The organism is Actinacidiphila sp. bgisy144 (assembly GCF_057708105.1).
The window spans coordinates 114,737-172,099 of record NZ_JBYIRM010000010.1; the positions used below are offsets into that span (position 1 = coordinate 114,737).

The window sequence follows — 57,363 nt, forward strand, 5'->3', positions numbered from 1 at the left end:
AAGGACGCCGTCAGCGAAGGCGCGGGGGTCGCCGCGGCCCTGGTCGTGCTCCTGCTCGCCTTCGGAAGCGTCGCCGCCGCTGTGATGCCGCTGGTCACGGCACTGGTCAGTGTGGGCGTCGGGATGGGCGTGGTCGGCATCGTCGCGGGCAGCGTCACCTTCGCCACGTCCGCACCCACACTGGCCGTCATGATGGGCCTGGGCGTCGGAATCGACTACGCGCTCTTCCTGACCACGCGCTTCCGCCAGGACCTCATGGACGGGCATGCCCCGGAACAGGCCGCGGGACGAACAGCCGCGACCAGCGGGCACGCTGTCCTGGTCGCCGCCGTCACCGTCGCGATCGCCCTGCTCAGCCTGTACGCCTGCGGGCTCAGCCTGATCGGCAAGCTCGGCCTGGCGGCCACCGTCGCGGTCCTCGTCACCGCGACCGCGGCGCTCACTCTCGTGCCGGCCGCCCTCGGTCTCGTCGGCCGCCGCATCGACCGGCTCCACGTGCGCCGCCCCACCGCGGAGACCGGCGGCGACCACGACGGCTGGCACCGCTACGCCGCCCTCGTCTCCCGCCACCCCTGGCGTTTCCTGACCGCCGGTGTGGTCCTGCTCGCCGTCTGCGCCGTCCCACTGTTCTCCATGCGCCTCGGTCACGTGGACGACGGCGCCGACCCGGCCGGCAGCACCACCCGCGACGCCTACCACTGGATCGCCGACGCCCCAGGGCCCGGCTTCGGCCCTGGCGCCAACGGGCCCATGGTCGTCGTGGTCGACGTCCAGCACGCGAGCGGGTCCAGCGCCGAGGTCGCGACGGACGTCTCCGACGCGTTGCGGAAGACCAGTGGCGTGGCCCACGTCACCCCGCTGCGGCCGAGCCGGGACAGCCGCGTGCTCGTCGGCACGCTCACACCGTCCAGCGGGCCGCAGGACGCCCTGACCAGCGGCCTCTACACCGAACTCACCGGCCGCACCCTGCCCATGGCGGTCAGAGGCACCGGCGCCAAGGCGTACCTGACCGGCAGCACCGCCGGCCAGCTCGACTTCCGCGACCTGGTCACCGCGCGGCTGCCGATCATCATCGGCATCGTCCTGGCCGCCGCCTTCCTGCTGCTCATGACCGTCTTCCGCAGCCTGCTCATCCCCCTCAAGGCCGTCCTGCTCAACCTCCTGACCACCGGCGCGTCCTACGGCGTCCTGGTCGCGGCCTTCCAGTGGGGATGGGGCGACAAGATCCTCGGGCTCACCGAACCAGTGCCCATCGAGTCCTACGTGCCGATGATGATGTTCGCCATCGTCTTCGGGCTCTCCATGGACTACGAGATCTTCCTGCTCTCCCGCGTCGCGGAAACGTGGCAGGAAAGCAAGGACAACGCCCGGGCCGTCGCGGTCGGCCTCTCGCTCACCGGGCGGGTCATCTCCAGCGCGGCTCTCATCATGACCGTGGTGTTCCTCTCCTTCACCGCCTCGCCCACCGTCGTGATCAAGATGCTCGCCCTCGGACTGGCCGTCAGCGTCATCCTCGACGCCACAGTGGTCCGGCTCGTCCTGGTCCCGTCAGCGATGCTCCTGGTGGGCAAGGCCAACTGGTGGCTGCCCCGCCGCCTGGACCGGGTCCTGCCCCACCTGCACGCCTGAAGCCCGCGCCGCGGCCCTGCGCCCGCGCTCCCTCCGCATGGAAGAATTCCGGCCATGGCCGAACCCTCACGCCGAGGCCGCAAGCGCGCGGCGACCCAGGAGGCGCTGCACAGGGCCGCGATGCGGCTCTTCGCGGAGCGAGGCTTCGCGGAGACCACGGTCGTGGACATCACCGAGGCCGTCGACGTCTCCGCACGCACGTTCTTCCGCTACTTCGCCAGCAAGGAGGACGTGTTGTCGCACGAGCTGCGGCAGCTGGGTCCCGCTCTGGCCGCAGAAGTCGTCGACCGGCCGGCGGACGAGGCTCCGCTCGAGGCCGTGCTGAACGCCTTGCTGTCGTTCGGAGCCGGTGGACGCGATGTGCTGGTCAGCCTCACGGCCCTGCTCCCCCACTCGACCGTGGACACCGGAGGGCCGGTGCCACCCACCCTTCCCTCGGCACGCGTACTGGCGGTGTTCGCGGAGTGGGAGGCCGACCTGGTCAAGGCGCTGCTCAAGCGCAACGGCGTCGAGGACCCCGACGATCGGCAACTGCTGCGCGCCGAAGTCACCGCACGAGCGGCGCTCGCCGGAATGCGCACGGCCTTCAGCCGCTTCCGCGATGTCACAGCGCGGGGAGAGGCTGCCGAAGGAACGTTCAAGGACCTCGTCACCGAGGCGTTCGCCATCCTGCGTGACGGATGCGGCTTCCCGCCGGCCTGACCTTCGCACGGCGCCCGGCCGGCCCTGAAGGTGACCAGGAGGACCTCCGCGCCCGCGCTCGGGCTCACCGCGGACCGGACCGCTCCCCCAGTCCGGCCGCTACCGGTCGGACGGACCCAGCCAGAGGTGGGCGTTTTCGTAGAGCCGGGCGACCTCGTCGGGGCGGTCGTCGCCGAAGAGGTCGTCGCCGATCGTGTAGCCCCGGTGCCCCAGCACATAGGCGAGGAAACGGTAGGGGACCCGGTAGTGCCGGAGAACCTCCATGTCGACGCTGAGGCCGGTTCCGGGGATCGCCGGCGTGAGGGTGTCCCTCTCGTAGACCGGGTCGAGAGACCTGATTCTCCACCGCCCCTCGGCCCGCGCCGCGCGGTACAGGAGCCGGGCGTGGGAAACGAGGACCGCCTCGACGCCGTCCACCTCCGTGGTCACCTCGATCGCGGCGGGCAGTTCCACCAGGGCCCGCTCACCTCGTACGTCGACGACCGGCGGACCGAGCCGGTGGATCGCCCGGTCCCCCCGCCCCGCCATGTGCCGAGACTGCTCCACGAACTCGGCACCGCTGCCACGGAACCAGCTGAGCCGCACCACCGAGTCGGTCGCGTAGCCCTCCTGCATCGTGTCCCACCACCCGCGGTCTCGGGCCTGCCGTTCGTGCAGGACGAGCTGGGCGACAGCCGTGACGTCGTGTGGCATCGGGAACTCCTCCGTTGTCGGTCGACTGCCCCGGCGCTGCGGCTCCTCGCCGGCAGCGCCCGGCCCCGGCATCTGGTCGATGCGCGTGCGTGCCCTTGTAGCCGGGGACAACGTACAGGCCGTGCGCGCACGCGCCTCGGTTCGCGCTCGTGCCCGAACGGCGGTCCGCCCCCAGCCGACCCGGTCGTGCCCCGGCCCGTCCGGCGGTAGGCGCCTGATCCGGGTGGTCGCACGTGCCGTCCCCGCTGGATGGCACGTCGATCCGCACGGTGGAGGAGGGGGCCGCGCGCGCGACTTGCCCGGGCGGGGTTACAGACGGCCACCGGTGGCGCGGGTGAGAGGACCCATGCCGCGGGCGGCCGCGTGCCGGCCGGCCGCGTAGCAGGCCCCCGCCACCGCTGCCGAGACGCCGGCGCCCGCCACGACGGCACCGCGTGCGCGGATCAGCCGCCATGTGGTCTGCGCGGTCGCCACGGTGCCGCGGGAGACGGTGCCCACCGTGCGCCGGCCGGTCTCGAGGGGCTGAGCGGCCAGCCGGCCGGCCCGTTCCGCCACGGCGGACAGCCCTCCGGACGTCGCCGTGTCGGCCGTGGCCCGCACCGCACCGGCCGTGCTGCCGGCGGCCTTCGAGACGGACTTGGCGGTCCCGGCTGCCTGGTCGGCCTGGCCAGTCCTGGTGCCGCCGTCGGTGCCGGATGCGGCGCCCGCGTCCTGCCGCTGCCGGGCGGGGCGGCGTTCGGAGGGTGCCTTGCCGCGGGAGGACGCCGCCGTCTTCGAGGCCGTCCGCCGGGACTTCGGTGCCGCGGTCTTCCTGCTGTCGGTCGCTTTCGGCGACTTCGCCTGCCTGTTCGTGTCAGTCATGGAGGTCGTCTCACCGCTCGGCCGGGACCGAAACACCGCACGGGCCCGCCGGGCCCCGCCCGCGGCCTCACTCCAGGCGCTCCCGCTCCTCCTCGCTCCACTCCTCGGTGTCCCGCGGGGTCACGTACGGCTCGCGGTCGGGCGGGAGACCGCCGGCGACGGCCCGGGCACGCGCCAGTTCCGCGTCGAACTCCAGGCCCAGGAGGACGGCGAGGTTGGTGATCCACAGCCACACCAGGAAGACGATGACGCCTCCGAGGGCGCCGTACGTCTTGTTGTAGGAGCCGAAGTTGGAGACGTAGGCGGCGAACCCGCCGGCGGCGGCCATCCACAGCAGCAGGGCAAGCACCCCGCCGGAGGTGATCCACAGGACGCCGCTGCGCTTGGCGTTGGGCGCCGCCCAGTACAGCACGGCGATCGTCAGGACCGCCAGCAGCGCGAGGACGGGCCACTTGGCGTAGGACCACACCGTCAGCGCCGAGTCGCCGATGCCGAAGGCGGCGCCCGTCTGGCGGGCAAGGGCACCGGAGAACACCACGGTGACGGCGCTGGCGTAGGCGAGGACCATGAGCAGCACCGTGAGCCCGAGGCGCAGCGGTAGGACCTTCCACAGCGGGCGGCCCTCGGGCACGTCGTAGACCGCGTTGGCCGCGCGGATGAAGGCGCCCATGTAGCCCGAGGCGGTCCACAGCGCGGCCAGGAGGCCCACGACGGCGAGCGCGGAGCCGGTGCCCGCGCTGTCCTGGAGCTGCTGGACGGCCTGGGTGAGGAGTTCACGGGTCGAGCCGGGCGCCAGGCGGGTCAGGTCGGCCAGCACCTTCTCGGTCGCCGACCTGCCGGAGACCCCCAGCACCGAGACCATGACGAGCAGCGCGGGGAACAGCGACAGCACGCTGTAGTACGTCAAGGCGGCGGCACGGTCCTGGAGTTCGTCGACCTGGAACTCCTTGAAGGTCCGTTTCAGCACGACCCACCACGAGGCCCTCGGCAACTCCGTCGGCTGGTCCGGTGCCTGGTGCCCGACCGCCGCTCCCGGGCCGGCGTCCGCAGGTCTTTGGGCTTTCTGTTCCTTTTGGATGTTCTCTCCCATGTCTCCTCCGTTGCCACGCGACGGAGCCCCGGGACTGAATGCCCGGAAAGGCGCCCGCGCACGCCGCGTCCATGCCATCTGTCCTGGATTCCCCTGGGGAAACGCGGAGCCGGCCGGCCGTGGAGCGGCCGGGACGGGCAGCGGCAATCGGCATCTTTCGCGCGTACGTTCCCCCGGGCAGGGGCAGGCGACCCGCAACCGCGGAACAGCCGCGGCCGACCGCTCAACCCCTAGGCGACTGGACCGGAGCATGACGACGAAGGACGGCAGGAACCGTGCGGACGGCGGGGACGACAGCGACAGCAGGAACGGCAGCAACGCCGGCGGCGCCGGCGGCGCGGACGAACGGCCTGCGATGGCCGAGGTCATGCGTGCGGTGACGAGCGAGCTGTCCGAACTGCTCCAGAGCGAGCCCGCCGGCGTCTCCGCGCTCAAGGGCACGGACCAGGGATGGACCGCGCAGGTGGAGGTCGTGGAGATCCCGCGGATTCCCGACACCACCAGCGTGATGGCCTCCTACCGCGTCGATCTCGACCGCAGGGGCCGCATCGTCGGCTACGAGCGCACCGGACGGTACGCCCGAGGCCGGGTTGAGCGCTGACCACCGGGTCCCCGGGAGGGCTCAGCGGCGCACCACGGCCCGGCCCCCGCCCCGCGACCCGCACTCGGCGGCCTGTGCGAACAGGCCGGAACGGAAAGGATGATCCAGCGTGACTGTTGCCACGCAGAGCAGCGCCACCGTCTCCGGTGGCGGCAACTCCGGCACCCTCTACGACGTCCTGGAACTGATCCTGGACCGCGGCCTCGTCATCGACGCCTTCGTCCGGGTGTCCCTGGTGGGCATCGAGATCCTCAAGATCGACGCACGGGTGGTCGTCGCCAGCGTCGACACGTACCTGCGCTTCGCCGAAGCGTGCAACCGCCTCGACCTCGAGTCCGGCCGCAAGGCGCCCTCCCAGCTCACCGATCTGGTCGGGGAGGCGACCGAGTCCGGCGCCAAGGGCAAGTCCAAGGGCGCGCTCGCCGGCGCGGTCGAGGCCATCGGCGAGGGGCTGCGCGGCGGCGACTCCGGGTCCGACGCGGACTCCGAGGACGACAAGAGCACGCGCAAGTCCGCGTCCGGCAGCAGCCGCCGTCCCGCGGCCCGCCGCAGCAGGGAGGACTGACCGGTGGCCACGTACATCTACGCGATCGTCGGCGCCGAGCACCCGCTGCGCCTGGACGGCACCGCCGGGGTCGGCGAACCCGCGCAGGAGATACGGGTGCTGCGCGCCGACCGGCTGGCGGCCGTCGCCAGTGACGTGCCCGAGGGCCTGCGGGCCAAGCGGCGCGACGTGCTGGCCCACCAGCGGGTGCTCGACCGGCTGCTCCAGGACGGCGCCGTCCTGCCGATGCGCTTCGGCCTGGTCGCCCCGGACGACGAGCAGGCCGTCGCCGCGATCGCCGCGGACACCGACCGGTACACCGAGCGGCTGGCCGAACTCGACGGCTGCCGGGAGTACAACCTGAAGGTCACCAGGGACGAGGACGACCTGCTGCGGCAGATCGTCGCCGAGGTGCCCGAGGCGCGCCGGCTCAACGAGCTCACGCGCGCCGAACCCGGCGACCCCGGGCGGAAGGTGGCCCTCGGCGAACTCCTCGCCGTCGAGACCCGCAACCGGCAGGAGCACGACGCGGTGGGCATCATCGCGGGGCTGGAGCCCCGCGCGGCCGGCCGCAGCGACGCGAAGCCGACCGCCGCGTGCTTTCTCAACACGTCCTTCCTGGTGAGCGAGGACCGGGCCGAGGAGTTCGTCCGCGCGGTGGAGGACGAGGCCGACCGGCGGGGCACCGGCTACGCGTTCACGTTGAACGGCCCGCTGCCGCCCTACAGCTTCGTCTGACCAGCCGTCAATTTCGCCTGACCGCACGCCAGTTGCGTCCGACCAAGCCGTCCGATCCCCGCCGGCCCGGCCCGAGCGGCCGGTTCCGGCACCGTGCGAAGGAGTTCCGCCATGGGGCTGATCACCGGTCTGCTCACGTTTCCGCTCGCGCCGCTGCGCGGGAGCAGGTGGGTCCTCGACCAGGTGATCGCCCAGGCGGAGCGCGAGACCTATGACCCCGCGCCCGTACGCGCGGAGCTGGCCGCACTGGAGAGGGCGCTGCTGGAGGGCCGGATCGACGAGGCGGAGTTCGACGCGCGGGAGGACGAACTGCTCGACCGGCTGGAGTGGCTGGAGGCCCGGCGGCGGGAGCTGCCCGACCCCGGCTGATCGCGCGGGTCCCGCTGATCGCACAGATCACACAGATCGCAAGGAACCGAGGTACGCAGACGATGATGACGAACGCGAAGATCGGCACGGCCCTGGTGGGGGGATACCTCCTGGGGCGCACCAAGAAGGCCAGACTGGCCATCGGCCTGGGCACGTTCCTGGTCGGCCGGAAGTTCCGGCTGGACCCGGACGCGCTCCGGCAGACGCTGATGAAGTCGCCGGTGCTCGGCGAACTCGGCGGCCAGGCGCGTGAGCAGGTCGTCCAGGCCACCGCCACGGCCGCGAAGGACGCCCTGGCCAAGCGGGTCACCGGCCTCGCCGACTCCTTGCACGAGCGCACCGCCGGTCTGCGGAGCGGCGCGAGCGGGGAGGACGACTCCGAGGACCGGGCCGAGGACCGCGACGAGGAGGAGTCGCGGGAGGACGGCGGTTCGGCCCGCCGTACCGTCCGCCGTACGGGGTCCGCGGCCGGCAAGGCCGGTAAGAAGGGCGCCGCTCCGGCCCGCAAGGCGGCAACTCGGGGCAAGCCGGCGGCCCGGGCCGCGGGCAAGGCGCCGGGGACCGCCCGCAGGACGGCCGCCAAGGCGAAATCCGCCAAGTCCTCAGGAGCTTCGGGGTCTTCGGGGTCTTCGGGATCTTCGGGGTCCGCCGGGTCCGCCCGCCGGGGCAGCCGGGAAGGGGGCGACGATGCCTGAGTCCGCGACGCGCACGCTGCGCGAGTCCGTCACCGGCAACCCCGAGGTCGAACGGCTGCGCACGGAGGTGCGGGACTACCTTCAGGCCCGTGCGGTCAAGGCGGTGGAGGGTCTGGGCGCCAGACTCGGTGAAGGCGTCGGCCGGCTCGGCGAGGGCGGCGGCGGCCTGGCCGGCCCGCTGGCCAAGGGCGGCAAGGCCATCAGCGAGGGCAAGTCCCCCGCCCAGGCGCTGACCGCCGCTGGCACCGCCCACCTGAAGGACACCGTGAAGGAGAAGGTCAAGGGCCTGTTCAGCGGGTCGGGGAAGGGCCGGGGCGGCGGCGGGAAGTCCAAGAGCGTCACCATCGTGGAGGACATCGACATCGGGGTGCCGGTCCGCCAGGCGTACGACCAGTGGACGCGGTTCCAGGAGTTCAGCACGTTCGCCAAGGGCGTGGTCAGCGTCGAGAAGGCCGACGACACCACCACCAACTGGAAGGTGAAGGTCGCGAAGTCCACCCGAAGCTGGCGGGCGAACGTCACCGAGCAGATCCCGGACGAGCGGATCGCGTGGACCACGGAAGGCGCCAAGGGCACCGTCAAGGGTGTGGTGACCTTCCACCCGATCACCGACGACCTGACCCGGGTGCTGCTGGTCCTGGAGTACTTCCCCAAGGGGTTTGTCGAGAAGACGGGCAACATATGGCGGGCCCAGGGCCGTCGGGCCCGCCTGGACCTCAAGCTCTACCGCAAGTTCGTCATGATGCGCGGTGAGGACGCCGACGGCTGGCGCGGGGAGATCCACGACGGCAAGGTGACCGTCGGCCACGAGCAGGCGGTCGAGGACGAGGACGGCGGGCAGGACGCCCGGGACCGCGACGACGAGCGCGACCCGGACGCGGACGAAGCGGAGTTCACCGACGGCGCCGACGACGCCGACGAACTTCCCGACGACGAACTGCCGGAGGAGGACCTCGCCGACGACGAGATCGGGGAGGACGCGGACCTGCCCGAGGAGGAGGACGCGGACCTGCCCGAGGACGACGCCGAGGATTACGGGCCAGAGGACGCCGAGGACGCCGAGGACGCCGAACCGGAGGAACTGGAGGAACCGGAGGAAGAGCCGGCGCGGCGACCGCGCCGCCGTCCCGCCACGGCCCGCCGCTGACGGGTCCCGACCGAGACAGGGTTGAGGCATATGTCCGATTCACTGGCCGGCCGTCTGGGGTCGCCCGCCACGGCCTCCCCGTACGGCCAGAGCCCCTCGACCGCGAACCTGGCCGACATCCTGGAGAGGGTGCTGGACAAGGGCGTGGTCATCGCGGGGGACATCCAGATCAATCTGCTCGACATCGAACTGCTGACCATCAAGCTCCGGCTGCTCGTCGCCTCGGTCGACAAGGCGAAGGAGATGGGCATCGACTGGTGGGAGCACGACCCGTCGCTCTCCTCCGGGGCAGGCCGAAGGGACGCGGGCGCCGACGCGGACCGGGGCGTTTCCCCGTCCTCCCGGGCTTCCCACCACGACCCGCTCGCCGCGGAGAACGACCGCCTGCGCGCGGAGATCGCCCGCCTGAGGGAGACCTCCGCCAGCGCCGCCGACGGCGCCCCGCGGCCGGCCGACCGTGAGGAGGGTGAGCGGTGAACGGACAGCGGACCGACGTCTCCTACGTCTACGCGGTCGGCCGGGACACCCCCGCGCTCGGCGAAGCCGTCGGACGGATCGGCACCGCCGGGGTGGCGGGCGCCCCCGTCCACGTCGTGCGGGAGGCGGGTCTCGGGGCGCTGGTCGCCGATGTCCCGGCGGACCGGTACGGCGAGGAGGGCTTCCGCGCCCAACTGGAGGACCTGGCAGCCCTGGAGGACACCGCCCGGGCCCACCATGACGTGGTGGCAGCGGCGTTCGCCACCGCGGTCGTCCTGCCGATGCGCCTGGCCACGGTCCACCGCGACGACGAGAGCGTGGCGCGCATGCTGGCGGAGCGAGCCGCCTGGTTCGAGGACCGGTTGGCCCGCGTGGACGGCACGCTGGAGTGGGGTGTCAAGGTCTTCACGGATGCCGGGCGGGCCCGGCGCTCGGCCTCGGCAGAGGCCGCCGCTCCCCCGGCCCCCGCGGCGGCGGCCGAGAGCCCCGGGCGGGCCTACCTGCGCCGCCGCCGGGCGCAGCGCGACGACCGGGACACCGCGCACCGGTGCGCCCAGGCGCTGACCGAGAGGGTGCTGGGGACGGCGGGCGAGTTCGCGGTGGCCGGCGTCAGCCACCGTCCGCACCAGGGGCATTTCGCTCCCGACTCCGGGGAGAACGTGGCGAACCTGGCCTTCCTCGTCCCCTCCGCCCGGGGGGACGCCTTCTGCGCCGCGGTCCGCCGGCTCGACGCCATGGCGCGTGAGGGTGAGGCGCCGGGCGCGCGGGTGGAGGTCACCGGGCCGTGGGCGCCGTACTCGTTCGCGGCGGCCGAACCCGCCGGTCCCGGGCCGAAGGACGCGCATGGCCGGTGACGCGGCGGGCTCCGCCCGCGCCGGAGCGCCGCCCGCCCCGGCCGCGGACCGGCAGGTCGCGCTGATCGACCTGCTGGACCGCCTGCTGACCGGTGGCGCGGTGGTCACCGGCGACCTGGTCCTGTCGATCGCCGACGTGGACCTTGTGCACATCAACCTGCGCGCGGTGATCCGTTCCCTCGGACCGGACGCGCCGCCGCCCTGGACGCCGACCGTGCGGTGACGGCGGTCCGGGGCGGGACCCCGACGGGAGGAGGAACGATGAGCGAAGACACCCGGTGGAACGAGGTGGCGCAGGCGGCGGCGAGAGCCTTCGACCTCGCGCCCGCCGGGCCCGGGGACGCCGCCGTGTCCGACGTGGGCGACCGGCTCGCCACGCGGCTCGCGACGGACCCCGACACGGTGGAACGCGACCTGGTCAAGCTGGTGCTGACCATCGTGGAGTTGCTCCGGCAGCTGATGGAACGCACCGCCCTGCACCGGGTCGACCAGGGCGGCCTCAGCGAGGACCAGGAGGAGCGGATCGGCCTGACGCTGATGGTTCTCCAGGACCGCATGGCGGAGCTCTGCGAGCGCTACGGGCTGTCCATGAGCGATCTGAACCTCGACCTGGGTCCGCTGGGGTCCCTGCTGCCCCGCGAGGAACCGTGAGGGTTCGGCGGCGGCGGCGATGGCCCGGTGAGCCGTCGTACAGCGGCCGTTGCGTGACGGCGGTGTGACGTTCGTCCGACTGCGAGCAGACAGTCCCGTGCGGAAGCGATCAGTCCGGTAAAAATGTGATAATCATTCGCTCATCATCCGGCTACCGTGCCGGCGTTGTCGTCGCGCGGCCGTGGGCCTCGCCGCCAGGAAGAGGACCCTGCCCTGCTCACGGTCGATCCAGCGCCGCGGCGCCACCGCATCCGCTGGCGCGCTGACATGCCCCTGCTCGGCGGTATACGACCGCCGATCGCCATCCTGCTGTGCCTGCTCCTCGCGGTGGCCGGCACCACCGTACTCAGCATCGCGCTGACCGGCCGGCACGACGTCCCGCAGGCCGCACGCGACGCCGAGGGCGCGATCGCCGCCGACACCGCCGAGTCGCTGCGCACCTCGGTGCAGACCGAGGCCGACGCACTGCGGCACACGGTCCGCACCTACAAGACAGCCGACGGCGGCAGCACGACGGCGGCGGTCAAGGCGATGCTGGCCGCCCGGCCGGACGCGCGGGGCGCGGCCCTGTTCGACCCGGTCACCGGCCGTGAGGCGGCCGCCGGCGGCGAGACGCTGCCGCTGGCCGGGGTCGACGTGGTGGCGCAGGACCGCGACCACCGCGGCGGCGGCATCCCGGCGCGGCTGACCCGCGCCACCGGCACCACGCCCCGGCTGCTGTTCTTCAGCCGGATCAGCCTGCCCGACACCAGGAAGAGCGCGACCGCCTCCTCGCGCCGGACCTGGCTGCTGGTGCTCTCCGAGCCGCTGACGCTGCCGACGGTGCACGGCGACGGGCGCACCGCCCGACTGGTCGACGTCGACGGCAACATCCTCAACACCGGTGCCGCGGGCACCGCGACGCCCACCGCGGCCGACCGCGCGCTCGCCGAGAGCGCCGCCGACACCGCGCACCACGCGCCGCACACCGGCGACGCCGACGACGGCACCTCCGGAAACCTGCTCGGCGCCGTGTCCGGCGGCCACCGCACCCTGGCCGGCTGGGCCGCCGTCGCCCCCGCCGGGACCTCCGACGACACCAGTGACCTCGGTCTGACCGTGCTCACCTCCCGCCAGGTCACCTCCTCCAGCGCCGGCGCGGACCATGTGCGGTTCGCCGCCGAGGCCGCCGCCGCGCTCGCGGCGATCGCCCTGCTGATCACCCTGGTGCTGACGGTCACCCTGCAACGCCCGCTGCTGCGGCTGCACCTGTCGGCCGTCCGGCTGGTCCGCGGCGCGCAGAACCTGCCGGGCACCGGCGTCGAGGAGGACGACCTGACCCGGCCGGTCCCCGTGCCGCGGTTCGGCGAACCCGCCCGCGTCGGGCGCGCGCTGGAGGCGATCCGCCGCCAACTCGCCGACGGCACGGGCCCGATGCGGCCGCCCCGGCGCCGCCGCCCCGGGGCCCGCAGCGTGCTGGCGCTGTGCGCGGTGCTGGTCGCCGCCTGGTCGCTGCCGATGCTGTTCCTGGTCAACCGGGCGCACGCCAGCACCACCATCCCCTCGATCGTGGTCGCCGACCAGCAGGCCCGTACCCAGGCCGCCGCCGACCGGGTCCGGCAGTCGCTCGGCCAGCGCTACACCGACCTGACCGCGCTGGCCGGCACCCTCGCGGGCCGCAGCGCCGCGGGCGACCGCACCCCGATGCGGCAGGTGCTGGACGCGCACCCGCAGTACCGGGCGCTGTACGTGCTCGACCGCAGCGGGGCGATCCTGGAGCGGGTCGGCGCGAAGCCGCTGCGCACCATCACCCACACCCCGACCGGCAGCGGCATCACCACCGTCAACACCTCCGGCCGTATCCCCTCGATCGCCGCCTACGTGCAGATCCCGCCGGCCGCGGCGGGCGCCGTGGTGACCGCGCACGAACCGGTGGTGCTCTTCGGCGAGATCGACGTGCACGCGCTGGACCGCACCCTGTCCCGGCCCAGCCTCGGCCATGTCTGGCTCACCGACCAGCGGCACCGGGTACTCGCCGCGAACGTCGGGTTCCGCGCGTTCCAGTCGCTGCCCGACGACCGGCTGACCAAGCTAGCCGCCCGCACCGAGGGCGCGGCCGGCACCGCGGGCAGTCCCCGGTCGCAGGTGCTCGACTCCGGCGCCGCGCCGATCGGCAAGCCGTCGGTGGCCGCCGCGACACCGCTGGCGCAGTCGGGGCCGGCCGCCGGGCTGGACTGGCGGGTGGTCTCCTCGCGGCCGGCCGCCTCGCTGCGGCTGACCGCCTACCAGGTGCAGTGGCGCACCATGCTCGCCGGGCTGCTCGCGCTGAGCGTCGGCGTCGCCTGCCTGGGCTGGCTGCACATCGTCACGGTCCGGCCGCTGCGGTCGCTGGCCACGCTCGCCGAGCTGCTGGCCGGCGGCGACCGGCGCACCGTCCTCTACCCTGTCAACCACGACGAGACCGGCTCGGTGACCCGCAGCCTCGAACTGCTCCGGCAGGCGCTGGCGGCGAGCGACCGCCCGTCCGGCCCGGGTGCCCGCGTCCCCGTACCGTCGGCCGCCCGCGACACCGCGCCACGGTCTTAGCAGAAACGAAACGACGTGCTGTTCCTCTATCTCGTGCTGCTGACGTGCTGCACCGTGCTGCTGGTCGCCGGTGTGGTCGAACAGCGCCGCCACAATGCCTCGCTGGACCAGATACCCACCCGGGTGCTGGTCAACGGCATCCGCGGCAAGAGCTCGATCACCCGGCTGTGCGCGGGCGCGCTGCGCGGCGGCGGCCTGGTCACCGTGGCCAAGACCACCGGTACCGCGGCCCGGTTCATCCACCCGGACGCCACCGAGGAGCCGGTGTACCGCAAGTTCGGCCTGGCCAACGTGGTCGAGCAGATCGGCATCGTCCGGCGGGCGGCGACCTACCAGCCGGACGCGCTGGTGATCGAGTGCATGGCGGTGATGCCGGCGCTCCAGGAGATCAACCAGGAGAAGCTGATCCGCTCCACCATCGGCGTGCTGTGCAACGTCCGCGAGGACCACCTCGCCGAGATGGGGCCGACCCTGGACGACGTCGCCCGCTCGCTGTCGCGGTCCATGCCGGTCGGCGGCATCTGCGTCACCGCCGAACGCGACCGGCTGCACATCCTCAAGGAGGAGGCCGCCAAGCGCGACTGCCGGCTGATCGCGGTCGATCCGGAGACGGTGACCGACGCGGAGTTGCGCGGCTTCAGCTGGTTCACCTTCAAGGAGAACGTCGCGATCGCGCTGGCCGTCGCCGACCTGCTGGGCGTGGACCGGCAGACCGCGCTGCGCGGCATGTGGGACGCGCCGCCGGACCCGGGAGTGCTCTCCGTCGAGCGGTATGTCACCGCCGAGGGCAAGCGGGTGCGGTTCGCCAACGTCTTCGCCGCCAACGACCCCGAGTCCACGCTGATGAACGTCCGCCAGCTCGAGGACCTCGGCGCGATCCGCCGCCCGCTGAACGTGGTGATCAACTGCCGCCCGGACCGGGTGGAGCGCAACGCCCAGATGGGCGCGATCATCCCCGACCTCGCCCCGGACGCGGTCTTCCTCATCGGCAACCCGGTCAAGAGCGCCCGCGACGGCATCCCCGCCGAGTGGACCGGCCGCGTCGTCGACCTGGGCGGCGACCGCCGCGACCCGCACCTGCTGACCCGGGACATGCTCGCCGAACTCGCCCCGAACTCCTCCCTGGTGGCGATCGGCAACATCCACGGGCAGGGCGAGCTGTTCCTGGAGTGCCTGGCGGAACTGCCGCTGGACGACACCGACGAGCCGGTGATGTACGTCCCCGAGGGCAACCCCGAGGACACCCTCCAGATCGCGGTGGCCCGCCCGCCGGAGCCGGAGCCGTTCCAGTGGGTGGCCGCGCTGGACAACCACACGCCGCACAGCCCCTACCCCGCCCTGCCCGCACCCGTGCCGCAGGCGCGTCCGGACCAGGCGTACCCCTACGACTCCGACGACCGCGCCCCCATGATGAGGAAGCCGCTGTGATCCCCGCCGACGTCACCCCGCAGATCGCCGCCCTGGGCATCGGTCTCGGCCTGGTCTTCTCACTGGTCTGCTACCTCACCACCAACCTGTCGCCGGGCGGGATGATCACCCCGGGCTGGCTGGCGCTGACGCTGATCACCGACGCCGGCCGGGCCGGGCTGATGGTCGGCGTGACGGTCCTGACCTTCGGCGTGACCAAGCTGCTCCAGCGCAACGTGATCCTCTACGGCAAGCGGCTGTTCGCGGCCGTGGTGCTGGTGGCGGTGCTGCTCCAGGCCACGGTGATGCTCAGCCTCCAGCACGAGTACCCGCTGCTGTACACCACGCAGACGCTCGGCTTCATCGTGCCGGGGCTGATCGCCTACCAGATGGTGCGCCAGCCGATGGCGGCCACCGCGATCTCCACCACCGCGGTGACACTGGCCGCGTACGTCGTGCTGGCCGCCGGGCTGCTGCTCGGTGTGCTGCCCACCACTTGATCCCACCTCCCACCCGACCGCAACCGCCGCCGAAACCCCGAGGAGACCGTGTCATGAGTCCCGATCCGTCGCAGCACGGCGCCCCGGCGCGGAAGTTCGGCCGCCGGGGTGTCCTGGGTGCCATCGCGGGGGTGGCCGCGGCCGGAGCGGTCGGCGGGTACGCCGCCTCCCGCGGCGGCAGCGGTGGCGGCGACGGCGCACAGGCCGCCGCCCCGGCGAAGGACGGCGCGTCGCCGACGGCCGTGCCCACCGGCGGGTACCGGTACGAGCGGCTGTCCAAGCCCGCCCGCACCGTGGTGCGCGCCGCCGACGGCGGGGTGCTGGCCACCTTCACCGACGGCGCCCGCACCGCGGTGCTCACCGGCCCCACCCGCACCTGGAGCGAGCCGCGCACCACCACCGCGGTGGTGCGCAGCGACGCCTGGGTGCGGCTGATGGACAAGGAGTGGAGCCACGGCCGGGAGAAGACCGCCTGGTTCCGGAAGTGGTTCCCGAAGACCCTCGCCGACCGCGGCGCCGACGTCATCGCCACCGCCTTCGAGTACGGCGACGGAGCGCCGGTCCGCCACAACGCGGACGGCCTGCGCTACGCCGGGGACGCGGCCTTCGGCCCCAAGGTGCCCGGCGAGTCGCAGACGTCCTTCCACTACCGCGACGAGAAGTCCGACTTCTACGACTACCTCGGCATCCCGTGGACCTTCCCCGACGGCACCCGGATGACCCCGGAGAAGGCGCGCTACGGCGACGTGGACTGCTCCGGCTTCATGCGCCTGGTGTGGGGCTACCGCAGCGGCTACCCGCTGCACACCACCAACACCCCGGGCATCGGCCTGCCCCGCCGCGCCTACGCGATCGCCGCCTACGCGCCGGGGGTGCTGCTCATCCCGGACACCAAGCAGCAGCCCACCGACCTGAGCATGCTGCAACCCGGCGACCTGGTGTTCTTCGCGATCAACATCGGCAAGCCGCTGGCCATCGACCACTGCGGGCTCTACCTGGGCCTGGACGACCAGGGCCACCCGCGGTTCTACTCCAGCCGCTCCCAGGCCAACGGCCCCACGATGGGCGATCTGGCCGGCGTCGCCCGGCTGGACGGCAGCGGCTTCTACGCCGAGGGGCTGCGGGTCGCCCGCCGGCTGTGACCGCCCGGGGCCGCCGGGCCGCCGGGCCGCCGGCAGCCTGCACCCGGCGGCGGCCCGGCCTCAGTCGGACAGCCGCCGGGTGCCGTCGGCGGTGAAGACGTGCCGGCGGGCGCCGGTGATGTCCACGCCGACCTCCTGGCCGGGCCGGACGTCGAGGAAGCCCGGGGCGCGGGCGAGCAGTTCGACGCCGGCGACGGTCACCGCCACGTCGGTGGCGTGCCCGAGCGGCTGGATGAGCTTGACGCTCGCGCGCACGTCGCCGTCCGCCGGCTGCTGGTGCACGACCAGCTCGTCCGGCCGCAGCCCCAGCCGTACCGACGGCTCGGTGATGCCGTCGCCGGGGACGGTGATCCCGGTGCCGGGTACGGCCAGCCGGCCGCCGTCGAGCACGGCGTCGAACAGGTTGATGGACGGCTTGCCGACGAAGACGGCCACGAACTCCGTCGCGGGGCTGTGGTAGATCTCCTCGGGGGTGCCGTACTGCTCCAGCCGGCCGCGGCTCATCACGGCGATCTTGTCGGACAGGGTGAGGGCTTCCTCCTGGTCGTGGGTGACGTAGACGCTGGTGGCGCCCAGTTCCTGGTGCAGCTGTTTGAGTTCGGTGCGGGTGCGGTCGCGCAGCAGCGCGTCGAGGTTGGACAGCGGCTCGTCGAAGAGGAACACCGCGGGGCGGCGGGCGATGGCCCGGCCCAGCGCGACGCGCTGGCGCTGGCCGCCGGACAGGTCCTTGGGCTTGCGGTCCAGGAACGGTTCGAGGGACAGCCGCTCGGCCGCGTCCCGGACCCGCTGGTCGATGTCCGCCTTCGGGGTCTTGCGCATGCGCAGGCCGAACGCCATGTTCTCGTAGACGGTCATGTGCGGGTACAGCGCGTAGTCCTGGAAGACGAACGCCAGGTCCCGCTTGTCCGGCGGGAGTTCGTCGACCCGGCTGCCGTCGATGGTGATGGTGCCGCCGGAGATGTCCTCCAGGCCGGCGATCATGTTGAGCGTGGTGGACTTGCCGCAGCCCGACGGTCCCAGCAGCGTCACGAAGTGGCCGCGCTCGACGGTGTAGGAGATCTCCTCCACCGCGGAGGTCTTTCCGTCGTAGGACTTGTGGACCCGGTCCAGAACGATTTCTCCCATCAGCCCTTCACAGCTCCTTCGGTAAGGCCGCGCACGATCCAGCGTTGTGCGGCGAGCGCCAGCAACATGACCGGCAGTGTGGTGATCACGCCGGCGGTGGCCGCCGAGGTGTAGTCGTTGGCGAACAGCCCCTGGAACGACGCCGTCTTGACCGGGAGCGTCGTGGCGTTGCTCGCGGTGAGGATCTTCGCGAGGAAGAAGTCGCTCCAGGCGGTGATGAAGGCGAAGACGCCGGTGGCCGCCAGGCCCGGGGCGGCCAGCGGCGCCGCGATCCGCCACAGGATCTGCCACCGGTTGCAGCCGTCGATCCGCGCGGCCTTCTCCAGGCTGAGCGGGATGTCCTCGAAGAAGCCCACCATCATCCAGATCACCAGCGGCAGGATGAACGCGGTGTAGGTGATGACCAGGGCGGCCGGGGTGTCGAACAGCCCGAGCATCCGGACGACGATGAACAGCGGCACCGCGAGCACGATCACCGGGATCGCCTGGGTCGACATCATCGCCAGCAGCAGGACCTGCTTGCCGCGGAAGCGCAGCCGGGCCAGTCCGTAGGCGGCCACCGAGCCCAGCGCCAGGCAGATCAGGGTGGTGAGCAGGCCCACCACCGCCGAGTTGAGCATCGGCTGGAGGAAGCTGCTCTGGCTGAGCAGGCGGGAGTAGGAGGAGAAGGTGAGGTCGCCAGGGCGCAGCCTCGGGTTCTCCCGTTGCAGGTCGGCCGCCGGGAAGACGCTGTACACCAGCATCCACAGGAAGGGCGCGACGAAGTACAGCAGGGCGACGACGAGCAGGAAGCGGTGCAGCACCGTGACGGCCCGCTTCTTCGCCCGCCGGGACAGGCCGCGGCGGGTACGGGGCGCGGGTGCGGGCGCCGACGGGGCCGGGGCGGTGCCGGGCGCGGCACCGGGTGCGGGGGCGGTGCGGGAGGTGTTCACGCGGTCTTCCTCCTCATGCCCCGGGCGACGAACCACGACGGCGCGCGGAAGAGCAGCATCCAGAAGACGGCGATCAGCAGCACCAGCGCCATGATGCTGATGGCGATGGCCGCGCCGTAGCCGCGGTCGAGGTTGCTGAAGGTCGTCAGGTAGGCGAAGAAGTTGATGGTGGTGGTGCCGCCGGCCGGTCCGCCGGAGCCGCCGGTCAGCACGTAGATCGTGTCGAACACCTTCAGCGACCACATGCTCTGCACGATCAGCGCGAACAGGATCGTGGTGCGGATGCTGGGCAGGGTGATGAAGGCGAACCGGCGGATCGCGCCGGCGCCGTCGATGCTGGCCGCGCGGTAGAGGTTGGCCGGCACGCCCTGCAGCGCCGCGATGAACAGCAGGGTCAGGAACGGCAGGAGCTTCCACATCTCGGCGAAGATCAGCACGTTCATCGCCGAGGTCGGCGAGGAGAGCCACTGCTTGTTGGTGTCGATGACGCCCAGGTGCCGCAGGACCGTGTTGGCGATGCCGGTGTCCCCGTCGAAGATGAGGTGCCACATGATCCCGTTGACCACGGGCGGCACCGCCCAGGGGACGAGGAGCAGCACCCGTGCCAGGGCCCGGAAGCGGAACTGCTGGGTGAGCAGCACCGCCAGGCCGATCGCGAGCGCGACGCCGGCCAGCACGGTGATCACCGAGAAGTACACGGTGCGGTTCAGCGCCTCGTGGTAGGCGGGGTCGGAGAACAGCTGGTGGTAGTTGTCCACCCCGACGTACGGGTGCACGGGGCTGATCTTGTCGTTCCACTGGTGCAGCGACAGCCAGCCGGCGTAGCCGATCGGGTAGGCGAAGAGCGCGAGGACGACCAGCACGGCGGGCGCCATCAGCAGGAGGTTGAACCGCCGGTTGCCGCGTTCGGCGCGGCCCGCGCCGGGGCGGGGCGCGGCGTGCGGTCGGCTGGGCGGGGTCAGCGTGGTTGCCGGCATGGGTGACCTACTTGTACTTGGCGATGATCGTCGACGCCTGGTCGGCCGCCGTGTCGAGGGCCTTCTTGGGGGTGGTCTGGCCGAGCATCGCCTTGGTGATGCTGGTGGAGAGCTGCTGGACCACGTCGCTGTACCAGGGCGCCCCGAAGCGCTTGATCTGGTAGCGCGACTCCTTCAGGTAGGTGCTGACGATCGGCAGTTCGGCGGTGACCGCCTTCTCCTGGAGCAGCGAGGAGGTGACCGGGAACCAGCCCTCCTTCTGCACCATCTCCCGCTGCACCGCCGGGGTCGTGACGTACTGGAGCCACTTCAGCGCGGCGGCCTTGTTCTTGGAGTAGTTGTTGATCGCGAAGCCCTCGGAGCCGTCGATCGAGGCGGATCTGACCGAGATGCCGGGGAGTATCCCGCTGCCGACGGCGGCGGCGCCGAGTGCGGTCTTCGCGGCGGCGACCGGGTACTGCGAGGGCCAGTTGAAGACGATCGCGGCCTTGCCGTTGGCGAACAGGGTGTTCAGGTCGCTGGAGTTGGTGATCTGGAGGCTGGAGGGGCTCATCACCTTGTCGGTGCGCAGCAGCCGGACCAGCCGGTCGAGGGCGTCGACGCCCTTGTCGCTGTTGAAGGCCGGCTTGTCGTCCGTGCCGTACATCGTGCCGCCGTTCAGCAGCAGCACCCGCAGGAAGTTCTGGTAGGCGCCGTCGGTGTTGCCCATGTCGGCCGCGTAGCCGTAGACGCCGCCGCCGGTCAGCTCCTTGGCGGCCGAGACGAAGTCGGCCCAGTTCGCGGGGGCGGTGTCCGGTGCGAGGCCGGCCTTGTCGAAGAGGTCCTTGTTCCAGAACATCGTCTGGGCGCTGGCGAACTTCGGCAGGCCGTAGACGGTGCCGCCGTAGGAGACGGCGTCCAGCGCGGCCGGCAGCACGCCCGAGGGGACGGCGGACTTCGCCAGCGGCTGGAGCCAGCCGGCCCGGCCGAACTCGGCCGACCAGGCGGCCCAGGTCATCACCACGTCGTAAGAGGAGTCCTGCGCGGAGAAGAGGGTGGCGAGCCGGTCGTGCAGGTCGTTGAAGTTGGCCTGCTCGTACTTCTCGACCTTGATCCCGGTGTCCTTCTCGAACTGCGCGACGACGCCCGAGCCGAAGATCTTGTTGGTGTTGTCGTCGAGAATGCGGATGCTGCCGCCGGCGGTGGAGCCGGGGGCCAGCGGGCTCGCGGAGGCGCTGCTCACGGTGCTGCCGCTCCCCGAGCAGGCCGTGAGTCCGGCGGCGGCGATCAGGCCGCCGCCGAGGGCGAGCGCCGAGCGGCGGCTCGGCAGCGAGTGCGAGGACTGCGGGTGCTGCGAGGGGTGGGCCATGGTGGCTGCTCCATAGGGGTGGCGCTCAGGACGGCGCTGGGGGCTGGGAGGTACCCGACGGATTGGGGTTGAGTCTCCACCGATCGGACGGATACGGGCGACAAATGGTGATGTGAGCCATCTCTCCATCGGACCGGGTCCGAGGGGCGTCAGTCGGTGGACGGCGCGGCGAGGGGCACGGCCTCGCCGGTCCGCAGGGACGCGAGGACGGCCAGGACGACGTCGGTGACCAGACTTCCCTGGTCGAGGCCGGGGCCGACCGGCCGGCCCGCGGCGAGGTTGGCGACGAAGGACTGCACCATCCATGTGGGCGGGCCCTGGAGGCGCCCGTCGATCTCGCCACCGAGCATGCCCGGCCAGGTGTAGGCGCTGCTCGCGTGGCGGAAGCTCTGGTCCTGGAGGTCGACGTCGACCGCGGACCTGCTGCCGACGACCTTGTACTGGAAGTCCACGATCGAGGGCGTGGAGTCCGGCAGCACCCAGGTGGAGGTCAGGTTGGCGGTGGTGCCGTCGGCGAAGGTCAGCAGGGCGTGCACGACGTCCCAGGTGTCCACGCCGAGCTCGGCGAGCCGGCCGCGCGAGCCGCGGGCGAAGACCGAGGTCACCGGCTGGTCCGCGACCCACAGGGCGGCGTCGACGGTGTGGCTCATCAGGAACCACGCCGGCGAGGACTTCGCCGCCCACGGCAGCATCCGGGTCGGCACGTAGTAGGTGTTGCTGAGCAGGATGTTCTGGGTCAGCACCTGCCCCAGCTCGCCGGCGGCCGACAGGTCGTGGATGCGGCGGACGGCCGGGTTCCAGCGGTTCTCGAACCCGACCATGCACTGCACCCCCGCCTCGCGCACCGCGTCGCCGATCGCGCGGCAGTCCTCGGCGGTCATGGCCAGCGGCTTCTCCAGCAGCAGGTGGGCGCCGCTGCGGGCGGCGTCGACGGCGACCTCGCGGTGGGCGAAGTCGGGCGTCGCGACGATCACCGCGTCGAGGCCGCCGGCCGCCAGCATGGCCCGGTGGTCGGTGAAGGCCGCGAGGGAGAACTCGTCCGCCACCTTTCCGGCCGCTTTCGGGTCCAGGTCGCAGACCGCCTTCACCCGGGCGTCCGGGAAGCCGTCGAGCGACTGCGCGTACATCCGCCCGCGGATTCCGGCGCCGACTATGCCGACGTTCACCATCAAGACTCCTGACACGACTGTTCGGGGAGCGGAGGCTCCGTGGGTGCGCCCGCCCCGCACGAGGGGGCGGCTTCGTCTCGTCACCGCCGAGGCGAGGGTTTGTAAGTTATCCATGCGAACATAGGAGGTCAAGGGTTTGCGTTCACCCGTGATCTGCACTCTCCACCGCAGGTGACGTGCCTCATTTCGGGCAAGTCTCCCCCGTGTAACCGTCGCTCGATGTATGACTCACGCAGTTGATCACCTGGGTTTGTATGATGCGTAGCCCATTGCTGTACTGGAACGGCTACTCACACCAACCGATGGAGCCGCCTTGAGGTCCGACCACGACCGCCGGGACGCCCGCACCCCGGCAGGGCCGCCGCCCGGCCGCCCCCAGGTGGGGCCGCAGCCCGCCCGCGCCGCCACCCCGCTGATCTCCCCGAGCCTGGCCAACCAGGTCAACCGCGCCCGGGTGCTCCAGTCGCTCTACGACATCGGTCCGCTCTCCCGCTCGGACCTGGCCCGGCTCACCGGCACCACCCGGGCCGCGATCGGCACGATCGTCCAGCCGATGATCGACAGCGGCATCCTCGCCGAGGGCGACCCGCGCTCCAGCGGCGCGGCCGGCGGCAAGCCGGCCCGGCCGCTGTGGTTCTCCCCCGCCGGGCCGTCCATCGCCGCGGTGCACCTGCTGCCCGGACTGGTCGACGTCGCGCTGGTCAGCGCCGCCGGCGAGATCCTGGCCACCGCGAACGGCCGCTTCCGCCCGGACGGCCCCGACCCGGACGAGGTGATCGAGACCCTGCTGGGCTGCCTCGCGCGGGTGCTGCCCACCGGCGGCACGCCCCCGATGGGGGTGGGCATCGCGGTCGGCGGCATCGTGGACACCGACACCGGCACGGTGATGAAGGTCAACCTCGCACCCGTGCTGGACGGGCTGCCGCTGGGCCGGCTGCTCTCACGCCGCCTCGACCTGCCCGTCTACCTCGACCACCACCCGCGCGTCCAAGCGCTGGGCGACCGGTGGTTCGGCCAGGCGCGCGGCGTCCAGTCGTTCGCCTCGCTCTACCTCGCCGACGCGCTGGGCGTCGGCCTCGTCATCGACGGCGCGGTGCAGCGCGGCCAGGCCGGGGCGGGCGGCGAGATCGGCCACACCGTCGTGGAGTTGGACGGCCGGGTGTGCGAGTGCGGCCAGCGCGGCTGCTGGGAGACGATCGCCACCGACCGGTGGCTGCGCGACGAGGCCGTGCGCCTGGGACTGCCCGCCGCCCCGAGCATGACGACCGGTTCGCTCGCGCGGCTGGCCGCCCGCAACCACCCCGGGGCCGCCGACCTGCTCGACCGGTTCGCCCGCAACATCTCGGTGGGCATCATCAACCTCCAGCAGATCCTGGCGCCCGGCCTGTTCATCCTGCACGGCAACGCCATCGCCGGCGGCGACACCTTCCGGCGCCGGATCGAGGCCCATGTGCAGTCCCGCATCCTCCAGCCCGCGGCGGGCCCGCCGCAGATCGTCTTCGCCGAGGCCGGCGACCACGTCACGGAACTCGGCGCCGCCGGGCTCGTGCTCTCCCACACCCTGCGGCTGATCGCCTGACGGGCGTACGGGCGTACGGGCGTACGGGCGTACGGGCGTACGACGCCGGCGGCGTACGGGGGCGGGCGGCGTACGGGGGGCCGGCGTATGGCGGGCGCGGGTCCTACAGGCCCGTCACGGCGCTGGACGCGGTGAGTTCGTGGACGAGGGTGATCTCGCGGTGCTCGCCGGGGCCGAGGGCGAGGGTGTAGCGGACGATGCCCTCGGCGTCGACCTCGTCGGGCGCCGGGGACGAGGCGTCGGTGCGGACCCTCACCTCGACCGCGGAGACCTCCGAGACCGGGACCCGCTCGCGGATCACCAACTCCTGTGCGGGAGCGCCCGCTTGGGCGTCGAGCCGGGAGACGAACAGCCGCACCCGGCGGGTAATGACGGTGCGCTGGTTGATGGCGGTCAGGCCCGCGGTGTCGCGGCTCTCCTCGACCTGGCGGACCACGCGGAAGGTGTCCTCGCTGCCGAACGCGAGCCGGACCTGCGCCCCCACGCCGGTGAAGGCCAGCTCGCCGCGCCCGACGAAGCCGCTGCCCCGCATCAGGTCCACCGGCCCGGCCAGCAGGACGTGCCCGGCGGTGTTGGCGAAGTGCGCGGTGGTCACCGGCAGCGGCGACAGTTCGGGGGCGCAACTGCGCTCCGCGCGGCAGGGGGCGGTGAAAGCGGACAGGTGCACGCGGTGCGGGCGCCCGTCGGAGGGGATGTCGACCGGGTGCGGGGCGGCCAGGGTGCGCACCGCGCCGCCGTCGTCGAGCCCCGGCACACGGGCGGTGCCGCCGGCCGCTCCCCCGCCGTCCGTGCCGTCCGCGGTGTCGGCGCCGACGCTGCGGATCTCCTCCTCCCGCAGGTTCACCTCCACGGTGCGCCGCTCCTCGGCCGACCGCTCGCGCAGGGTGAGGACGTCCTCGGTGAGCGGGGGCGGATTCGCGGCCAGGGTGGGGCGGGCGGTGGAGAGCGACAGCGCGACGCCGTGCCAGTCCTCGCCGGTGGCCTGCCAGACGAACGCGTCGGTCTCCAGCCGGACCGTGCCGCGGTCCGAAGTCCCCTCGCCGGAGCCCAGGGTGGCGCGGTAGGCGGGCCGCCACAGCGCGCAGGGCACCAGGTGGGCGACCTTCAGCCCGGCCGGTCCGGCCTCCTCGGCCTCCACGACGAGTTCGAGATGCGCGGTCAGCACCTGCGGTTCGTACTCGGTGGCCGCCAGTGCCTTGCGGGCCTCGCGCAGTTCCTCGTCGATGTCGTGCAACCGGCGCCGCAGCCGGTGCAGTTCGCCGATCCGGGTCTCGGCCTCCTGGTCGACGCGGTCCAGCCGGTCGGCCCAGCGCTCCGGGTCGGCGGCACCCGCGCCCGCGCCCTGCACGATGTCGCGGTGCAGGTCGGTCCTGGCCTGGTCGACCACCGCGAGGGCGTTCTCCTGCCGCTGCTGCACCTGCCGCGCGTCGTACAGCTCCCGCTCCAGGTCGTGGACGTCGCGGCGCAACTGCGAGGCGTCGCGGCCCGGTTCGCCGGGCGGGGCGGGGGTGTAGGAGCGGATCACGCGGGCGTCGAGGACGCGGGCGGCGGGGCCGGCGAGCTCCCCGGTCCCGGCGGGGTCCCCGGTCCCGGCGGGCGGGTGGGTGCCGTCGGACTGGAGCGCGGAGACCTCGGCGCGCAGCGAGCGGTCGACGGCCAGCGGGGTGACCGGGCCGATCCGCAGCCGCTGCGTGCCCGCGGCGAGGGTGACGGTGCCGGTGCGTTCGACCTGGGCGCGGTCCTCCAGGCAGGTCACCGCGGTGATCGGCAGCCGGGTGGCGGCCTGCTGCGGGTCGGGGGCGGGGGTCCGCGGATCGGGGGTGATCGTTCGCGGGTCGGGGGCGGCAGTCATGGGTCAGTTCCTCCGGTTTCCGCCGACGACCGACTTGCCCACCGGCAGCCGGATCTCGAACCCGCCGGTCAGCGTCGCGGTCCGGCCCGGTTCCAGCGTGACGCGCCACACCCGCGCCCCGGGCACGTAGGTCTCCTCCTGGCCGTCCAGCGGCGCGCCGGGGTCGCTCCAGCGGGGCTCTGCGCGGTGCTCCTCGATCCGTACGTCCTTGTCGGCCGAGGTCGGTATCCGCTCGCGCACCTCCACCAGCGCCGGGTACGGCAGCCGGTTGGCGACCTCCACCTCCACGGTGTGGTCGAGCACCGTGGTGCCGCCGCGCAGCCCCGCGGTGGACTCGCGCATGTGGGCGCGGCGGGCGACCTGGACGCTCTCGGCCACTCCGAGGCCGACCGCCTGCCGCTGCCCGGGGGCGAGGGTGGGCAGCGCGGCGGTGCGCACGAAGTCGCCGTCGACCATGACGTCGGCGGGGCCGGCGAGCAGCGGGTGCGCGGAGGTGTTGGTGACCAGGACCGTGCCGAACACGGCGGTGTCCTGCGCGGGCACGCAGACGTACTCGAACGCGGTGCGGACTGGGATGTCGCCGACCGGCACGGTGTGCCGGCGGCCGTCCGCCGCCACGTCCACGGGCGCCGCGGTGTCGAAGCGGTAGTCGAACGAGCCGGCCGAGCGGCGGACGTCCACCGCGTGGGCGGGCAGCGGGAGTTCGGCGGCGGCCTCGGCGCGGCCGCGGTACTCCGCGACGACCGCGTCCGTGTCCTCGTCGGCGGCGCGCAGGGTGCCGCGGCCGTCGTGCTCCTGCGGGCCCGCAAGCACCAGGCGGGCGTAGTCGAGGAGTTCGGGGGCGGGCGCGGGGCGGGCCGCTTCGGCGCCGGCGGTATCGGCCATGGCGGCGGTCACCGAGCGGCGGGCGGCGTGCCGGGGCGCGGCAGGCGCGGGCAGCGCGGCCGCGGGTGCCGGCAAGGGCGGGGCGCCGGGCGCGGGGGGCGGCAGAGGAGGGGCGCCGGGCGCGGGGGGCGCGCCGAACCCGGCGGTGTGCTCGGCGAGTTCGGGCGCGGCGCCGTAGCCGACGGCGGCGGTCGCCTCAGCCGCGGCGCCGTAACCCCCGGCGAGCGGGCCGAACGGCGGCGGCCCGGCCGGGCCGCCGCCCGGTATCGCGCCACCGGGCGCCGGTTCGGGCTCGGTGAGCCGCGCGGAGTCGTACCCGGTGAACAACTCGTCGAGCCCAGGCGGGGATTCGCGCCAGCCCGGGCCCGCGGGCGCCGGCTGGCTGCGGCCGATCCGCAGGCTGCGCAGTTCGGGCAGGCTCGTGCGGCGCAGCAGGTCGGCGGTGGACAGGCCGAGCCGTACGCCGGTCCAGTCCTCGCCGGTGCGCTGGACGACGCCGGCGCGCAGCACCAGGGTGGCGGCGCCGCTGCGGCCGTCGAGGCGCAGCTGGTAGGAGGGGGTCCAGGTCGCGCCGGGTACGTGGTACTCCAGCTCCAGTTCGGCTTCCGCCGGGCCTTGTTCGGGCCAGGCCGGCTCCTGGCCTCCGGGGGCGTTCGGGACTTCGGCGCCGGGTGCGGCGCCGTCGGCGACCAGCGTCACCACCGCGTGCGCCGACGGCTCCACCCGGTCGGTGGGCAGCGCGCCGGACGCCTCGTCGATACGGTGCCGCAGCACGTCGGCGTCGTGTTCGGCCTGCGCCAACTCGTCCTCGGTGGTGCGCAGCCGGGTGTGCAGCGCGGCCAGCCGGGTGTCCACGAACCCGGCGAGCGCGAGGATGGACTCCACCGGGGCCCAGCGGGGCGGGTCACCGCGCCGCTGGGGGGGCGGTTCGGCGCGGAAGCCGGCCACCTCGCCGATCTCGGCCGCGAGCCGGTCGCGGCGGTCCCGCAGCCGGGCGAGGCGGTCCTCCGCGTCCTCCAGGTCCAGCCGCAGGCCGGGGGCCTGTTCGCCGCGCCGCAGGGTGGCGGTGACGTCGACACGGACGTCCGCGACCCGCAGCCCGGGCGGGCCGGAACGGACGCTGCCGCGCAGTGAACCGGCGTTCAGCGTCGGCGGGAGCCCGCCGACACGGACCTGGACCGTACCGCCGGCGGACGGGTTTCCGGAGGCGTTGCCGGAAGGGTCGCCGGGTGCTCCGCCGGGTACGGGCAGGGCGACCGTGGCGCGGCGGGTGCACACCGCGCCCCGCGCGTACACCACGACCGCCGTCAGTTCCGAACGCACCGGGTCCGGCGCGCGCTCCGCCGCGCCGGTGGTCGGCGCGCTCTCGCCGTTCGCCATGCCTTCCCGCCTCCCCCTGCCGGCCGGCCCGCTTCCGGCCGCGGCGCGACCGGAACTCGTCCGTACCCTAGCCGAGTTCGCCCGCTCGCCCGCAGGCCGGAGCCGGTCCGGCCGGGGGCGGTTCGGCCGGGGCCGGGTCGACCGGGGGTGGGCCGAGGGGTTCAGCCGAGGGTGGAGACGAGGATCGCCTTGATGGTGTGCATCCGGTTCTCGGCCTGGTCGAAGACGACGGACTGCGCGGACTCGAAGACCTCGTCGGAGACCTCGAGGTGATCCAGGCCGTACCGGGCGTGGATCTCGCGGCCGACGGCGGTGCCCAGGTCGTGGAAGGCGGGCAGGCAGTGCAGGAAGGTGGCCGCCGGGTTGCCGGTGGCGCGCATCACCTCGGCGGTGACGGCGTACGGGGAGAGCAGGTGGATGCGCTCGTCCCAGACCTCCTTGGGCTCGCCCATCGACACCCACACGTCGGTGTGCACGTGGTCGACACCGCGCACGCCCTCCTCGACGCTCTCGGTGAGGGTGATCCGCGCCCCGGTCCGGTCGGCCAGCGCGCGGGCCTGCGCGACGATCTCGGTGTGCGGCCACATCGACACCGGCGCCGCGATCCGCACGTCCATGCCGAGCAGCGCGCCGGTGACCAGCAGCGAGTTGCCCATGTTGTAGCGGGCGTCGCCGAGGTAGGCGTAGGAGATCTCCGGCAGCGGCTTGGGGTTGTGCTCGGTCATGGTGAGCACGTCGGCGAGCATCTGGGTGGGGTGCCACTCGTCGGTGAGGCCGTTCCACACCGGCACCCCGGCGTACGCGGCCAGTTCCTCGACGGCGGCCTGGCCGTGCCCGCGGTACTGGATGCCGTCGAACATCCGGCCCAGCACCCGGGCGGTGTCCTTGATCGACTCCTTGTGGCCGATCTGCGAGCCGGTCGGGTCGAGGTAGGTGGTGGAGGCGCCCTGATCGGCGGCCGCCACCTCGAAGGCGCTGCGGGTGCGGGTGGAGGTCTTCTCGAAGACGAGCGCGATGTTCCGGCCGCGCAGCCGCTGCTGCTCGGCGCCCGCCTTCTTGGCGGCCTTCAGCTCCGCGGCCAGAGCGACGAGGTGGCGGAACTCCTCAGGAGTGAAGTCCAGTTCCTTGAGGAAGTGCCGGCCCTTGAGGTCGACGGGCATGCGGAACTCCTAGCGTGCGGTGTCATCGAGCAATGGAACCCTATACGATGATCGGCATTCTTATACAGTCCTGGGGAGTGGGCCGCTCGTCACACCGCGTCGCGCTCGATCGGGCAGCTCATGCAGCGCGGCCCGCCCCGGCCCCGGCCCAGCTCGCTGCCGGGGATCTCGATCACCTCGATGCCGCGCTTGCGCAGGAACGTGTTGGTGGTCGCGTTCCGCTCGTACGCCACCACGACGCGCGGCTCCACCGCGAGCACGTTGCAGCCGTCGTCCCACTGCTCGCGCTCGGCCGCGTGCACGTCCTGGGTGGCGGTGAGCACGGTGATCGCGTCGAGGCCGAGCGCGGCGGCGATCGCACGGTGCATGTGCTCCGGCGCGTGGTCGGTGACCTTCAGCTCGCCCTCCTCCCCGCCCGGCTCGATGGTGTACGAGCGCAGCATCCCCAGGCCCGCGTACTGCGTGAAGGTGTCGCCGTCGACCATGGTCATCACGGTGTCCAGGTGCATGAACGCGCGGCCCTTGGGCATGTCGAGCGCCACGATGGTGCGGGCCGAGCCGGCCGCGAACAGTCCGCGCGCCAGCATCTCGACGGCCTGCGGGGTGGTGCGCTCGCTCATCCCGATCAGCACCGCGCCGCGGCCGATCACCAGCACGTCGCCGCCCTCGATCGTCGACGGGTAGGCGTGCTGGCCCTCGGACCAGACGTGGAAACCGCCCTGGGCGAAGAGCGGGTGGTGGCGGTAGATCGCCTCGAAGTGCACGGTCTCGCGCTGCCGGGCCGGCCAGCGCATCGCGTTGATGCTCACCCCGTCGTAGACCCAGGCGGAGGTGTCGCGGGTGAAGAGGTGGTTGGGGAGCGGGCTGAGCAGGAAGTCGTCCAGGTCCATGGCGTGGAACCGGACCGAGACCGGCTCGGCGAAGCGCTCCAGGAACTCGCGTTTGGTCATGCCCCCGACCAGCGCCTCGGTCAGGTCCGGGGTGGGCAGCTCGTCGAACGCCGCCCGCAGGTGCCCGGTGGCCAGCGGGCCGTACTCCTTCTCGTCGAAGACCCGGTCCAGCACGAGCCGCTTGGCCGCGGGCACCTCCAGCGACTCCTGGAGCAGGTCGCCGAAGAGGTGCACCTCGACGCCGCGGTCCCGCAGCACGTCGGCGAACCCGTCGTGCTCGGCGCGGGCCCGGCGCACCCACAGCAGGTCGTCGAAGAGCAGCGCGTCCTTGTTGGTCGGGGTCAGCCGCTTCAGTTCGAGGTCGGGGCGGTGCAGGATGACGCGGCGCAGCCGGCCGGTCTCGGAGTCGACGTGGAAGCCGTTGTCCGCCATGGAAGCCATGGAAGAAGAGCTTCCCATGTGCGGGACGGCTCAACACGGCACCGCGCCCATGGGTGGGGCGCGGTGCCGTGTTGGTCCTGCCGTACGGGGGTGGGCCGTGCCGTACGGGGGCCGTGCCGTACGGGGCCGGCGGGGCGGGCCTCGCCGTGCGGGGCCAGGTCAGAGCCGGGGGTCGACCGGCTCGGACTCCAGCGCGAGCACCGCGAAGACCGCCTCGTGCACCCGCCACAGCGGCTCACCGGCGGCGAGCCGGTCCAGGGCCTCCAGGCCGAGGGCGTACTCGCGCAGCGCGAGGGACCGCTTGTGGCCGAGGGCGCGGCCGCGCAGCCGGGCGAGGTGCTCGGGGCGGGTGTACTCCGGACCGTAGATGATCCGCAGATACTCCCGGCCGCGGCACTTCACGCCGGGCTGGACCAGCCGCCCGGACTCGGTGCGCACCAGCGCGGCCAGCGGCTTGACCACCATGCCCTCGCCGCCCGCCCCGGTCAGCTCCAGCCACCAGCGCACCCCGGCGGCCACCGACTCCTCGTCGCCGGTGTCGACGTACAGCCGGCGGGTGGCCTGGAGCAGGCCGCCGGTGTCGGCTTCGACGAGGCGGTCGATGAGGGCGAGCTGCCGGTCGTGCGGCAGGTCGGCGAGGCTGCGGCCCCGCACGGCCAGCAGCTGGAACGGTGCCAGCCGCACCCCCTGGAGCCCGTCGGTGCTCCAGCAGTAGCGGCGGTACGCCTCGGTGAACGCGGCCGCGTCCGCCGCCCGTTCCTCCTGCCGGGCCAGCAATGCGGCGACGTCGGTGCCGCGGGCGACGGCGGCTCCGAGCGCGGTCAGGGCGGCGGGGAACGCGGCACCGGACGCGGCGCCCACCGCCGCGTACTGCTTGCGCAGCAGGCCGGACGCCTTCAGCGACCAGGGCAGCAACTCGGCGTCGAGCAGCAGCCAGTCGGTGTCCAGCTCCTCCCACAGTCCGGCGGCGGTGACGGCCGCGCGCAGCCGGGCGAGCACCTCCTCGGTGACGGCGGGGTCGTCGAAGAACGGCCGCCCGGTGCGAGTGTGCACGGCGCCGGTGACGCCGGGCGCGGTCGTGCCGAAGCGCTCGCGGGCGACCGCCTCGTCGCGGCAGACCAGGGCGACCGCGCGCGAGCCCATGTGCTTCTCCTCGCACACCACCCGGGCGACGCCGTCCTGCCGGTAGGCGTCGAACGCCTCGGCCGGGTGCTCCAGGTAGCCGTCCTGGGTGGAGGTGGCGCACGGCGCCATGGTCGGCGGCAGGTAGCCGAGCAGGCGCGGGTCGACCGCGAAGCGGCTCATCACCTCCAGGGCGGCGGCCGCGTTCTCCTCGCGCACGGCGAGCCGGCCCATCCGGGAGGTCTCCACGGTGCGGCGGCCCACGACGTCGGCGAGGTCCAGGGGCCGGCCGTCCTTCGCGCCGGGCGCGGGCGCGGCGAGCGGCTTGGCCGGCTCGTACCAGACCCGCTCGGCCGGCACGTCGACGATCTCCCGTTCCGGCCAGCGCAGCGCGGTCATCCGGCCGCCGAAGACGGCGCCGGTGTCGAGGCAGAGCGTGTTGTTGACCCAGGACGTGGCCGGCACGGGGGTGTGGCCGTAGACCACGGCGGCGCGGCCGCGGTAGTCCTCGGCCCACGGGTAGCGCACGGGCAGGCCGAACTCGTCCGTCTCGCCGGTGGTGTCGCCGTACAGGGCGTGCGAGCGGACCCGGCCGGAGGTGCGGCCGTGGTACTTCTCGGGCAGCCCGGCGTGGCAGACCACGAGCTTGCCGCCGTCCAGGACGTAGTGGCTGACCAGGCCCTCGACGAAGGTCCGGACCCGGGCGCGGAAGTCCGGGTCGCGGGCGTCCTCCCGCTCGAACTGCTCGATGGTCTCGGCGAGGCCGTGGGTGTGCTGGACCTTGCGGCCCTTGAGGTAGCGGCCGAGCTTGTTCTCGTGGTTGCCCGGCACGCACAGGGCGGTGCCCGCCTCGACCATGCCCATCACGCGGCGCAGTACACCCGGGCTGTCGGGGCCGCGGTCGACCAGGTCGCCGACGAACACGGCGGTGCGGCCCTCGGGGTGGGCGCCGTCCCGGTAGCCGAGCCGGGCCAGCAGCGTCTCCAGCTCCGAGCTGCATCCGTGCACGTCGCCGATGATGTCGAACGGCCCGGTGAGGTGGGTCAGGTCGTTGTACCGGCGCTCGGTGACGACCCGCGCGCCCTCCACCTCCTCGGTCCCGCGCAGCACGTGCACCTTGCGGAAGCCCTCGCGCTCCAGGCCGCGCAGCGAGCGGCGCAGCTCGCGCTGGTGGCGCTGGATGACGTGGCGGGGCATGCCGGCCCGGTCCGGGCGGGCGGCGTTGCGGTCGGCGCACACCCGCTCCGGCACGTCCAGCACGATCGCGATCGGCAGGACGTCGTGCTCGCGGGCGAGCCGGATCAGCGGCTGGCGTGCCTCGCGCTGCACGTTCGTGGCGTCGATGACGGTGCGGCGCCCGGCGGCGAGCCGCTTGCCGGCGATGTAGTGCAGGACGTCGAACGCGTCGCGCGTCACGCTCTGGTCGTTCTCGTCGTCGCCGACCAGGCCGCGGCAGAAGTCCGAGGAGATCACCTCGGTCGGCTTGAAGTGGCGTGCGGCGAAGGTGGACTTGCCCGCGCCGGTCGCCCCGATCAGCACGACCAGCGACAGGTCGGTGACGGCCAGCGCGCCCGGGCCGGGCGCGGTCTCGGGGGCCGCCGCCTCGGGGTGCTCCTGGACTTCCGGGGCCTTCGGGGTGCCCGCGTCCATGCTGCTGCGGTGCTCGGTCATGCGACTGCCTCCTTCGCGCTCTTCTCGCCGCTCTCGTCCATCTCGCCCTGCTCGCTCTTCCCGTCCTGCTGGTCCTGCTCGGCCTGCTGGTCCTGCTCGTCCGCTGCGTGGCCGAAGACGGCCATCTGCGTGGGCGGCCCCACCTCGGGGTCGTCCGGCCCCACGCCGGCGAACCGCACCCGGTAGCCGTACTGCTCGGCCACTCCGGCCGCCCACCGGCCGAACTCCGCCCGGCTCCACTCGAACCGGTGGTCCGCGTGCCGCACATGCCCGGCGGGCAGCGACTCCCACCGCACGTTGTACTCGGCGTTCGGCGTCGTCACGACCACCGTCCGCGGGCGGGCGGCCCCGAACACGGCGTACTCCAGCGCCGGGAGCCTGGGCAGGTCCAGGTGCTCGACCACCTCGCTGAGCACCGCCGCGTCGTACCCCGCCAGCCGCTTGTCGGTGTACGCCAGCGAACCCTGGAGCAGCGCGACCCGTCCCGCCTGCCGCTCCCCCATCCGATCCAGCCGCAGCCGCCGCGCGGCGATGTCCAGGGCCCGCGCCGACACGTCGACCCCGACGACCTCGGTGAACCGGGCCTCCTTCAGCATCGCCGCCACCAACTGGCCCTGGCCGCAGCCCAGGTCCAGCACCCGCGCCGCACCCGCCGCGCGCAGCTCGCCGAGGATCGACTCCCTGCGCTGCACCGCCAGCGGCGCCGGCCGCTCCGCCACCTCCTCGGGCACCTCCGGCTCCACCGCGTTGTCGATCGCCTCGACCTCGATGTCGTCCGCGTCGGCCAGCCGGACCAGCTCCAGCCGCTCCAGCGCCTGCCGCGTCAGCGACCAGCGCCGGGACAGGTAGCGGCTAGTGATCAGCTTCTGCTCCGGGTGCCGCGGCAGCCACCCCTCGCCGAACCTCAGCAGCTTGTCCACCTCGTCGGCCGACACCCAGTAGTGCTTGGCATCGTCCAGCACCGGCAACAGCACGTACAGGTGCCGCAATGCCTCCGCCAGTCGCATCTCCCCTTCCAACGTCAGTGCCACATACCGCGACTCGCCCCACTCCGGGAACCGCGGGTCCAACGCGATCGGCTCCGCCGCCACCCGCCACCCCAGCGGCTCGAACAGCTTCGCCACCAGCTCCGGGCCGCCCCGCGCGGGCAGCACCGGCACCTCCACCCGCAACGGCATCGGCGCCGCCGCCCGCTCCGGAAGCGTCCGGCACTCCCCGCGCAGCGCGGTGGCGAACACCGTCCGCAGCGCCACCGCCAGCAGCGACGACGCAGCGTACGGCCGGTCGTTCACGTACTGCGCCAGCGCGGCATCGGGCGCGCCCCCGCGACCCCGACCCTTCCCGCGTCGCACCAGCGCGGGCGCATCCACCTCCAGCAGCAGCGCGACCGTGGTCGACTCGGCGGTCGCCTCGGGGTAGAACACATGCGCCTGGCCGTAGGCCGTCGAGAACGCCTGCGCCCGATCCGGGTGCTTGTGGAGCAGGAACCCCAGGTCGGTGGCCGGAACTTCGGTGCTGCCGGTGGCAGTGATCGTCATGAACACGTACGCGAGTATTCGGCAACGCAGCCCCGGCCGACACCGGATTTACGCCGCCCCCGAAGCCGGACCCGGGACCGAATCCGGAGCCCGACCCGAACCCGGACCCGGGACCGGACCCGAACCCAGACCCGGACCCGGGACCGGAACTCAGCCCCGCAGCCCACCAGCCGACCACCCGAGCCACTCAGCCGCACAAGCAACTCAGCCACTCAGCCGCTCAAGCCGCCCGACCGCCGCCCCGCAGCGCCGCCGCGATCCCGGCGATCCCCGGCGGCCCCACCCGGCAGCAACCACCCACCAGCCGCGCGCCCTCCTGGCACCACCCGGTGACCAGCGCCGGGTCGAACTCCGTCTCGCCCGCCCAGCGCCGCCCCTCGGCGTCCCAGTGCTCACCGCTGTTGGGATAGGCCACCACCGGCTTCCCCGAGACCTCCGCGGCCAGCCGCACCGCGTCGGCCACCTCGCCCGGAGCGCAGCAGTTCACGCCCACCGCGACCACCTCGTCCCGGCCCGCCACCAGCGAGAACGCCTCCGCCAGCCGCTGCCCGGCCCGCGTCCGGCCGCCCTCGACCGTGTATGACAGCCACACCGGCACCCCGCTGCCCTCAACCGCCTTCAGCATCGCCTCCGCTTCGTCCACATCCGGCACCGTCTCCAACGCGAGGACATCCGGCCCCGCCGCTGCCAGTACCTCGATCCGCGGTCGGTGGAACTTCGCCAACTCCCGCACACTCAGCCCGTACCGTCCCCGGTACTCGCTGCCGTCCGCCAGCATCGCCCCGTACGGCCCGACCGACGCCGCCACCCGCACCCTGGTCCGGCCCGCCGCCGCCCGCCGGGCCAACTCGACACTGCGCTCCAGCAGCCGCGCAGCTTCCGCACGGCCGACCCCGCGCCGCGCGAACCCCTCGAACGTCGCCTGATAACTGGCCGTGGTGACCACCTGCGCACCCGCCTCCAGGTACGCGGTGTGCGCCGCGAAGACCTGCTCGGGCTCCTCCGCCAGCAACCGCGCCGTCCACAGCGGGTCCGTCAAGTCGCAGCCCTGGTCGACGAGTTGGTTGGACAGCCCGCCGTCGAGCACCAGCGCCCCTTCGTCCGGCAGTATCCGCCCGGCCGGTGTGCCGGGCGTACCGGGCGCGGCCCGCCTGACCGGCTTCGTTCCGTTCGCCTCACCTCCCTTCTCTTCCTCTCGCGTCTTCTCGTGCGTCTCGCGAGACTTGTGCGTCTCGCGCATGGCCGGTCCTGCGGGCTCTTCCGCGGCGGGCGGTCCGCCCGGCCCGCGGGCGGGGCCGGGCTCCGCCGCGGGCACGGGCGGGGTCACCGCGCCCTCATCCGAGCTGCGACTGGACCTGCGCGGAGATCAGCTCCAGGTGGTCCAGATCCTTCAGGTCCAGGACCTGGAGGTAGAACCGGGTGGCGCCCAGCTCCGCGTACCGCCCGATCTTGTCGACGACCTCCGCGGGCGACCCGGCGAGCCCGTTGGCCTTCAGCTCGTCGACCTCCCGGCCGATCGCCGCCGCGCGCCGGCCGACCTCGGCGTCGTCCTTGCCGACCGCGACGACCAGCGCGTTGGACAGGACGATGTCGTCCGCCGCCCGGCCGGCCGACCGCAGCGCCTCCCGAACCCGCTCGAACTGCCGCCCGCTGTCCTCGACCGAGGCGAAGGGGATGTTGAACTCCGCCGCGTAGCGCGCCGCCAGCTCAGGGGTCCGCTTGGCGCCCATGCCGCCGATGATCACCGGAAGCGACGACTGCGCGGGCTTCGCCAGCGCCGGCGAGTCCTTGAGCTGGTAGAACGTGCCGTCGTAGTCGAAGGTCTGGCCGACCGGCGTCCCCCACAGTCCGGTGATGACGGCCAGCTGCTCCTCCAGCCGGCCGAACTTCTCCTTCGGGAAGGGGATGCCGTACGCGGTGTGCTCCGCCTCGTACCAGCCCGCGCCGAGCCCGAACTCGACGCGGCCGCCCGACATCTGGTCGACCTGGGCCACCTGGATGGCCAGGACGCCGGGCAGCCGGAAGGTGCCCGCGGTCATCAGCGTGCCGAGCTTGATCCGGCTGGTCTCCCGCGCGAGACCGGCCAGCGTGATCCAGGCGTCCGTCGGTCCCGGCAGCCCGTCCCCACCCATGGTCAGGTAGTGGTCCGAGCGGAAAAAGGCGTCGAAGCCGAGTTCCTCGGTTGCCTTGGCGACCGACAGCAGCGTGTCGTAGCTCGCCCCCTGCTGGGGCTCAGTGAAGATGCGTAGATCCATTCCCCCATCCTGCATCAGGTCCGCGGCCGTCCACGTCACCCCGAGTCGGCACGCGCGAGCACATGGACCCGGTCCTTCGCCTCGTCGACCGCGTCCAGCGCTTCGACGCACTCCCAGTAGGTCTCCTCGTCGCACGCCGAGGAGATCAGCGCGACCAAAGCGAGCCCGATCTCGCCGAGGAGGGTGCGCAGCGCCCGCAGGGTGTCGGCCGGTTCGCGGATCGTGCTCAACCGCGCGGCTCTGGGCGGGCCGACCCGCGTGGCCGAGACGACCGGCACGGGCCCGGCCCGCGAGACCGTACGCCCTGGGTCGCGCGTCGCCCCGCGCTCCCCGGGCCGCATGGGCCCGGTCGCGCCTTCGGCCGCACGTCCCCACATCTCCGCGAGCAGCCGTCCGATCGCCTCGGTCAACTCGTACGCCTGCCATGCCTCGGCGATGACGTCCTCAGGCTGCGGATCGCGGCTCATCGCCCGCTCCGCCTCCGCCACGAGCCGTGCAGCGTCCATGTCCTCTTCCCTTCTCGCGCACTCGCACGACGACTCGGTGCCGCCGTCTCATGTCACTCAGAGTGACACGGCGCAAGTGCCTGGAAAGAGGAAAATTCGGAACTGTGGAAAGCTTCTGGCTTGTGGATAACTCGGTCACTCGTCCGAGGGATCAGCGGGCTTCTGTCCACCACTCTCGGCCGGCGCCGGTTCCGGTACCTGCTCCGGTACCTGCTCCGGCACCGGAAAGCGCAGCTCGTTGCGGTCGATCTTCGCGGAGAGCGCGGCCAGCACGTCGATGTCGAGCACCGCGCAGAACTGCAGCAGATACGCCAGGACATCCGCGACCTCGTCCAGTACGCGGGCCGCCGACGCTCCACCGCCGCCTCCGTCCCCCTCCCCGGACATCACCGCCGCCGACTGCTCGGGGGTCAGCCACTGGAAGATCTCCAGCAGTTCGGCGGCTTCGACGCTCAGCGCGGCGGCGAGGTTCTTCGGCGTGTGGAAGGGCTCCCAGCGGCGCCTGGCAGCGAAGTCCACCAGGCGCTGCTGGAGTTCGGCGAGATCGTGTCGGTCGGTCACACGGACCGGTCTACCTCATCGTCACCGCGCCCGTCGCCTTCCCCCTCGTACCGCGCCGCCGATCCGCTGTCCGCGCCGTTCTCCCGTCCGGCGCCGATCGCGGCGGGAAGTTGCCCAACCGGAAGTTGCTCAACGGGGAGTTGTCCAGCGGGGAGTTGTCCAGCGGGGGCGGGGACGAACGCCGAGTCGAGCCATCCCGGTTCCGCGTGGCCGGGCACGTCGTCGACGGTTTCGGTGTGGACGTAGTCGCCGGGTTCGAATCCGCGGTCGTCGGGCCCTTCGTACCCGGCGTCGCCGTACCCGGAGTCGTCGTAGCCGGCATCGCCGTAGCCACAGGACTCGTCGCTCCCGAAACCGGAGTACCCGAAGTCGTCGTGCCCGGCCCGGTCGAACGGCGGCCCGCCGTAAGGAGAAGGAGAGGGCTCCGTCGGCGGCCTCATGGTGGGCGCGCCCGCCGACGACGTCCGCCGGTCCGGACCGGCTTGCGCGGGCACCCGCTCCTCCCTGACGGTTCCCGCGGGCGCGGGCCCCTTCCGATCAGCGCGGCCCGGGGAACCGGTGGGCCCCGCAACCGCCTCCCCGGCCTCCCCGACCGCCCCTACGTTCCCGGCACCCCCGGCATCCCCGACATCCGTCGGCCCGGCCGCTCCCGCCTCCCCCGCACCGTCCGTTCGCCCCGGTCCGCCTCCGCACGGCGCCTCTTCACGCGGCCCGCCATCCCCCGCCCCAGGCCCACCGCCCGGCCCCAGACCACCGAGATCCGCGGCCCCCTCCACGGCCGTGTCAGCGCCCTCCTCCCCGCACGCTGCTTCCTCCTCCACCGCCCTCTTCCTCTTCCGCGTCATCCGCGCCACCTCCGACCCTGCCCCCAGCTCCACGAGCAGGGCCCTGTCGATGGTTTCGGCGTCCTCCAGGTGAGAGGGGTCCTGCACGGTGCCCAGCAGCCGGATGTGGCCGCGGGCGGAGGCGAGCCCGGCCAGCCGGAGCAGTTCCCGGGCCTGTCGCCGGTCGACGCCGACGTCCAGCCCGTCGGCCACCACCGTCAGCACCTGACCGGCCGGCAGATGCTCGGTGCTGGTGTCCACGTCGAGCACGCCGGGCCCGGTCAGCAGCACCAGCGCCAGCGCCAGGAAACGCAGCTCGCCGTCGCCGAGCCGGTCGACCGGAACCATGCCGAGCCCGCCGCGGTCCACCGCGGCGATCACCGCCTCGACCAGCGGTTCACGGGCGCCCCCGGTCATCAGCGCGGGCAGCGCGGTCAGGCCGTGCACCGGCCCGCTGCACACCTCGCGCACCGCACCCACCAGCAGCCCGTGCCGGATGCTGCACTCGTGCTCGGTCCTGGCCAGCACCGCGGACAGGTTGTCGCACGAACCGCGCAGCCGCCCGTCACCCACCCGCACCGGACCGCGCATCACCTCCGGACGCGGCACGACCGGGAAGACGCCGCGCAGCGCGACGACCATCTGCTCGGCCGCCGCCAGCACCTTCTGCTGCCCCTCGGTGCTGCCGGACACGCGCAGCGGCAGCATCGGCGTGGCGAGCCGGTCGTCGGGGAGAGGCGCGCGGATGACCGCGACGGTGTCGCCGGTGTGCCAGGCCGCCTGGACAGTGGGGCGGGCGGGGTTGCGCAGCGCCGTGGTCAGAAGGGTCTCGCCGAGGCCGCTCAGCCGTTCGCCGACGATCCGCAAGGTCGGCTCGACCTGCACGGCCAGGTCGAGCCGGACCGGTCCGAGCACACCGTCGGCGGTGCAGCCGATACGGAAGCCGCGCCGCCCCTGCGCGTCGGGGCTCGCGTCCTGCGGCACACAGGCCGCCGCTCCCCCGCGGATGAACGACCTGCCCGTGCGCGACACCTCGAACACCTCTTGCAGATCGGCCCCCGAGGCGAGGCGGCCGAGTACGGCCAGACCTTCGAGGACGCTCGACTTGCCCGTGCCGCTCGGCCCGGACAGAAGCGTGACCGGGTCGAGCGGGAAAGTGGCACCGCGGTGCGATTTGAAGGCCGACAGCCGGAGTTCGGTGATCATCGGGCGCTGGGGGCTGCTGCTCATGGCCGCGAAGCTAACGACCGCCGGCCGCGCCGAACCGTTCCGGCGTACGTGCCCTACCTCGAAAGAGGGACATCCGGCATAGTCCGCATGGATTCAGGAAAAACAGACCTACAGCGGATCGGATCGCGGTGGTGCCCGAATCACCCCCGCCCCCGGGCCGCACCCCCACACGCGCAGCACTCCTCTGTACGCGCACCCGCGCGCCCGGGCGCACCCGCATCCGCGCACCGGCCCGCGCTCCCCTCCGCGCACCCGCAACGCCCTTGCGCAGCGCGGAACACCACCGCCACGCACCCTCGCGACTACCTTTACGGAGGTGACGAAACCCAGGACGCCGCACTCACCGAAGACCGCGGGCCCCGCGGACCCCGCGAGCACCGCAGACCTCGCGAGCACCGCGGACCCGTCCGCCACGCGCTACGTCGCGCTGCTGCGCGGCATCAACGTCGGGGGCCACGGACGCGTCCCCATGGAGACACTGCGCGGCCTGCTCACCGACATGGGCGGCACCGCGGTGCGCACTTACCTGCAAAGCGGCAATGCCGTCTTCACCCACGGAAAGGAGGAGGAACCGCAGCGTCTGGCAGCGGAGTTGGAGCAGCGCATCGCGAACGAGCTGGGGCTCACCATCACGTGCATGGTCCGGGCGGCGACGGACCTGCGCCGCGTGGTGGACGCCAACCCGTTCCCGATGGAGGGTGTGAACGGTTCGCGGTTCCTGGTGATCTTCCTGTCCGGGCCGCCGCCCCAGGACAAGCTGGCCACCCTGGACCCGGCCGTCTACGCCCCCGACGAGTTCCGGGCCGGTGAGCGCGAGATCTACGCCCACTTCCCGGACTCGATCCGCAACTCCAAGCTGGCCGCCCGCTTCTCGGACCGCTGGCTCGGTCTGGCCGCGACCGCGCGCAACTGGAACACGGTGCTCAAACTCGTCGAGCTCAGCGGCGTGTAGGCAGGCGTCCCCGTCCCCACCCGCACACTTCGCCTATCCGGCGGGCCGCCCCATCCCCTCGGCGAACCAGCGGGTGAGGCTGGTCGGGTGGGTGATGGCCGTGCCCACGACCACCGCGAAGGCACCCGCGTCCAGGGCGGCGCGGGCCTGCGCGGGAGTGTGGATGCGGCCCTCGGCCACGACCGGGACGGACAGCACCGCCGCCAACCGGGCGACGAGTTCGAGGTCGGGCCCCTCCGGGTGGGGCGCGTCACCGACGTGCCCGGAAAGAGTGGTGCCGACCAGGTCGGCCCCGAGTTCAGCAGCCCGCACGCCCTCCTCGTAACTGGAGACGTCCGCCATGAACAGGCGGTCGTCCTGGTGGACGGCGGCGACGGTCTGCTCCAGCCTCTCGCCACCGGGCCGCGGGCGGAAGGTCGCGTCGGCGGCCACGATGTCCGCACCGGTCGCCGCGACCTCGCGGGCGTGCCGCACGGTCGGGGTGATGTAGACGCCCGAAGTGCCGTCCTTCCAGAGGCCGATGAGCGGGACATCGGTCACCGCGCGGATGGCGCGCAGGTCGTCCAGGCCCTGAGCGCGCAGGCCGGCCGCGCCGCCGGCCAGTACGGCGAGCGACATCTGACGCATGATCAGCGGATCGCGCAGCGGCTCCCCCGGGTACGCCTGGCAGGAGACGATCAGTTGCCCGCGCAGGCGTTCCAGGATGCCGTCACGTGACCGGTGCCCTCCACCCGCGCTTCCGGGGCCCGGCAGGAGGCCGTCGGTGCCGCTCACACCAGCACCTCCCGTCCGAGGAAAGCGGCACCGTAGAGCGCCGCGTCGTCGCCGAGGGCGCCGGCGAGCACCGGGGTGGCGGCCACCGCGGGGAGGAGGTGGGCGGCCACGGTCGTCCGCAGCGGGTCCCACCAGAAGGGGCCGGAGCGGCTGACGCCGCCGCCGAGGATGACGAGGTCGGGGGCGAGGAGGTTGACCAGGCCGCCGATGGCCTCGCCGAGCGCGGTGGCGCCGGTGCGCAGGACCGTGCGGGCGACCGGATCGCCCTCCTCAGCAAGGGAGTTGACGTCCGGAAGGGTCGCGCCCGAGGCCCCGGCGAGTTCCCGGTAGGCGGCGGTCATCGCCGGTCCGGAGGCTGCGGCCTCCGCGTGGCCGCGGCCGCCGCAGGGGCAGGGCAGTCCGGCCGCGGCCGGCACCGGCAGGTGGCCCGCCTCGCCGGCCGCGCCGCCGGCCCCGTGGTGGACGCGGCCGCCGATCAGGACGCACCCGCCCACCCCGGTACCGACGGTGAGGAGCAGGACGCAGGTGTGGCCGGCGGCGCGGCCGAGCCAGTGTTCGCCGAGCGCGTGGGCGTTGACGTCGTTGTCCACGGCGACCGGGACCTGGAGCCGGGCGGCGAGCTGCCCGCGCAGGTCGGTACCGCCCCATCCGGGCAGCGCGGAGGTGGCCGAGCGGACGCGGCCGGTGTGCGGGTCGATGACGCCCGCGCTGCCGACGCCGACGGCGGCCACCGGTCGGCCGAGCCGGGCCACCGCCCGGGCCGCCGCGTCGAGGACGGCGGCAGGCCCCTGGGCGGCGGGGGTGGCGAGCGAGGTGCGGTCGAGCAGCGTGCCGTCGGGCGTGATCAGGGCGGCGGCCGTCTTGGTGCCGCCGATGTCGACACCGGCGAGCAGGGTCACCGCAGCCCCGTCTCTTCGAGGATGGCGGCGATGCGGCCGGTCTCCTCCGCGGTCAGCGGGCGCATCGGCGGGCTGACGGTGTTGGCGGCGATCACCCCGAGGACGGCGAGTGCGGTCTTGAAGGCGCCCAGTCCGGCAGCGGTCCCGGAGGCGTCCGCCGGGTCGGCCGCCTCGACGATGCGGAAGAGCCGGGCCAGCCGGTCCTGTTCGGCGCGGGCGGCGTCCCAGTCGCCGCGCGCGGCCGCGTCGTGCAGCCGCCGGTACCCGCGCGGGTCGACGTTGCCCAGGCCCGGCACCGAGCCGTCGGCGCCGCCCAGCAGCATCGCGTCGACGACGACCTCGTGCCCGGTCAGCAGCGCGAACCCGGACTGCCCGCGCAGGTCGAGGGCGAGTTGGCGGAAGGACACGTCGTCGCCGCTGGAGTCCTTCACACCCGCCAGGACGCCGTCGGCGGCCAGCGCCAGCACCAGCTCGCGGGAGAGCTTGCTGTGCACGCACACCGGTATGTCGTAGGCGAGCAGCGGCAGTTCGCAGGCCGCGGCGATCTGCCGGAAGTGCCGGTCGATCTCCGTGGGGTGGGTGCGGGTGTAGAAGGGGGCCGTCGCCACGATCGCCTCGACGCCCTTCGCGGCCGCCGACCGGGCGCGCTCGATCACCTTGTTGGTGGTGGTCTCGATGGCGCCCGCCAGCACCGGCACCTGGCCCGCCGCGGTCTTGACCACCACGTCGAGGACCGTGTCCTGCTGGTCGTCGGTCAGGTAGGCGACCTCGCCGGAGCTGCCCAGCGCGAAGAGGGCGTCGACACCGCCGTCGACGAGGTGCCGGACCACCCGCTCCAACGACACGGTGTCGACGGTGCCGTCGGCGGTGAGCGGTGTGACGACGGGCGGGATGACTCCCGAGAAGGGGGCGGTGCGGGGCTTCACGAACTGCTCCTTGTGGCGGGCCGCGTGGCGGGGTCGGTGTCCGCCGACGCGGGACGGGATGCGGGGTGGGATACGGGACGGGAGGCGTGACGAGCGGAGGGACTTGGCGCGGCATCAGGTGCGCCGACCGGCGCGGCGGCCGATGCGACGGCCGGCGCGGAGTTCTGCGGGTGGACGCAGTGCCAGCGGTGCGCGCCGTCCTCGGTCGGCGCCGGGAAGACGTCGGCGCACGCGTCGTCCGCCTTCCAGCAGCGGGTACGGAACGGGCAGCCGCTCGGCGGGCGGATGGCGGACGGGACCGGCCCGTTGAGCACGATCCGATCGACGGTCTCCAGCAGGCTGGGCGTCGCGGAGAAGAGCGACTCGGTGTAGGGGTGGGCGGGTGTCCTGGAGACCTCCGCCGCCGGGCCCTCCTCCACGATCCGGCCGAGGTAGAGCACCGCGAGCCGGTCGGAGAGGTGCCGGACGGTCTGGATGTCGTGCGAGATGAAGACCATGCCCAGGCCCAGTTCGGCGCGCAGGTCCATCAGCAGGTTGAGCACCTGGGCGCGGACCGACACGTCCAGCGCGCTGGTGGGCTCGTCGGCGACGATCAGCTCCGGCCCCAGCGCCAGTGCCCGGGCGATGGCGACCCGCTGGCGCTGCCCGCCCGAGAGCCGACCGGGCAGCGCCTGCACCGTGTGGGCGGGCAGCCCGACCAGGTCGAGGAGTTCGACGACCCGGCGCTCCCGGTCGCGGACCGTGCCGCGCCGGTGCACGTCCAGCGGGTCGCGCAGGATACGGCCCACCGGCATGCGCGGGTTCAGCGCGGTCGAGGCGTCCTGGAAGACCACCCCGACCGACGCGCCGAACTCGGTACGGCGCCGGGCGGCGGGCAGACTCCACAGGTCCTCACCGCGGAAGAGCACCCTGCCCTCCGTGGGCCGCTGCAAGCCCGTCAGGACCCGGGCCAGCGTGGACTTGCCGCACCCGGACTCCCCGACCAGTCCGACGATCTCACCGCGGTCCACGGTCAGTTCGGCCCCGGTCAGGGCGTGGACGTGGTCGTGCCCGAACAGGCCGCCGCCCCGGGCCCGGTGCCGGACATGGACGTTTTCGAGCCGGATCATCGTCCGCTCCTTTGCAGCAGTACGGGTTCGGCCGGGTGGTGGCAGGCGAAGCCGTGCGGGCCCGCCGGGGCCGGTGCCGACGCCGGTTCCCCGGCCGCGCGGCCGCCCAGCACCGGCGCCGCCGTGCGGCACAGCTCCGTCGCCGCGTCACACCTGGACGCGAACCGGCAGCCGGCGCCGAAGTGCTGGGGCGCCGGCACCACACCGCGCACCTGGTGCAGCCGGGCCGCCCCCGACTCCAGCGAGGTGACGGAGCCGAGCAGCCCGCGCGTGTAGTGGTGGGCGGGGTCGGTGAGCAGCGCGCGGGTGTCGCCGGTCTCGGCGACCTGCCCGGCGTACATCACCGCGACCCGGTGGGCGAGCCCGCTGACCAGCGCGAGGTCGTGGGAGACCAGGATCATCGCGAAGCCCAGCTCGTCCCGCAGCCGGACCAGCAGTTCGACGATCTGGGCCTGCACGGTGACGTCGAGCGCGGTGGTCGGTTCGTCGGCGATGAGCAGCCGCGGGCTGCGGGACAGCGCCATCGCGATCAGCACCCGCTGGCGCTGGCCGCCGGACAGCTCGTGCGGGTAGCTGCGCAGGGTGCGGTCCGGCGACAGGCCGACCAGTTCGAGGAGTTCGGCCGGGGTGCGCGTGCCGCCGCGTGCGGTGAGCTGGCGCAGTTGGCGCCCGACCAGCACGGACGGGTTGAGCGAGGACATCGCGTCCTGGTAGACCATCGCGATCTCGCTGCCGGCCAGAGCGCGGCGCTGCCGGGGAGCCATGCCGAGCAGTTCCCGGCCGCGGTACGCGATGGAGCCGCTCGCCTCGGCGTTGCGGGCCAGCAGGCCCATCACGGCGAGGCTGGTGATGCTCTTGCCGCAGCCGGACTCCCCCACCAGACCGAGCGTCTCGCCCTCGCGGACGGTCAGCGAGATGCCGTCGACCACCGGCACGTCGCCGTACCGGTCGGGGAAGCGGATCGCCAGGTCGCGGATGGCCAGCAGGTCCGGCGCGTCGGCCGCGACCGGGCGGATCGCCGGCGGGCGCTCGGTCATCCGCTCGGCGAGCAGGACGAGACTGCGCTCGACGGCCGCGCGGGCGTCGCCGCCTTCCACCGCGGTGGCCTCGGCAGCGCCGCCCTTCGCGGAACCGCCCCCGGAGGCGGCCTGCACGCTGCCGCCCCCCGCAGCGGCGCCCGCCTCGGCCCCGGCCCCCGGCGACGCCGACGCGTCCGTCAGCCCCTCCGACAGCACGTTCAGCGCCAGCACCGTGACCAGCAGCACCAGCCCGGGGAAGAAGGTCGCCCACCAGCCGCCCGACAGCAGGATCTGCCGGCCGTACGACAGGACGTTGCCCCAGCTCGGCTCGGGGTCCTGCACCCCGGCGCCGATGAACGACAGGCTCGCCTCGAAGATGATCGCCTCGGCGACCAGCACCGTCGCGAACACCATGACGGGCGCGGCGCAGTTGACCGCCACGTGCCGCACCACGATGTACCCGCGCCGCGCGCCGATGACCTTCTCCGCGGCCACGTAGTCCTCGCCGTACTGCGCGAGCACGTTGGCGCGCACCACCCGGGCGAGCGAGGGCACGTACACGAAGGCGATGGTGAGGATGAGGACGGGCACGCTGGAGCCGAAGACGGTGACCAGGACGGCTGCCAGCGCGATCGGCGGGAAGGACATCACCACGTCCAGCACCCGCATGACCGTCTCGTCGCCCCACTTGGGCGAGGTCGCGGCGAGCGACCCGAGGAGCGCGCCCGCCAGGACGGCCACGGCCGTCGAACCCAGGCCGATCACCAGGGAGTAGCGCGCGCCGTAGACGACCCGGGCGAAGATGTCGCGGCCGAGCCGGTCGGTGCCGAACAGGTGGTGGACGCTCGGCGCGTCGACCGGCACACCGGTGGTCAGCGGGTTGTCCGCGATCAGGGGTGCGCAGATCGCGGCGAGCGCCACGACCACCAGCACGGCGAGCGCGATCCGCGAGGCCGTGGGCAGGGCGCGCAGGCGGATGCCCGGGCGCGAGAGTGTGGCCACGATGCGTCGCGGGCCAGTGAACAGGAACATCTCACACCGTCCTGATGCGCGGGTTGACCAGCAGGTAGAGCAGGTCGACGACGACGTTGACGACCAGGAAGGCGAGCGCGATCGTCAGGACGGTGCCCTGCACCAGGGCGACATCGCCGCCGGTGACGCCCTCCAGGATGAGCTTGCCCATGCCCGGCAGGTCGAAGATCGTCTCGATGACGACCGCGCCGCTGAGCAGGTAGCCGACCTTGACTCCCAGCACGGTCAGCGGCGTGACCAGCGCGTTGCGCAGCACGGAGCGTACGACCAGCAGCGGTGGCAGGCCGTTGCCGGTGGCGGTGCGGACGTAGTCGCGGTCGAGTTCGGTGACCATCGAGGTGCGGATCAGCCGGGCCAGCGAGGCCGCGACCGGTACCGCGAGCGAGATCGACGGCAGTGTCATGCACTTCAGCCAGCCGGTGAAGGAGTCGCCGGGGCTGACGTATCCCCCGGTCGGGAAGAGCGGGCTGTCCAGCGCGAACCGCTGGATCAGCAGCACGCCCAGCCAGAACGACGGCACCGCGACTCCGGCCATCGACAGCACCCGGATAACGTGGTCGGGCCAGCGGTCCCGGTACACCGCGCCGACGACGCCGAGCACGACGGCCAGCACGATCGCCAGCGCCAGCCCCAGCAGCGTCAGTTGCAAGGTGAGCGGGAAGGCGACGGCGATGCGGTGGGCGACCGGCTGGCTGGGCGGCACCGTCACACCGAGGTTGCCGTGCAGCAGTTGGACGATGAAGTGGTAGTAGCGGACGGGCAGCGGGTCATCGAGCCCGTTCGCCCGGGCGAACGCGGCGCGGGCGGCGGCGGTCGAGTTCTCCCCCAACGCGTTGTAGGCGGGGTCCGCGGGAGAGAACTGGAGCACGACGAAGACCAGCAGGGTGATGCCGAGGATCATCGCCGGCATGATCGCCACGCGGCGCAGCGCGAGCCGGAGGAATGCGAACATCGGGTGTTCCTAGCGGTAGGTCCTGGACGACGAACGGTGCGGGCCGGCGGCTGGTGCGGCAGGAGCCGGCCCCGCGGGTCAGGACGGGGACACACCGAGGAACGACAGCCCGGTCGTCGGCACCGGACTGAACCCGGCCAGCGCGGACTTGTTCCAGGCGGTGGGCAGCTTGCGGTGCAGGATCGGGTAGAGCGGCACCTGGTCGGCGACGATGTCGTTGACCTGGGCCCACAGGGCGGTGCGCGCGGCGGTGTCGGCGCTGCGAGCGGCCTGGTCGAGCAGCGAGACGACCTGCTTCCCCTTGGCGGTGCCCGACCAGTGGTAGCGGGTCTGCGGCCAGGTACCGACGTAGAACCAGCGCATCAGCAGGTCCACGTCGTTGCCGAACACCGAAGGGTCGCCGGGTGCGACCAGCAGGTCGTAGTCGCCGGTGTCGACCTTCGCGTACTGGGCCGAGGACTGGCCGATGTCGAGCGTGGTCCTGACGCCGGCCGCGTCCCAGCTCTCCTTCACCAGCGGCGCGATGTCCTGCACCCAGGAGGTGTCGGTGGTCAGCGCGGTCACCTTCAGGGCGCTGACGCCGGCGGCCTTCAGCAGTTCCCTGGCCCTGGCGGGGTCGTGGCCGTAGACCGTGCTCGCCTTGACGTAGTCGGGGTGGCCGGGCTGGAGGTAGCCGCTGGCCGCGGTGGCCTGCCCGGACATCGCGGTGGCGATGATCTTCTCGGTGTCCAGCGCGTAGTGCAGGGCCTGGCGCACCCGGGGGTCGTCGAACGGCTTCTTGGCGCAGTTGAACATCAGGAAGAGGTTGCCGAAGGAGGCGGCCGACTCGACCGTGGAGGTGCGCTTCAGGCCGGCCATGTCGATGTACGGCACGTCCTCGATGGCCTCGACGCGGCCGGACTCCATCGCGCTGACCCGGGCGGAGGCGTCGGAGAGCAGGTTCCAGGTCATCGAGGCGGCCTTGGCCGGGTAACGTCCGTTGTACTTGGCGTACTTCCTGAAGACGATCTTGTCCTCACGGGTCGCCGACACCAGCGCGTACGGACCCGAGCCGACCGGTTCGGCGTCGAACGCCTTCTCGTCGGCCTGCACGATCTTCTTCGGGACGACCTTGACCACCGATATCCGCGACGGGAACAGCGCGAAGGGGTACTTCAGCGTGAACTCGACGGTGTGCGTGTCGACCGCGCGGGCGGCGTCGAGGAAGGGCAGGAACTGCGCCATCAGCGAGGCGTTCTTCGGGTCGAGGATGCGCTCGACGCTGAAGACGACGTCGTCGGCGGTGACCGCGGAGCCGTCGTGGAAGGTCGCGCCCTCGCGCAGCGTGGCGCGGTACGTCGTCGCGTTCACCTTGGCCGGCATCGCGGTGGCCAGCGCCGGGCGCGCCGACAGGTCGACCGGGTTGAGGTCCACCAGTCCCTCGAAGATGTGCCAGTTGGCCGCGACCGGGGTGGCGCCGGAGGAGGTCATCGGGTCGAAGCCGGTGGAGAGCGCGTACGAGATGCCCGCGGTGATCGTGTCGCCGCCCGCGCCGCCGTCGGTGGCGGCGCCGCTTCGCGTGGTCGAGGCGGGGCCGCCGCAGGCGGCGAGGGTGCCCGTGAAGGCGGCGGCCGCGCCGACCGCCCCGGAATACCGCAGGAATGCGCGGCGATCGACTCTGGCGGGCGTCCGTCGAGAAGACACAGGAACCTCCGGAACAGGAAGGGACGGCAAGGCGAAGCAGCAGGGGCGGGCGGTGGCCGGGCGGCCGGGCGGAGCCGCCGCACGGCCGCTGGGCGGCCGCCGGGTGGCTTTCCGGCGCGGGTGAGCCGAACATCGAGAACACCCTGCGCAACATAGGACATCAGATGTCTGATGCCTGGTAGGGTGGACCGTAGTCGTCAGGACGAGAGGGGTCAAGGGGTGGACGCAAGTCGCAACTCCGGCAGCGGGCGGGGGCGCCGTCTGCTGATGCACGAGGTCAGCGAAGGCATCAAACGTTACATCTTGGACAACGGGCTCCGTCCCGGCGACCCTCTGCCGACCGAGAACGAGCTGTGCGAGGCACTGGACGCGAGCCGCTCCAGCATTCGCGAGGCCGTCAAGACCCTGGATGTCCTCGACATCGTCGAGGTGCGCCGCGGCCACGGCACCTACGTGGGGCGGCTCGGGCTGTCGGCGCTGGTGGAGAACCTGACCTTCCGCGGCCTGCTGGACCGCGACGACGACATGCAGCTGATGCTGGACCTGGCGGACATGCGGGAGCTGTTCGAGCGCGGCATGGCCGACCGGATCGTCGCCGCGCTCGACACCGCGGACCTGGACACCCTCGACGGCCTGGTCAGCGACATGGAGGCATCCGGCAGCGGCGACGGGACCGGCTTCGTGGAGGCCGACCGCACCTTCCACGCGCTCCTGGTCGCCCCGCTCGGCAACGAACTGATCGGCCAGCTCTCGGCCGCGTTCTGGGACGTGTACATCATCGTCGCCCCGCACCTGAACGGGATCAGCCGGGCCGACGAGGTCGAGACCGTGCACCACCACCGCCGCATCGTCGAGGCCGCCCGCGCCCGGGACGCGGCGGCCTTCGCCACGGCCGTCTCCGACCACTACACGCCGGTCCGCCGCCGGATCGCGGACGCGCGGACGGCCGGTGCGCAGGACGGCGGAATGCGGGGCGGAACGCAGGACGGCGCAACCCGGGAGGCCGGGGCCGAACAGGCCGCACCGCAGGAGGGAACCCCACGCCGGAAGGCCCCCGCCTCCCGCGAGACCCCGCTCGTCGCGCCCCGGCGCACCAAGCACCGGCTTGACGCCGCCGAAGGCTCCGCCTAGATTCCCGCCGGACAGGGACATCAGACATCAGATGTCCCGCCATCTTCCTCGCGAGGAGCCGGCATGCCCCTGACCGACCTCACCCTGGCGGAGTGCCTGGACTACCGCGCCCGGCAACCCGCGCCCGCCGGATTCGACGCGTTCTGGGCCCGGACCCTCCAGGCGGCCGAACAGGCCGCCCGGCCACCGCGCTTCGACCCGGTGGACGCCGGGCTCGCCGCCGTACGCGTCCTGGACGTCACTTTCTCCGGGCACGGCGGCGAGCCGGTCCGCGGCTGGCTGCGGCTGCCCGCCGCCCCGGCCGGGGCGCTCGGCTGCGTGGTGGAGTACCTCGGCTACGGCCGCGGCCGCGGCCTGCCGCACGAGAACCTCACCTGGGCCGCGGCCGGCTACGCCCACCTGGTCATGGACACCCGCGGCCAGGGCTGGTCCGCGGCGCCGGGCGCGACCCCCGACAGCGGCGGCAGCGGCGACGGCCCGGTGCCGGGCTTCCTCACCCGCGGCACCGGCCGCCTCGACGACCACTACTACCGGCGGCTGCTCACCGACGCGGTGCGCTGCGTGGCCGCCGCCCGCAGCCATCCCGAGGTCGACCCCGACCGCGTCGTGGTCACCGGCTTCAGCCAGGGCGGCGGCATCGCGCTGGCGGTGGCGGGCCTGGTGCCGGGGCTCGCCGGCGCCATGCCGGACGTCCCGTTCCTGTGCCACATACGGCGCGGCGCCGAGCGCGCCGCGCTGCCGCCGTACACCGAGATCGCCGCCTACCTCGCGCTGCACCGGGAGCGCGCCGAAGCCCTGTTCGCCGAACTGGACCACTTCGACGGCCTGCACTTCGCGCCGCGCGCCACCGCCCCGGCGCTGTTCTCGGTGGCGATGATGGACCAGATCTGCCCGCCCTCCACCTGTTTCGCGGCCTACCACGAGTACGCCGGCCCCAAGGAGGTGGCGGTCTACCACTACAACGGCCACGAGGGCGGCGGCGAGTTCCACCGGGCCCGGCAGCTGGCGTGGGTGCGGGAGCGGCTGGGCACGGGCCCGGCCGCTCCCGCACCGGTGCTCAGCGGTCCTGCTGCGCCCAGTCGAGGGTGAAGTCGGCGAAGACAATGCCGCCCGTGTCGCCGATCTCGTACAGGTCGGCGACCGCCCCGCCGCCGAGTACGGCGAGCGTCGAGTAGCCCGCGGCACCGGACTTGACGAGTGCCTGGCGGGGCCAGCTCGCCCCGTCGTCGGAGCTGACCCGCACGGTGAGCTCCGAACGGCTGGAGGCGGAGGCGTTGTTGCTCATCACCGCGACCGAGGTCGTCTGCGGCGCGCCGCCCGCACCCACCTGGGTGGGTGCCAGGTACGCGATCTCGTCCGCGTTGCAGCCCGGGTCGACCAGCCCGGAGTTCCAGGCCGGACCGAAGGCGCCGGCCACGTCGGTCGCGCCGGAGGGCGAGGCGTCGCCCGCGGTGGCGTACCAGCGATTGCCGCCGCTGTTGGAGCGGAGGTTCTGCACCACCTTGCCGTCGCCGCGCTGGAGCACCTTGCTCTCGTTGACGCCGGTGGCGGCCGCGGGGCCGGCGTGCCAGGTGGCGCCGTGGTCGTCGGAGTAGATGTCGGCCGCGTGGTCGGCGCCGTCCTGCCGGTAGACGATCGGCTGCACCAGGCGGCCGCTCGCCAACTGGATGCCGTGCCCGGAGGAGGCGAACATCCCCGCCCAGGCCACGTCCTTCACCTGCGGGTTGAGGTCGACCGGGGCACTCCAGGTCGCCCCGCCGTCGGTCGAGGTGATGTAGCGGATGTGCATGGCGGTGGTGTCGGTGGCGGAGTCGGAGCCCGCGGCGGAGCCGTAGTAGCCGACGCCGGGGGCCGGCGAGTAGTTGTCGAACAGGTAGATCGTGCCCTGGCCGCCCGCCGTGCGGTCCACCACCAGGCTCGGGTCGCCGTACCCCTCGCTGGTGGTCGGGGCGTGCAGCACCACCTTCGCCGCGGACCAGGTCGCGCCGCCGTCGGTGCTGCGCCGCATCACCGTCTGGATGTTGTTGTCACCGCCGCCGAGGTCGGCGGAGCTGTCCACCCGCGCGTCGGCCACCGCCAGGATCGTGCCGGTGTTGGTCACGGCCATCGCGGGGATGCGGACCGAGGTCGCCGTGCCGGTGTACGTCTCGTACGTCGAGCCGTCGGACGACAGCCGGTTGAGGCCCTGGATCGCGGTCGAGGTGCTGAAGAGCGTCTGCGCGTTCATCCCCGGTGTGCCGCTGGCCAGTCCGCAGGTGGCGGTGCCGGACTCGGTGCGGCTGAAGCCGCTCGCCGTGGTGGTGGTGAAGGAGTAAGCGGTGCCGCTCGCGACCGTCCACAGCAGCGAGTCGTCCGAGGCGCCGGCCGCGACCGTACGGGTCCAGGCGCTGCCGCTGCGGCCGGGCCAGGCGACGGTGAAGTCCTGGGCGGCGGACGAGTGGTTGACCAGCGTCATCCGCAGGACGTTGCCCGGGCAGTCCAGGCTCACCTGCGCACCCAGCGCCGCGCTGCAGTCGAGGGTGCCGGCCGCGGTGGTGTCCAGGCCCTGCGGGGTGGTGACGTGGAAGGAGTAGGCGGTGCCGCTGGTCCGGGTGAAGTACAGGTCGGTGCGGTCGCCGGCCGCGACCGAGGGCGTCCAGGTGCTGCCGCCGTAGGCCACGGTGAACGTGGTCGCCGCCGCGGTCGGGTTGAGCAGTTCCAGCCTGATCCGGCTGCTGTTGCAGTCCTGACTGGCGACCGCCGCCTGCGTGCCGGTGGCGGCGCTGCCGGGCGCCGCGCTGGCCAGCGGCGCGACGAGCGCGGCCAGTACGGCGACCAGCAGCAGCACCAGCCGCGGCGGCGAGGTCCTCCGGCGCGGGAGGTGGACGCGGGAGGGGTGCGGAGCGTTCGGGGGTCTTCCGGTCACAGGGTGCTCCTCGGGGTGGGGGTGCCGGATCGGCGAACGGGAGGCGGGGGGCGCTGCGCGAGCACCAACTCCCGTCGAACATAAGACGACTGACGAAAGACATCTGATGTCTGTCGTCCGGGACCCTATGAGCGCCCCGCACCCCCGTCAAGAGCCCCGCCGCCCCGCCCGGCGATCCCTTGGGGGCATGCCGACCAGGCGGGGCGGCGCAGCAGGGCGCCCCTCCGGGCCGGACGTCAGGACAGGGGGAACCAGCCGGACAGGCGCTTGGCGATGAGCGGTAGGTCGACGGTGTCCTGCGCGACGTCCTCGACGAACGGGCCTGCGGTGGAGACGGGCGGCGGGGCGGTACGGGCGGCGGCCCCGTTGAAGCGCAGGAAGACGCGCATCGCGAGCCACGCGGTCCGCTTGTTGCCGTCGATCAGCGCGTGGTTGCGCGCGACGGAATGCATCAGCGCCGCCGCCTTCTCGTGGGGCGTGGGATACGGCTCGACGCCGAACACGCTGGTCCGGGGCCGCTCGACCGCCGACACCAGCAGCCCCATGTCGCGCACGCTGCGGTCGGTGCCGTTGACCGCGCGGGCGATCACGTCAGGCGCTGCGCGGGGCCGGTTCGAGGATGGCCACGCACTCCATGTGGTGGGTGAAGGGGAAGAGGTCGAAGGCGAGCAGGCGGAGCGGGCGGTAGCCCTCCTCGGCGAACCAGGCGAGGTCCCGCGCCAGGGCGGCCGGGTCGCAGGCGACGTAGGCGACGCGGCGGGCGCCGAGCGCCGCGATCTGCCGCACGGTGTCGTGGCCGGCCCCGGCCCGCGGGGGGTCGAGGACGACCAGGTCGGCCTCGGTGATGCCGGTACGGGGCAGCACCTGCTCGACCTTGCCCTGCTCGATCCTGACCCGCTCCAGGTCCTGGAGGTTGTGCCGGGCGTCCTCGACCGCGCGCTTGGCGGACTCCACGCCGAGCACCGCGCCGCGCTCGCCGACGCGTTCGGCCAGCGCACCGGCGAAGAGCCCGACCCCGCAGTACAGGTCGAGCGCCATGTCGCCCTTGCGCGGCATCAGCCCCTGCATCACCGCTTCCACCAGCACGTCGGCGGCCTTCGGGTGCACCTGCCAGAAGCCGCCGTCGCCGACCCGCCAGGTGCGGCCGGCGGCCCGCTCGCGGACGAAGGGGCGGCCGTGCACCCGGTGCACGGCGTGGTCGCGCTCGCCGATCCGCTGCACCGACACCGGCCGGTCGAGTTCGACGATCGGCAGCCGGCCGCCGGGCCGCGGCGTGAGCACCACCTGCCGGTCGTTCGAGCCGGTGGCGGCGATCGCCTCCACGGAGGCGATCTGCGGCCAGGTGCGGGCCTCGATGCCGAGTTCGCTGACGCCGGGCGCCGCGATCAGGCAGTGGTCGATCACCTCGACGTCGTGCGAGCGGTGGCGGCGCAGTCCGGCCCGGCCCTCGGGGTCGATCGCGTACTGCACGCGGGTGCGCCAGGCGGGCACCGGGGACGCGCCGGCGTCCAGCTCGGCCTGGCTCACCTTGTCCCCGGGCGCGGGCGCCACAGTGCCGTCCCAGCCCGCCTCCTGGGGGGTCAGCCCGGCCAGCCGGGCGAGCTGCTCGGTGAGCACCGCGGCCTTCAGCCGGCGCTGGGCGCCTGGCGTGGCGTGCTGCCAGTCGCAGCCGCCGCAGCGGCCCGGCCCGGAGAAGGGGCAGGGCGGCTCGACCCGGTCCTTGGCCGGCTGGAGCACGGTCACGGCGTCGGCGCGCAGGAAGCGGGCGTCGCGGTCGCCCTCGGTGACGCGGGCGACGACCCGCTCGCCGGGCAGCGTGTGCCGGACGAAGAGCACCTGCCCGGCCTCGGTACGGGCCACGCAGTGGCCGCCGTGCGCGACCGGCCCGACCTCGACCTCGAACTCGTGGCCGACCAGCGAGGGGACGGAATCGGTCTGCATGGCGGCGCTGCTCCTGGGGTGGACGGCGGGGCGGATCACGGGCCGGACGGCGACCGCCCAGTCTACGTGCGTGCGCGGCCGCGCCCGACCGCCAGCGCCCCGGTCCCCGGGGGCCGTGTTCCAGCCCCTCCGGCGGCCCTCCGAGCCGCTCGGAGCCCCTCCGAGCGGCTCCGGCCCGCCCTACGGCGCCCCGGCCCCCGGTGTCGTGTGCTCGCGCTGGTCGGAGCGCGGCGGTCCGACCGGCCCGCGGCGGATCGACCCGGGCGCGCTCCAGTCCGCCCGGCGGCGGGCCCGTACCCGGGCCGCCTCGGAGGAGTCCAGCTGCCAGGGCACCGAGGTGACCATCACACCGGGGCTGAACAGCAGCCGCCCCTTGAGCCGCAGCGCGCTCTGGTTGTGCAGCAGGTGCTCGTACCAGTGGCCGACGACGTACTCGGGGATGTACACGCTGACCACGTCGCGCGGGCTGTCGCGGCGCAGGCCCTTGACGTAGTCGATGATCGGCCGGGTGATCTCGCGGTAGGGCGAGTCGAGGATCTTCAGCGGCACGTCGATGCCGCGGCTCTGCCACTCGGCCTGGAGCGCCTTGGTGTCCTCCGGGTCGACGTTGATGCTCAGCGCCTCCAGGCTGTCGGAGCGCATCAGCTTGGCGTACGACAGGGCGCGCAGGGTGGGCTTGTGCAGCTTGGAGACCAGCACGATGGAGTGCACCCGGGAGGGGCGGACGTAGTCGTCGCCAGGCTCTTCCTCGGCGGCGATCTCCTCCGCGACGCGGGTGTAGTGGCGGCGGATGGCGGTCATGGTGGCGTAGAAGACCACCATGCCGAGCACCGCGACCCAGGCGCCGTGGGTGAACTTGGTCAGCAGCACGATCACCAGCACCAGGCCGGTGAGGAAGGCGCCGAAGGTGTTGATCGCGCGGGAGCGGTGCATGTGCCGCCGCTTGGCCGGGTCGGTCTCGGTGCGCAGGTGCCGGTTCCAGTGCCGGACCATGCCGGTCTGGCTGAGCGTGAAGGAGACGAACACGCCGACGATGTAGAGCTGGATCAGCCGGGTGGAGTTCGCACCGTAGATGTAGACCAGCACCGCGGCGAAGCCGGCCAGCAGCACGATGCCGTTGGAGAAGGCGAGCCGGTCGCCGCGGGTGTGCAGCTGCCGGGGCAGGTAGCGGTCCTGGGCGAGGATCGAGCCGAGCACCGGGAAGCCGTTGTAGGCGGTGTTCGCGGCCAGGAAGAGCACCAGCGCGGTGACCGCGGCCAGGAAGACGAAGGGGATCGAGTTGTGTCCGAAGACCGCCCCGGCGACCTGGGCGATCACCGGGTCCTGGGTGTAGCCGGTGCCGATCGGCTTGCCGTGGCTGAGCAGGTCGGTGGCCGGGTTCTCGGCCATCCGCACGTGGGTGTTCATCGCCAGCGCGATGATCCCGCAGAACATGGTGACCGCGAGCAGGCCCATGGCGGCCAGCGTGGTGGCGGCGTTCTTCGACTTGGGCTTGCGGAACGCCGGCACGCCGTTGCTGATCGCCTCCACGCCGGTGAGCGCGGCGCACCCGGAGGAGAAGGCGCGCAGCAGCAGGAAGATCAGCGCGAAGCCGCCGAGCCCCGGGGACTCGGCGTGGATCGTGTAGTGCGCGCTGGGCGCGCTCATGTCATGCCCGGTGGCGATCTTGACGATGCCCCACGCGATCATGCAGAACACGCCGAAGACGAACGCGTAGGTCGGGATGGCGAAGATCGAGCCGGACTCCCGCACCCCGCGCAGGTTCATCAGCATCAGCACCACGATCATGCCGACCGCGCCGAGCACCTTGTGCGTGACGAAGAACGGGACCGCGGAGCCGAGGTTCTCGATCCCGGAGGCGACCGACACCGCGACGGTGAGCACGTAGTCGACCATCAGCGCGCTGGCGACGGTCAGTCCCGCCTTCGGG

General features: G+C 73.2%; 48 protein-coding genes and 2 pseudogenes (2 of these 50 only partly in view). 20 read left to right on the top strand and 30 right to left on the bottom strand.

Going from position 1 to position 57,363, the window contains the following annotated elements:
• Window positions 1-1,629: the 3' portion of an MMPL family transporter gene (locus AC3EVP_RS14305; protein ID WP_435130028.1), read on the top strand. Its footprint begins 564 nt before the window's first position; only the last 1,629 of its 2,193 coding nucleotides appear in the window; its start codon lies off the left edge, out of view; its stop codon occupies window positions 1,627-1,629.
• A 54-nt stretch (window positions 1,630-1,683) separates the two neighbouring features.
• The gene (locus tag AC3EVP_RS14310) at window positions 1,684-2,331 is read left to right on the top strand and encodes a TetR family transcriptional regulator (protein WP_435130031.1); all 648 of its coding nucleotides are present in this window, start codon (window positions 1,684-1,686) and stop codon (window positions 2,329-2,331) included.
• A 99-nt stretch (window positions 2,332-2,430) separates the two neighbouring features.
• Here the strand turns inward: AC3EVP_RS14310 and AC3EVP_RS14315 are convergent, their stop codons facing one another.
• From AC3EVP_RS14315 to AC3EVP_RS14325, 3 genes are all read right to left on the bottom strand, one after another.
• On the bottom strand, window positions 2,431-3,024 hold the full coding sequence (locus AC3EVP_RS14315; protein ID WP_435130034.1) for a nuclear transport factor 2 family protein: 594 nt from the start codon (window positions 3,022-3,024) through the stop codon (window positions 2,431-2,433).
• Between the two features lie 309 nt (window positions 3,025-3,333).
• Window positions 3,334-3,885 (bottom strand): hypothetical protein, encoded by a 552-nt coding sequence (locus AC3EVP_RS14320; RefSeq protein WP_435130037.1) that lies wholly within the window; start codon window positions 3,883-3,885, stop codon window positions 3,334-3,336.
• A 67-nt stretch (window positions 3,886-3,952) separates the two neighbouring features.
• On the bottom strand, window positions 3,953-4,975 hold the full coding sequence (locus AC3EVP_RS14325) for a YihY/virulence factor BrkB family protein (RefSeq protein WP_435130040.1): 1,023 nt from the start codon (window positions 4,973-4,975) through the stop codon (window positions 3,953-3,955).
• A gap of 250 nt (window positions 4,976-5,225) precedes the next feature.
• Here AC3EVP_RS14325 and AC3EVP_RS14330 point away from each other — a divergent pair, with 250 nt between their 5' ends.
• From AC3EVP_RS14330 to AC3EVP_RS14395, 14 genes are all read left to right on the top strand, one after another.
• Complete coding sequence (locus AC3EVP_RS14330) at window positions 5,226-5,576, top strand: gas vesicle protein GvpO (RefSeq protein WP_435130043.1); 351 nt, start codon at window positions 5,226-5,228, stop codon at window positions 5,574-5,576.
• A 109-nt stretch (window positions 5,577-5,685) separates the two neighbouring features.
• Window positions 5,686-6,141: a gas vesicle structural protein GvpA gene (locus tag AC3EVP_RS14335; RefSeq protein ID WP_335979098.1), complete on the top strand. Its 456-nt coding sequence runs from the start codon at window positions 5,686-5,688 to the stop codon at window positions 6,139-6,141.
• 3 nt (window positions 6,142-6,144) lie between these two features.
• On the top strand, window positions 6,145-6,858 hold the full coding sequence (locus AC3EVP_RS14340; RefSeq protein ID WP_335979095.1) for a GvpL/GvpF family gas vesicle protein: 714 nt from the start codon (window positions 6,145-6,147) through the stop codon (window positions 6,856-6,858).
• A 111-nt stretch (window positions 6,859-6,969) separates the two neighbouring features.
• Window positions 6,970-7,227 (top strand): gas vesicle protein GvpG, encoded by a 258-nt coding sequence (locus AC3EVP_RS14345; RefSeq protein ID WP_435130046.1) that lies wholly within the window; start codon window positions 6,970-6,972, stop codon window positions 7,225-7,227.
• A gap of 62 nt (window positions 7,228-7,289) precedes the next feature.
• Window positions 7,290-7,922: a hypothetical protein gene (locus tag AC3EVP_RS14350; protein ID WP_435130049.1), complete on the top strand. Its 633-nt coding sequence runs from the start codon at window positions 7,290-7,292 to the stop codon at window positions 7,920-7,922.
• Window positions 7,915-9,069, top strand: a complete 1,155-nt coding sequence (locus AC3EVP_RS14355) for an SRPBCC family protein (RefSeq protein WP_435130052.1) — start codon at window positions 7,915-7,917, stop codon at window positions 9,067-9,069. The genes AC3EVP_RS14350 and AC3EVP_RS14355 overlap by 8 nt, the downstream gene beginning before the upstream one ends.
• A 30-nt stretch (window positions 9,070-9,099) precedes the next feature.
• Window positions 9,100-9,546: a gas vesicle protein gene (locus AC3EVP_RS14360; RefSeq protein WP_435130055.1), complete on the top strand. Its 447-nt coding sequence runs from the start codon at window positions 9,100-9,102 to the stop codon at window positions 9,544-9,546.
• Window positions 9,543-10,400: a GvpL/GvpF family gas vesicle protein gene (locus tag AC3EVP_RS14365; protein ID WP_435130058.1), complete on the top strand. Its 858-nt coding sequence runs from the start codon at window positions 9,543-9,545 to the stop codon at window positions 10,398-10,400. Before AC3EVP_RS14360 ends, AC3EVP_RS14365 begins: the two co-directional genes overlap by 4 nt.
• Entirely contained in the window at window positions 10,390-10,623 is a 234-nt protein-coding gene (locus AC3EVP_RS14370; protein WP_335979085.1) for a gas vesicle protein, read from the top strand. Before AC3EVP_RS14365 ends, AC3EVP_RS14370 begins: the two co-directional genes overlap by 11 nt.
• A gap of 38 nt (window positions 10,624-10,661) precedes the next feature.
• A complete protein-coding gene (locus AC3EVP_RS14375; RefSeq protein ID WP_335979083.1) occupies window positions 10,662-11,051 on the top strand; it encodes a gas vesicle protein K in 390 nt (129 codons plus the stop codon).
• 267 nt (window positions 11,052-11,318) lie between these two features.
• A complete protein-coding gene (locus AC3EVP_RS14380; protein ID WP_435130063.1) occupies window positions 11,319-13,616 on the top strand; it encodes a cache domain-containing protein in 2,298 nt (765 codons plus the stop codon).
• A gap of 15 nt (window positions 13,617-13,631) precedes the next feature.
• Complete coding sequence (pgsB, locus tag AC3EVP_RS14385; RefSeq protein WP_435130066.1) at window positions 13,632-15,044, top strand: poly-gamma-glutamate synthase PgsB; 1,413 nt, start codon at window positions 13,632-13,634, stop codon at window positions 15,042-15,044.
• Window positions 15,041-15,523, top strand: a complete 483-nt coding sequence (locus AC3EVP_RS14390) for a poly-gamma-glutamate biosynthesis protein PgsC/CapC (protein ID WP_335979078.1) — start codon at window positions 15,041-15,043, stop codon at window positions 15,521-15,523. Before pgsB ends, AC3EVP_RS14390 begins: the two co-directional genes overlap by 4 nt.
• A 53-nt stretch (window positions 15,524-15,576) precedes the next feature.
• A complete protein-coding gene (locus tag AC3EVP_RS14395) occupies window positions 15,577-16,665 on the top strand; it encodes an NlpC/P60 family protein (RefSeq protein ID WP_435130069.1) in 1,089 nt (362 codons plus the stop codon).
• A gap of 60 nt (window positions 16,666-16,725) precedes the next feature.
• Here the strand turns inward: AC3EVP_RS14395 and AC3EVP_RS14400 are convergent, their stop codons facing one another.
• From AC3EVP_RS14400 to AC3EVP_RS14420, 5 genes are all read right to left on the bottom strand, one after another.
• Window positions 16,726-17,790: an ABC transporter ATP-binding protein gene (locus tag AC3EVP_RS14400; RefSeq protein ID WP_435130072.1), complete on the bottom strand. Its 1,065-nt coding sequence runs from the start codon at window positions 17,788-17,790 to the stop codon at window positions 16,726-16,728.
• Entirely contained in the window at window positions 17,790-18,722 is a 933-nt protein-coding gene (locus AC3EVP_RS14405) for a carbohydrate ABC transporter permease (protein ID WP_435130075.1), read from the bottom strand. Before AC3EVP_RS14405 ends, AC3EVP_RS14400 begins: the two co-directional genes overlap by 1 nt.
• A complete protein-coding gene (locus AC3EVP_RS14410; RefSeq protein ID WP_435130078.1) occupies window positions 18,719-19,699 on the bottom strand; it encodes a carbohydrate ABC transporter permease in 981 nt (326 codons plus the stop codon). Before AC3EVP_RS14410 ends, AC3EVP_RS14405 begins: the two co-directional genes overlap by 4 nt.
• Before the next feature lie 7 nt (window positions 19,700-19,706).
• Entirely contained in the window at window positions 19,707-21,047 is a 1,341-nt protein-coding gene (locus AC3EVP_RS14415) for a sugar ABC transporter substrate-binding protein (protein ID WP_435130081.1), read from the bottom strand.
• Window positions 21,048-21,196: 149 nt separating this feature from the next.
• The gene (locus tag AC3EVP_RS14420) at window positions 21,197-22,216 is read right to left on the bottom strand and encodes a Gfo/Idh/MocA family protein (RefSeq protein WP_435130084.1); all 1,020 of its coding nucleotides are present in this window, start codon (window positions 22,214-22,216) and stop codon (window positions 21,197-21,199) included.
• 313 nt (window positions 22,217-22,529) lie between these two features.
• Here AC3EVP_RS14420 and AC3EVP_RS14425 point away from each other — a divergent pair, with 313 nt between their 5' ends.
• Window positions 22,530-23,795: an ROK family protein gene (locus tag AC3EVP_RS14425; RefSeq protein ID WP_335979065.1), complete on the top strand. Its 1,266-nt coding sequence runs from the start codon at window positions 22,530-22,532 to the stop codon at window positions 23,793-23,795.
• A gap of 103 nt (window positions 23,796-23,898) precedes the next feature.
• Here AC3EVP_RS14425 and AC3EVP_RS14430 read toward each other — a convergent pair whose 3' ends face one another.
• The 11 genes and pseudogenes from AC3EVP_RS14430 to AC3EVP_RS14480 all read right to left on the bottom strand — a co-directional run.
• Complete coding sequence (locus tag AC3EVP_RS14430) at window positions 23,899-25,647, bottom strand: DUF4139 domain-containing protein (RefSeq protein WP_435130087.1); 1,749 nt, start codon at window positions 25,645-25,647, stop codon at window positions 23,899-23,901.
• 3 nt (window positions 25,648-25,650) lie between these two features.
• Window positions 25,651-27,912 (bottom strand): DUF4139 domain-containing protein, encoded by a 2,262-nt coding sequence (locus AC3EVP_RS14435; protein WP_435130090.1) that lies wholly within the window; start codon window positions 27,910-27,912, stop codon window positions 25,651-25,653.
• A gap of 161 nt (window positions 27,913-28,073) precedes the next feature.
• On the bottom strand, window positions 28,074-29,072 hold the full coding sequence (gene argF / locus AC3EVP_RS14440) for an ornithine carbamoyltransferase (protein WP_435130092.1): 999 nt from the start codon (window positions 29,070-29,072) through the stop codon (window positions 28,074-28,076).
• 89 nt (window positions 29,073-29,161) lie between these two features.
• Window positions 29,162-30,403, bottom strand: a complete 1,242-nt coding sequence (locus AC3EVP_RS14445; protein WP_335979059.1) for an arginine deiminase — start codon at window positions 30,401-30,403, stop codon at window positions 29,162-29,164.
• A gap of 159 nt (window positions 30,404-30,562) precedes the next feature.
• Entirely contained in the window at window positions 30,563-33,175 is a 2,613-nt protein-coding gene (locus AC3EVP_RS14450) for a polynucleotide kinase-phosphatase (RefSeq protein WP_435130241.1), read from the bottom strand.
• A gap of 17 nt (window positions 33,176-33,192) precedes the next feature.
• Window positions 33,193-34,740 carry a 3' terminal RNA ribose 2'-O-methyltransferase Hen1 gene (locus AC3EVP_RS14455; protein ID WP_435130095.1) on the bottom strand — a complete coding sequence of 516 codons (1,548 nt, stop codon included), beginning with the start codon at window positions 34,738-34,740 and terminating at the stop codon, window positions 33,193-33,195.
• A gap of 214 nt (window positions 34,741-34,954) precedes the next feature.
• Complete coding sequence (gene mmuM, locus AC3EVP_RS14460; protein WP_435130098.1) at window positions 34,955-35,974, bottom strand: homocysteine S-methyltransferase; 1,020 nt, start codon at window positions 35,972-35,974, stop codon at window positions 34,955-34,957.
• A 94-nt stretch (window positions 35,975-36,068) separates the two neighbouring features.
• The gene (locus AC3EVP_RS14465) at window positions 36,069-36,989 is read right to left on the bottom strand and encodes an LLM class F420-dependent oxidoreductase (protein ID WP_435130101.1); all 921 of its coding nucleotides are present in this window, start codon (window positions 36,987-36,989) and stop codon (window positions 36,069-36,071) included.
• Window positions 36,990-37,024: 35 nt separating this feature from the next.
• The gene (locus AC3EVP_RS14470) at window positions 37,025-37,495 is read right to left on the bottom strand and encodes a DUF6099 family protein (RefSeq protein ID WP_435130104.1); all 471 of its coding nucleotides are present in this window, start codon (window positions 37,493-37,495) and stop codon (window positions 37,025-37,027) included.
• Between the two features lie 135 nt (window positions 37,496-37,630).
• Window positions 37,631-38,056, bottom strand: coding sequence for a nucleotide pyrophosphohydrolase (locus tag AC3EVP_RS14475; RefSeq protein ID WP_435130106.1), 426 nt, complete (start codon window positions 38,054-38,056; stop codon window positions 37,631-37,633).
• Between the two features lie 890 nt (window positions 38,057-38,946).
• Window positions 38,947-40,110: pseudogene (locus tag AC3EVP_RS14480) on the bottom strand (AAA family ATPase); the annotation flags it as partial.
• Between the two features lie 316 nt (window positions 40,111-40,426).
• Between AC3EVP_RS14480 and AC3EVP_RS14485 the strand changes: the two are divergent.
• Entirely contained in the window at window positions 40,427-41,062 is a 636-nt protein-coding gene (locus tag AC3EVP_RS14485) for a DUF1697 domain-containing protein (RefSeq protein WP_435130109.1), read from the top strand.
• Window positions 41,063-41,095: 33 nt separating this feature from the next.
• On the opposite strand, the gene AC3EVP_RS14490 is transcribed toward AC3EVP_RS14485, so the two are convergent.
• The 7 genes from AC3EVP_RS14490 to AC3EVP_RS14520 form a co-directional block, all read right to left on the bottom strand.
• Window positions 41,096-41,836, bottom strand: a complete 741-nt coding sequence (locus AC3EVP_RS14490) for an N-acetylmannosamine-6-phosphate 2-epimerase (protein ID WP_435130112.1) — start codon at window positions 41,834-41,836, stop codon at window positions 41,096-41,098.
• Window positions 41,833-42,735 carry an ROK family protein gene (locus AC3EVP_RS14495; RefSeq protein ID WP_435130115.1) on the bottom strand — a complete coding sequence of 301 codons (903 nt, stop codon included), beginning with the start codon at window positions 42,733-42,735 and terminating at the stop codon, window positions 41,833-41,835. Before AC3EVP_RS14495 ends, AC3EVP_RS14490 begins: the two co-directional genes overlap by 4 nt.
• Window positions 42,732-43,661 (bottom strand): dihydrodipicolinate synthase family protein, encoded by a 930-nt coding sequence (locus AC3EVP_RS14500; RefSeq protein ID WP_435130118.1) that lies wholly within the window; start codon window positions 43,659-43,661, stop codon window positions 42,732-42,734. Before AC3EVP_RS14500 ends, AC3EVP_RS14495 begins: the two co-directional genes overlap by 4 nt.
• Window positions 43,658-44,770 carry an oligopeptide/dipeptide ABC transporter ATP-binding protein gene (locus AC3EVP_RS14505; RefSeq protein WP_435130121.1) on the bottom strand — a complete coding sequence of 371 codons (1,113 nt, stop codon included), beginning with the start codon at window positions 44,768-44,770 and terminating at the stop codon, window positions 43,658-43,660. The genes AC3EVP_RS14500 and AC3EVP_RS14505 overlap by 4 nt, the downstream gene beginning before the upstream one ends.
• Window positions 44,767-46,821, bottom strand: a complete 2,055-nt coding sequence (locus AC3EVP_RS14510; RefSeq protein WP_335979038.1) for a dipeptide/oligopeptide/nickel ABC transporter permease/ATP-binding protein — start codon at window positions 46,819-46,821, stop codon at window positions 44,767-44,769. The genes AC3EVP_RS14505 and AC3EVP_RS14510 overlap by 4 nt, the downstream gene beginning before the upstream one ends.
• Before the next feature lies 1 nt (window position 46,822).
• Window positions 46,823-47,773, bottom strand: a complete 951-nt coding sequence (locus AC3EVP_RS14515; RefSeq protein WP_435130124.1) for an ABC transporter permease — start codon at window positions 47,771-47,773, stop codon at window positions 46,823-46,825.
• A 78-nt stretch (window positions 47,774-47,851) separates the two neighbouring features.
• A complete protein-coding gene (locus AC3EVP_RS14520) occupies window positions 47,852-49,456 on the bottom strand; it encodes an ABC transporter substrate-binding protein (RefSeq protein ID WP_435130127.1) in 1,605 nt (534 codons plus the stop codon).
• 267 nt (window positions 49,457-49,723) lie between these two features.
• On the opposite strand from AC3EVP_RS14520, the pseudogene AC3EVP_RS14525 reads away from it, so the two are divergent.
• Window positions 49,724-50,410, top strand: a pseudogene (locus AC3EVP_RS14525) (FadR/GntR family transcriptional regulator); the annotation flags it as partial.
• Window positions 50,411-50,650: 240 nt separating this feature from the next.
• The gene (locus AC3EVP_RS14530) at window positions 50,651-51,676 is read left to right on the top strand and encodes an acetylxylan esterase (RefSeq protein ID WP_435130130.1); all 1,026 of its coding nucleotides are present in this window, start codon (window positions 50,651-50,653) and stop codon (window positions 51,674-51,676) included.
• Here the strand turns inward: AC3EVP_RS14530 and AC3EVP_RS14535 are convergent.
• The 4 genes from AC3EVP_RS14535 to AC3EVP_RS14550 form a co-directional block, all read right to left on the bottom strand.
• Window positions 51,645-53,492: a sialidase family protein gene (locus AC3EVP_RS14535; RefSeq protein WP_435130133.1), complete on the bottom strand. Its 1,848-nt coding sequence runs from the start codon at window positions 53,490-53,492 to the stop codon at window positions 51,645-51,647. The genes AC3EVP_RS14530 and AC3EVP_RS14535 overlap by 32 nt on opposite strands.
• Window positions 53,493-53,728: 236 nt before the next feature.
• Window positions 53,729-54,082, bottom strand: coding sequence for a type II toxin-antitoxin system death-on-curing family toxin (locus AC3EVP_RS14540; RefSeq protein WP_435130136.1), 354 nt, complete (start codon window positions 54,080-54,082; stop codon window positions 53,729-53,731).
• Window position 54,083: 1 nt separating this feature from the next.
• Window positions 54,084-55,433, bottom strand: a complete 1,350-nt coding sequence (locus tag AC3EVP_RS14545; RefSeq protein WP_435130139.1) for a class I SAM-dependent RNA methyltransferase — start codon at window positions 55,431-55,433, stop codon at window positions 54,084-54,086.
• A 180-nt stretch (window positions 55,434-55,613) separates the two neighbouring features.
• On the bottom strand, window positions 55,614-57,363 hold the 3' portion of the coding sequence (locus tag AC3EVP_RS14550; RefSeq protein WP_335979026.1) for an APC family permease. It continues 317 nt past the right edge of the window; only the last 1,750 of its 2,067 coding nucleotides appear in the window; its start codon lies beyond the right edge, outside the window; the stop codon is at window positions 55,614-55,616.

Bases quoted from the DNA above. Each gene is read 5' to 3' on its own strand.
- AC3EVP_RS14310 (WP_435130031.1), top strand. From the start codon at position 1,684: ATGGCCGAACCCTCACGCCGAGGCCGCAAGCGCGCGGCGACCCAGGAG.
- AC3EVP_RS14315 (WP_435130034.1), bottom strand. From the start codon at position 3,024: ATGCCACACGACGTCACGGCTGTCGCCCAGCTCGTCCTGCACGAACGG.
- AC3EVP_RS14320 (WP_435130037.1), bottom strand. From the start codon at position 3,885: ATGACTGACACGAACAGGCAGGCGAAGTCGCCGAAAGCGACCGACAGC.
- AC3EVP_RS14325 (WP_435130040.1), bottom strand. From the start codon at position 4,975: ATGGGAGAGAACATCCAAAAGGAACAGAAAGCCCAAAGACCTGCGGAC.
- AC3EVP_RS14330 (WP_435130043.1), top strand. From the start codon at position 5,226: ATGACGACGAAGGACGGCAGGAACCGTGCGGACGGCGGGGACGACAGC.
- AC3EVP_RS14345 (WP_435130046.1), top strand. From the start codon at position 6,970: ATGGGGCTGATCACCGGTCTGCTCACGTTTCCGCTCGCGCCGCTGCGC.
- AC3EVP_RS14350 (WP_435130049.1), top strand. From the start codon at position 7,290: ATGATGACGAACGCGAAGATCGGCACGGCCCTGGTGGGGGGATACCTC.
- AC3EVP_RS14355 (WP_435130052.1), top strand. From the start codon at position 7,915: ATGCCTGAGTCCGCGACGCGCACGCTGCGCGAGTCCGTCACCGGCAAC.
- AC3EVP_RS14360 (WP_435130055.1), top strand. From the start codon at position 9,100: ATGTCCGATTCACTGGCCGGCCGTCTGGGGTCGCCCGCCACGGCCTCC.
- AC3EVP_RS14370 (WP_335979085.1), top strand. From the start codon at position 10,390: ATGGCCGGTGACGCGGCGGGCTCCGCCCGCGCCGGAGCGCCGCCCGCC.
- AC3EVP_RS14375 (WP_335979083.1), top strand. From the start codon at position 10,662: ATGAGCGAAGACACCCGGTGGAACGAGGTGGCGCAGGCGGCGGCGAGA.
- AC3EVP_RS14380 (WP_435130063.1), top strand. From the start codon at position 11,319: ATGCCCCTGCTCGGCGGTATACGACCGCCGATCGCCATCCTGCTGTGC.
- AC3EVP_RS14395 (WP_435130069.1), top strand. From the start codon at position 15,577: ATGAGTCCCGATCCGTCGCAGCACGGCGCCCCGGCGCGGAAGTTCGGC.
- AC3EVP_RS14400 (WP_435130072.1), bottom strand. From the start codon at position 17,790: ATGGGAGAAATCGTTCTGGACCGGGTCCACAAGTCCTACGACGGAAAG.
- AC3EVP_RS14410 (WP_435130078.1), bottom strand. From the start codon at position 19,699: ATGCCGGCAACCACGCTGACCCCGCCCAGCCGACCGCACGCCGCGCCC.
- AC3EVP_RS14415 (WP_435130081.1), bottom strand. From the start codon at position 21,047: ATGGCCCACCCCTCGCAGCACCCGCAGTCCTCGCACTCGCTGCCGAGC.
- AC3EVP_RS14420 (WP_435130084.1), bottom strand. From the start codon at position 22,216: ATGGTGAACGTCGGCATAGTCGGCGCCGGAATCCGCGGGCGGATGTAC.
- AC3EVP_RS14430 (WP_435130087.1), bottom strand. From the start codon at position 25,647: ATGACTGCCGCCCCCGACCCGCGAACGATCACCCCCGATCCGCGGACC.
- AC3EVP_RS14435 (WP_435130090.1), bottom strand. From the start codon at position 27,912: ATGGCGAACGGCGAGAGCGCGCCGACCACCGGCGCGGCGGAGCGCGCG.
- argF (WP_435130092.1), bottom strand. From the start codon at position 29,072: ATGCCCGTCGACCTCAAGGGCCGGCACTTCCTCAAGGAACTGGACTTC.
- AC3EVP_RS14445 (WP_335979059.1), bottom strand. From the start codon at position 30,403: ATGGCTTCCATGGCGGACAACGGCTTCCACGTCGACTCCGAGACCGGC.
- AC3EVP_RS14450 (WP_435130241.1), bottom strand. From the start codon at position 33,175: ATGGACGCGGGCACCCCGAAGGCCCCGGAAGTCCAGGAGCACCCCGAG.
- mmuM (WP_435130098.1), bottom strand. From the start codon at position 35,974: ATGCGCGAGACGCACAAGTCTCGCGAGACGCACGAGAAGACGCGAGAG.
- AC3EVP_RS14465 (WP_435130101.1), bottom strand. From the start codon at position 36,989: ATGGATCTACGCATCTTCACTGAGCCCCAGCAGGGGGCGAGCTACGAC.
- AC3EVP_RS14470 (WP_435130104.1), bottom strand. From the start codon at position 37,495: ATGGACGCTGCACGGCTCGTGGCGGAGGCGGAGCGGGCGATGAGCCGC.
- AC3EVP_RS14505 (WP_435130121.1), bottom strand. From the start codon at position 44,770: ATGATCCGGCTCGAAAACGTCCATGTCCGGCACCGGGCCCGGGGCGGC.
- AC3EVP_RS14510 (WP_335979038.1), bottom strand. From the start codon at position 46,821: ATGTTCCTGTTCACTGGCCCGCGACGCATCGTGGCCACACTCTCGCGC.
- AC3EVP_RS14515 (WP_435130124.1), bottom strand. From the start codon at position 47,773: ATGTTCGCATTCCTCCGGCTCGCGCTGCGCCGCGTGGCGATCATGCCG.
- AC3EVP_RS14530 (WP_435130130.1), top strand. From the start codon at position 50,651: ATGCCCCTGACCGACCTCACCCTGGCGGAGTGCCTGGACTACCGCGCC.
- AC3EVP_RS14545 (WP_435130139.1), bottom strand. From the start codon at position 55,433: ATGCAGACCGATTCCGTCCCCTCGCTGGTCGGCCACGAGTTCGAGGTC.